The sequence below is a fragment of the Paenibacillus sp. sgz302191 genome, assembly GCF_057749925.1.
In genome coordinates this window covers 57,672-115,342 of sequence record NZ_JBYLHY010000026.1, presented here as the reverse complement: position 1 = coordinate 115,342, position 57,671 = coordinate 57,672, and the positions used below count along the sequence as shown (strand labels likewise).

Sequence of the window (57,671 nt, the reverse complement as noted above, 5' to 3'; positions counted from 1 at the left end):
TCTTTGCCCGTTTCATCCAGCAGTTTGCCGGTTTGCGCATCGATGCTCACATCGCCGCGCAAAGGAGCCCAGCCGAGAAACCAGCTTTTTTCTCTGGCGTATGGTTTATACAACGGAACATACTGCAAATTCAAATGAACGCTCGATTCGTATTTTTTAAGCGCTTCATCCTGGCTGACAGCCGGCTTCGAAGACGGATATTGTTCCGACGCTTTGGTTCGGTAATAACCCGTAACTTCCCCGTTGCCGTCTACGGTCACGGAAATATTGTCCCCGCTTGCGAGGCCGTCTATGAAAGGAGTGAACGTAAAATAATATTGAACAGGACCAAAAAGCGCATCTTCCCTTATTCTCGGCTGTTGTTCAAGCTTCAAGCTGTCGGACCCGATCGAAGGCGCTGCCTTGCGGATAAAATCTTTTGCCGATTCGAGGGCTTCCGCTTCGGTCTTTTTCGGCGGATAGTACGCCTCGCCGTCGGCGGCCTGGAAATAAAAGCTGGTTTGCAGCAATTCGCCGGTAATGGAATCAAGCTTGCTCGTCAAACCGTAACTGCTGTTAGAACCGGTGCTGAACTCCCAGTTGATCGTCCAGACATTTTGATATTGAGGAGGATATGTATTCGTATCTCCCAACTGCACCTGGGCTGCCCGGGCATCCTTAAGTCTGGGAAATAAAGCCTTGACTTTCGCTACCGCTTCTTCCTGCGTAATTTTGGCCTCCGCCTGTTTGACCGGCGGCACCTGAACGGTATCGGCAATCGGAACCGCGGCGGACATGCCCTGCACTTCGACGGTTACGCTTTCGCCTGCAAAAGCCGGCAGCGGCAGCAGACTCATGCTCAAAACGGATAATACGGCAAGCTTGCCGGTCATCCCATTTATTTTTGGACGTGCATTCAACAACATCACTCTCCCAAAATTTGAATATTTTGCAAAGCCCATCAATATGTACGTGCCCAATTCCAAATAGTTCCGTTCAAGGAAACAAAATAAAACCGTCGTCAGCTCTTCGTCAAGAAGAACCGCGACGGCTTTGCTTATTTTTTGGGAATAAATCCGCCTTCATGCTTGCCTAATATTTCTGTCAATTCTTTTAAAAACATATTGATATCTTTGAACTGGCGATAGACGGAAGCGAACCGAATGTACGCCACTTCGTCGACCGGGTACAACTGCTCCATGACAAGTTCGCCGATAGCCCGGCTGTCCACTTCCGCATGTGCGGTGTTGCGAAGCTGCATCTCTACTTCCGAGACGATAACTTCCAGCCTCTCCATGGAAACAGGTCTCTTCTCGCAGGCCCGGATCAGGCCTCTCAACATTTTTTCCCGGCTGAACTCTTCTCTGCTGCCGTCCTTCTTGATGACGATCAGCGGGGTTTCCTCTACCATTTCGAACGTCGTAAACCGTCTCATGCATTTCTCGCATTCCCGGCGGCGGCGGATCGATTTATTTTCGTTGGCGGATCTGGAGTCGAGCACTTTCGTACCGTTGTAGTCACAGAATGGGCATCTCACTGGCCTCTTAACTCTCCTTTCTTTTGAACGTCAATTACCATATGTTACTTGTCATGAACAGGAGCGAAACGCACATAATAGGATTACCAACGACAAGGAGGTGAACAACATGGGTGCAGGACAATCTCGCAGCAGCAATGTTCTAGTCGTTCCTCAAGCAAATGCCGCGCTGGATCAGTTGAAATACGAAGTTGCTCAAGAGCTGGGTATCGCCATCCCGCAAGATGGCTACTACGGCAACATGGCGACTCGTGATACTGGTGCCATCGGGGGTCACATTACTCGTCGCCTGGTACAAATCGCAGAGCAGCAATTAGCCGGTCAATTCAAGTAACCCTTGAATAAAGGCTAACGTCCCGCGAGAAGTATTGAATCATTGCTCCTTCGATGGAGCGGGTTCAATGCTTCTTTCTTTTTTCATCAAAAATCTTTGAGTGAGCCCGGATTGCCCGCCGCTAAAGCGGATAAAGCATTTTCGATCCACTGCTCGGTGTAAAGTTTTTTGTACTTCTCATAGTAATACAGCACCCGCTGCACATAATGACGCGTTTCCCCAAAAGGTATCCGGCTGATATTCGCTTCCGTGCCGTCCCAAACCTCGTTTCTTTTCCATTGGTTGACATTGCCCTGGCCTGCATTGTATGCGGCTATGGCGTACGGCAAATTGCCGTCATAATGCTTCATCAGCCAACTGATGTACCAAGCTCCGAGATTGATGTTAATGTCCGCCTGCAGCAAATCTTCTTGTGAAAAAGAGCCCATATTCGCGGACTCGACGATCCAAGCCGCCGTGTCCGGCATAAGCTGCATGAGGCCGATCGCCCCTTTGCTCGATTCCAGATGATGCTTGTAGTTCGTCTCGACCCGAATGATCGCCGCAATGAGAAAAGGATCTGTATGATGATTCGCCGCGCTTTGTCGAATTTCCTTCTCGTAATAAATCGGGTACAGCTTGCGGCCGATAAAAGAACTGTTCATAAAGAGGAGCATAACAAAACAAATCAGCAGAAGAGCGAAAGCGCGCTTTTTCCGAAAAAATGTCATGTAAGCCCCTTTCTTAACCAAAATTCGCGAATCTGCCGCTCCGTTTCCTCCAAAGATCCGCTGTTGTCAACGAGGATATCGGCGCGCTCGCGCTTGATTTCGATCGGCATTTGCGCATCAAGCCTCCTGTCGGCCTCGGCTTCCGAGAGCCCGTCGCGCCGGATCAGCCGTTCCCGCTGCACTTCGTGGGGCACATAGACGACCATAATCTCTTGATACATATGTTCATAACCGGATTCATACAGCAGCGGCACATCGACAACGACCAACTTGTCCGGATGCTCCCGCTCGGCCGTCTCTCTTTGCTCGAGCAACTGCGCGCGAATCGCGGGATGCAGCAAGCTCTCCAACAGCTTGCGCGCATCTTTGTCCGCGAAAACGATCTCGCCCAGCTTTTTGCGGTTCAAAGATCCGTCCGGCTGAATAACGGCTTGTCCGAACTGCTCCGCAACCCTGGCAAGAACCGGGCTGCCAGGCTCCACAACATCGCGGGCGATTTTGTCCGCATCAATCAATATGGCGCCGCGGCGGACGAGCATGGCGCTAACCGTACTTTTGCCGCAAGCGATTCCTCCTGTTAACCCGATATTCATCCGAAAAACTCCTTGCCATTAGAACATTTTCATGATTCCCATCAATACAAGCACGCATGCCGGAAGAATCGACAGCTTCCTCATCCAGTTGATCTCCGCATAGCGAAACCCGATGCGAAGTCCGGTCGCAATAAATATTCCGCTCGCCAAAGCGATGACAGCCGCCGTAAGTAATGGCGCAAACCCGATAAGAGCCGCCCCGATCCCTGCTCCGAATGCGTCGAGCGATAGCGCCAGCCCGAGCAGCGTCGCTTCGGACGCGGAAATATTGCCCGATTTATCTACATCCGCGATGGAAGGCGTCCGTAAAATTTGAATAACAAGTCCAAACCGTTTCAATTCGAGGTTTAAAATCTCTTTTGTCTTTTGCAGCGTATCCCCGCCCTGCGGTTCGGCCGGGAGCTGCCTCAAAGAAATCTCCGGCTCTTGCGCTTCCTGAGACTTATTTTGCAGCACCTGCGCAAACGCCCAGATGCCGATACCGATCAGGATGGCGGCGCCGATCCGCTTCGCTGCCTCCGGACTCAAAAACGAAGACAGGAGCACGCCGATTTGCATCGAGCTGAAAATAATAATGCCCGACCAAAGCGAAATAATGCCGATGGAAAGAAGCGGAATCCGAATTTTACGCAAACCGTACATCGCACCGACGCCAAAACCGTCCAAGCTGACCGCAAAAGCAAGAATAAGCAAAGAAATCACAGGAAGCATAATACCCCTCCTAAGAGTTTTCCATAGGATTAACTTCTTTCCCAGGTTACATTCTTCTTATCATATGGGAGGGGGTGGCGACTCGTGCCTATTTACCGGATTTCTTTGGGACTCTCTTCTGCTTCAGGGGCTGGCATGTCGGACAAATATGCGTCCCTCTGCCGCCGACAACCGTTTTGTAAATCTCGCTTCCGCACGCCTTGCAAGGTTCGGACTGCCGTCCGTAAATGTTCAATTGATGCTGGAACAGTCCGATTTCACCCTGGCCGTTCACATAGGATTTGATCGACGAACCGCCTGCTTCGACCGCATCCCGCAGCGTCCGCACGATGGCCTCATGCAGCAGCAGCAGCTCCTTGCGGGAAAGCGACGAAGCTTCGCGCTCGGGATGAATGCCCGACAAAAAGAGAGACTCGTCTACATATATATTCCCGATTCCGACGATACATTCCTGATTGAGCAGCAGCGGCTTAATCTTGGTGGAGCGCTTGGAAATACGTTCACTGAACGCCTCCGGCGTGAACGATTCCTCCAAAGGCTCCAGGCCCAGCTTCTGCAGCGGAGGCTGTGAAAACTCCTCCCCTCTCGGAAACAAATGCATCGTTCCGAACTGCCGCACATCCTTGTACCGCAGCTCGCTGCCGTCCGTAAAACGGAACAGCACATGAGTATGCAGCTCCAGCGGATCATCACCTGCGTACAAGCCATAGCGGCCTTCCATGCGCAAGTGCGAGACGAGCACATAATCATCCAAGACAAAGCGCAAAAACTTGCCGCGCCTTTCGATAATTTGAATCGTTTGACCCTGCAGCAGCGTCTCAAACATCTGAATGTCCTGCGGCTTCTGTATAATCCGCGGCAGCCTGACCTGAACATGCTCGATCGTTTTTCCGGCAACAAGCATATTCAGCGTTCTTTTGACTGTTTCGACTTCGGGCAGCTCAGGCACCAGGTCTCACCTCTATAAAATAATTTTTTTGTACCAATGGTAAAAAAAACAAGAATAGGCCCGTGCAGAAGCAAGAGCGGGGTGTATGGGCCGCGGGCGCGGGCCGGCGGCGCAGGCCAAAGGCAGGGCCGCGGGCGAGGGCCAGAGGCGAAAGCTAAAGGCAGGGCCGCGGGCGCGGGCCGGCGGTGCGGGCCAAAGGCAGAGCCGCGGGCGAGAGCCGGCGGCGCAGGCCAAAGGCAGGGCCGCGGGCGAGGGCCGGCGGCGAAAGCCAAAGGCAGGGCCACCGGCGCGGGCCGGCGGTACAGGCCAAAGGCAGGGCCGCGCTCGCGGGCCGGCGGCGCGGGCCAATGGCAGAGCCACCGGCGGGGGCCGGCGGTGCTGGCCAAAGGCAGAGCCGCGGGCGAGAGCCGACGGCGCAGGCCAAAGGCAGGGCCGCGGGCGCGGGCCAGAGGCGCTAGCCAATGGCAGGACCCGGCTCGCGCGGTGGTGGGACCGCGGGCCAGCAGCAGCACCTCTGCCTGTCAGCGCGAAAAAACCTGCAAAAGTGCAGCTTTTTACCCGTTGATACGCTGGCAACGAAAAATTCCTGCAAAAGTGCAGGTTTTTCATCGAAAATATAGGCCCAGACTCATTTTCATTCAAAATTCCTGCACAATTGCAGGCTTTTCACCAAAACGACCCACTTTCACGGAAAAAGCCTGCACTTTCGCAGTTTTTTCGGCCTGGCGGGCATTATGAGGCCCGTGAGCCTGACGTGCAGCATCCTTGCAGATGACTACGCGCCGGCGGCACAGAGGTCACCGGCGCCGCCTTGCCGCAGGGGTGCCCGCTCCGAACGACGCCACCGCACGGGCAACTCCGCCTTCTGGCGGGCCCCACGAGCCTGGCGCGCAGCATCCTCGCAGATGACTGCGCGGCCGGCGGCACAGAGGTCTCCGGCCGCCTTGCCGCAGGGCCGCCCGCACCGGCCGGCGCCACCATCACGGGCAGCCCGCCCAAAGCGGTCGGCTGCCGAAATTACTTCGCCTCGTACCAGGTGAGGCCGAAATCGACGTCTGCCTGAAGCGGCACGTCCAGCTTGAGCGCGGAAGCCATCACTTCCGGCACGATCCGGCGCATCGTTTCCAGCTCTTCTTCCGGAACCTCGAAGACAAGTTCGTCATGCACCTGAAGGAGCATGCGGCTGCGCAGCCGCTCGTGCTTCAGGCGTTCCGCCATCTGCACCATGGCGAGCTTGATGATGTCCGCGGCCGAGCCTTGAATCGGCGAGTTCATCGCCGTGCGCTCCGCAAACGAGCGCAGGTTGAAGTTCGATGCCGCAATTTCCGGCAAATAGCGGCGGCGCTGCAGCAAAGTCGTGACATACCCGTCTCTGCGGGCATCTGCCACGATATCGTCCATATATTTGCGAACCCCCTGGAATACGGCAAAATATTGCTCGATAAAGCTGGCCGCTTCCTTCCGGGTAATGTCCAGGTTCTGGGACAGGCCATAATCGCTGATGCCGTAGACGATGCCGAAGTTGACCGCCTTGGCCTGGCGGCGCATGTTCGCGTCGACTTCGTTCTCCTGCACGCCGAATACGTCCATCGCCGTCTTCGTATGAATGTCCATGTTCTGAAGGAACGCTTCCTTCAGCTTCTCATCCTGCGAGATGTGCGCAAGCACCCGCAGCTCGATCTGCGAGTAATCCGCAGCCAAAATGTACCATCCCGGTTCGGAGGGGACGAATACTTTGCGGATTTTGCGGCCTTCCTCCATACGAATCGGAATGTTCTGGAGGTTCGGGTACTGGCTGCTGAGCCGCCCCGTAGCGGCAATCGTCTGCCGGTAATACGTATGCACTTTGCCGGTCTCCGGCCGCACCTCTTTAAGCAGCCCTTCGACGTACGTCGACTGCAGCTTCGCCAGCGAGCGGTAGTGCAAAATATGCTCTACGATCTCATGGTAGGGCGCAAGCTTTTCCAGCACCTCGGCGTCCGTCGAGTAGCCGGTTTTGGTCTTCTTCCAAGCTGGCAGCCCCAGCTTCTCGAACAAAATCTCGCCAAGCTGCTTCGGCGAATTGATGTTGAATTCGCAGGCCGCCAGCTCGTAGATGCGGGCCATGATGCCTTCGAGCTGCCCGGCCAGTTCCTCGCCGAGCTGCTTTAGGCCGTCGGCGTCGACCTCGATGCCGCGCAGCTCCATCTCCGCGAGCACGCCCGCGAGCGGCAGCTCCAGTTCGTAGAAGAGGCTGTGCATCTCGCTCTTCTCCAGCTCTTCCCGCAGCGCGGGCACCGCGCGGCGGATCGTGTCCGCTTTGCGGCACAGGTGCGCGCCAAGCGCAGGAAGCTCCGGCAGGCGAAACTTCACGCCTTTGCCGAACACCTCTTCATCGGCCTTGATGCCAGGCAGGCCGTATTTGCCCGCAAGGCCGCTCAAGGTGAGCGTCGACTCCGTAGGGTCGAGCAAATATGCGGCCAGCAGCACGTCGAAGTCCACCCCGCGGAGGCGGACTCCCTGCCAGGCCAGCGCCAGCTCCGCACGGTGCTGGTCGAACAACTGCTTCTTCTTCGTCTCGTCGGACAGCCAGTCTCTGACCGGCCCCGCTTCCTCGCTCATCAGCAGGCTGAAAGGCATATACGCCAGCTTGCCGCTTTGTTCCATATAAACCGCCATCCCGGCCACATCCGATTGATGTGGGTTCTCGCCAATCACTTCTATATGAATGACGGCCGAATCGCCGAGCGCGGCTATGAGACCCGCAAGTCCGTCAGCCGTAACGATTTCCGTCTCCAAGCTTTCTTCGGCTTGCTCCGCCTCGCCGGCATTTGCCGAGAAATCCATTTTTTCCAGCAGCGATTTGAATTCCAGCTTGCGGAACATGCCCGCCAGAGCTTGTCCGTCGTAGCCTTCATAACGGAAGCCCGCCCATTCCGTAGCCATCGGCACTTCGCGGAAAATCGTCGCAAGCTCCTTGCTCATGATCGCATCCTGCGAATGCTCCTCGATCTTTTCCTTCATCTTGCCCTTCATATCGGCGCTATGGGCCAGCACTTCCTCAACGGAGCCGTATTCGTGAAGCAGCTTCAGCGCCGTCTTCTCGCCAACCCCCGGAATGCCGGGAATGTTGTCCGAGGCGTCGCCCATCAGCCCTTTCAGGTCGATGATCTGATTCGGCGTCAAGCCGTACTTTTCCATAATTTCTTGCGGATTGTAGCGCTCGACCTCGCTGATGCCCTTGCGCGTAATCGCGACGGTGACATGCTCGGAGGCAAGCTGCAGCATATCCTTGTCTCCCGACACGAGCAGCACCTTCTCGCCGTGCTCGTCGGCAATCCGCGTCAGCGTGCCGATAATGTCATCGGCCTCGTAGCCCTTCAGTTCAAACTGGGGGATTTGAAAAGCCCGCAGCAGCTCTTTAATGAGCGGAAACTGCTCGGAAAGTTCAGACGGGGTTTTGGCCCTGCCGCCTTTGTACTCGGTATATTCTTTATGGCGAAACGTCACCTTCCCCGCGTCAAACGCTACGAGAAAGTGGGTCGGCTTTTCTTCTTCAATCAGCTTCAGCAGCATGGTGGTGAAGCCGTACACGGCATTCGTGTGCAATCCGCTTGAGTTGCTGAGCAGCGGAAGGGCGTAAAAAGCCCTGTTGGCAATGCTGTTGCCATCGATAATGATCAACTTGTCCATAGTAGCCTCCCCGATTTCAGACATACTCTCTTCATCATAGCATAGGAAATAAAAATAAAAAAACAGTTATGCACATAAACATGTAATAGAAGCGAGTAAACGGGTCGCAAGGTCTTCAAAAGGAGGTTCTCCGCATGAGTCCTTTTTTTTCTCCAACCCGCAAAAAAGTCATTTTTTTCGATATGAACAATACGATTCTGGATCGCAGGCAGTGCTTCGACTCCGCGTTTTTGCAAGTGATGAACGAGTATACGGCAAGATGGGAACCGGAAGGCCACACATGGTCCGGCCAGGACGCGCTGCAAAGCTATAAGCTGGAATGGAGCAAGCATCGGAAGGCGCCCGTAAAAAGCCAGATTTCCGCCGAGGAGCTCCGGCTATTGTGCCTGAAAAAGGCGCTCCAGCCTTTTCCGGTTTCCGTAAACCCCGCTTTTACACGCGCTTTTTTCGATCAGGTCGAACAGCAGGAGGATACCTTTGTCGCTTTATTTCCCGGCGTCGAAGAAACGCTCGGCGTTTTGACCAAAAATTTCGAGCTGGCCATTATTAGCAACGGCAATTTGCGGCGTCTGCAAAACAATTTGCACAAACTGAAGCTTACTCAGTGGATCGGGCCGGACCGTCTGTTCAGTTCGGAGAAGGATGGGCCGCGCAAGCCTCATCCCGCGATTTTCGAAGCGGCTATGAAAACGGTGGGCACGACGCCCAATCAAAGCGTCATGGTCGGTAATTCGTGGCGCAACGACGTGGTGGGGGCAACCTCCTGCGGCATGGACGCCGTCTGGATTCATCCAGGCAGCGTGAAAAAAATATCGGAACGCCGGGTCGGCAAGCAAAAGGTTATCATTATCCGCTCTTTTAAACAGCTCCAGCATACGTTCTCGGAGCCGATCCGGTGACCGGCATACAGAGCGCTCAATTTATGCAGTGCATGCAATAAACGCTCCCTTGATGCGCCTTCGCTTTCTTCTTCAAAGCAGCCGCAGCTTGTGAAATCTGCTCGAGGGTCATCGCGGATTCACTGCTGCATACGACGAGTGAAAGCGAAAGCGTCACCCCATTGCTCGGAACCTGGGCGCCGCTGCGGTCCCACACGTATTCCCACGTCTCTCCCTCGTAGAACATCTGTACGCCCTGCTCGAACCGGCGAATCATTTCCTGGCACAGCGTCTCCGGTAGCATCGTAGAGGAAATAGCTATAAAATCGTCCCCGCCCACATGCCCGACAAAGTCGAGCGGCGTGCCGCATACCGCAATCGCCTGCTGCATGATGTCCGCCGTATATTGAATCAACTGATCCCCTCTTTGAAAGCCGAAGCGGTCGTTGAACCATTTGAAATAGTCCAAATCCGCGTAGACGACATGGAACGGCTTCTTTTCCATAATCCGCTTGTTCAGCTCCCGGTTGATCTGCAAATTTCCCGGCAGTCCGGTCAACGGATTGGCAATCCGCGCGGATTCCATGCGGACGCTCGTAATGCTTTCCAGAATGGAGCGGATGGAAGCTGTGCCCGCCATTTTTCCGCCGCTCGTAATAATGACGAGATCGTACAGGTTATGTATGGAACGCGAGGTCGCCATTTGCGAGACTTGCTCTACGGGCGTGAACTCGTCCACGATGAGCGGAGAATCGTCCATGATCTGATCGATGCTCCGGTTCCAGAACAACGAGAATCCGTACTGCCCCGCCAGCTGCTGAAACAGCCTGTCCCTCATCATCAGCCCGACCGGAACGGCTTCGCTTACGATAACGGCGCCTACGGCGTCCTGGTTTTTTTTCAAATAGTCGGCGACTTCGGAAATAAGCGCACGCTTGTCGAACACCTTCACCGGCGCGGCCAAATCGCCGATCGACCAGACCGCTGCGCCGCCTTGCAGCTTTCGGTGCTGCCAGATCAGCATCTGGTGGCTTTCCTCGACGGTAACGGGATCGGTGCCGGGCCTTCCGAGCAAATAGCCTTGACCGTAATGAATGCCCATCCGGGTTAGCTTGATCAGCTCGTCCATATGCTCGATGCCTTCGGCAATAAGCGAAATATTCATTTTCTGGGCGAAGGTGACGAACGTTTCTACGATATACTCCTTGACTTTATTTAAATGAATGTTCTCGATCAAAGAACGGTCGATTTTAATAAAATCCGGCTGCAGCTCCGCAATCGCCTGAAGGGACGAGTATCCGGCCCCGGCATCGTCGATCGCAATCCGATATCCCTGTTTGCGGTAATGCTCCAAAATCTTTTTGGCCAAAGTAAAATCCTCGATCGAGCTTCTCTCCGTAATTTCAAAAACGACATTGTTCGGCCGCAAGCCGTGGGCATGCAAAATCTCCATCGTTTTACCCGGAATAAATTGCGGGTCGTGCAGCACCTGAGACGAAATGTTAATAAATAAAAACTGCTCCGGCCGCAAAAAAGATCCCTGAATCGCCTTTTCTCTGGCCAGTTTTTCCAAAACATAGAGCTCGCCTTGTTGTTCGGCAAATTCAAACAGTTCCAGCGGCGATTGAAACGTACTTTCCCGCGGCCCCCGCGTCAACGCCTCGTACCCGGTAACTTCTCCACTCTGCAGCGAGACAATCGGCTGGTACACCGAAAAAATGGACTGCCGCTCAATGATTTCGCGAAAATGCGCGAACATGTCTGACTGAACTTGCATCAACATCATCCCTTACCGACTCAACTTTTACCCCAAGTGTAACAAACCAAACGTCCAGACATGTTAAGCTTGTGTAAAATCATTGTAAATAGGTTTAATAATCTGTATCAACATATTTTCTCACAACCAAAAAGAGGGAATCTGCCCTTTTTCCCGAAAAAAGAAAGCAGGAGATTTTGCAAAGCTGTGTTCATACCTTTTGGATTGTATAACCGAAAGAAGGAACTGAAATGGATGATCAAGTAAAAATCTTGGCGGTGGATGACCGCTACGAAAATTTGCTGGCTTTGACCGGCATACTTGCCTCTTCTGACTATGATCTGATTACGCTGCAATCCGGCGAAGGGGTTCTCAAATACTTGCTCAAGGAGCCGGCCCACAATGTGGCCGTAATCCTGCTGGACGTGCAAATGCCCGGCCTAAGCGGTTTTGAAACAGCCGAGTTGATCAAGCAGAAGAAGTCCTGCGAAGATGTGCCCATCATATTTTTGACAGCGATCAGCACTTCGATTGAACACGTATTAAGAGGTTATCATGCAGGCTCCATCGACTACGTTTTTAAACCCGTGCATCCTGATCTGCTTAAAATGAAAGTGGACGCTTTTGTCAAGCTTCACCGCTATCATCAAAAAATAAAATCCCAAAGCGAGCTGTTGAACCAGCGGGCGCTTGAACTGGAGGAGACGAACCACAAGCTCGCCAGAGCGGAAATGCTGCTCAAGCAGCAAAACGAGCTGCTGGAAAAACGCGTGGAAGAAAGAACCCGCGAACTCGTGGACGCGCATCAAAAATTGATGAAATCGCAAGAGCATTTTCAAAAAATGTTCAAAGCCTCTCCCTGCTTGATGGCGATCAGGCGCCTGTCCAATTACGAATATATCGATGTCAACGATACCTGGAAGCAGTACACGGGCTACGGGGAAGAAATCATCGGCACGTCCTTGAACTTGTTCGGGATGAGGGGCGATTCCGCCGAAAGCGAAGACGCCTGTGCGGAGCAGGTCGGCCACAATGCCAAAGTCAAGTACGAGACGAAAAACAAAGAAATCCGCAGCGCCGTGCTGTCCACGGAAATTATCGACATGGACGACGAAAAGTGTCTGCTGCAGGTAGCGATCGACATCACGGAAAACCTCCGATACGAGACCGAAATGGCCCGTCTGGCCCAGTTGAACCTCGTCGGGGAGATGGCCGCCGGGATCGCGCACGAAATCCGGAATCCGATGACGACCATCCGCGGCTTTCTGCAGCTGTTCCGGGACAGCAAAGGCACGATGGAAAAAGAATACATACATATCATGCTGGAAGAGCTCGATCGGGCTAACAAAATCATTACCGAATATTTATCGCTGGCCAAAAATAAACAAACGCACCAGCATACCGCACAGTTGAACCGCATTTTGGAAACGCTCTATCCGTTGATCCAGGCCGAAGCGGTCATGACCGGCAAGCATCTTCAGATCGAATACGGCGATTGCCCCGAGCTGCAATTGGACGATCAGGAAATCCGCCAGCTAATCCTGAACATGTGCATCAACGGGCTGGAAGCGATGGACGCGGGCGGAATGCTTTCCGTCGAAACGTACGCCGAAGCGCAAAGTGTCGTTTTGAAAATATCCGATCAAGGAAGCGGCATCAGGGAAGAAAATTTGGAAAAACTCGGCAGGCCGTTTTTCACGACCAAAGACCACGGCACCGGATTGGGGCTGGCCGTCTGCTACAGCATCGCCGCCCGGCATCAGGCGCCTATCGAAGTGCAATCGAGCAGCCTGGGCACGACGTTTTTCATCCGCTTCGCGATCCCTTCCGCCGTCTTGGCGCAGTAACCCTTTGATCGGCCGTTCAGTGGTTCCCGGCGTGGGTGCAGCACTGCAGTTCCCGGCGCGCGTTGTGCGTTGCAGTGATGCACGGCGGGGGGCATGAGGTAACTCGACTGGCTGGGCTGTGGGTATAACCTGACTGCGGGCAGAAAGCCTGCAAAAGTGCAGGTTTTTGCCTGCTAATACGCTGGAAACGAAAAATTCCTGCAAATGTGCAGGCTTTTCGCCAAGCACAAGAGCTTAGATTCATTTTCTACGAAAATTCCTGCACTTTCGCAGGCTTTTCGCCAAAATGAACCGTTAACCCGGAAAAAGCCTGCACTTTCGCAGGCTTTCTTCGCTCAGACACCAGGCAATCATACAAAAAGGGGAAGCTAGCGGCCCAAAGCCGTTAACTTCCCCTTTTTTCCACACCATCAGACGTTCAAATCTTTGCGCTTCCCGGTCACCATGTAGATGACACCTTCTCCGATGTTGGTCACATGGTCGGCAACTCGTTCCAGATAGTGCGCCACCATGATCAGATGAGCCAACTGACGGTTGCGGTTCAGGTCCGCATTCATCATGCTGATCAGCTCTTGCATAACCGTGCTGTACAGCTTGTCGACCTGGTCGTCCTTCTCCGCAAGAGCCGCCGCCCTGTGCACATTGCGCTCCGTATAGGCGATCATGCTCTCCTGCAGCATTTCGATGGCGATATCGGCCATCTGCGGAATGACTTCGAGCGGTTTGACCAGCTCTTCGCCGGCAAAGCGAATCGTAATCTTCGCGATGTCGACGGCATGATCGGCGATCCGCTCCAGATCGGTCGCGATTTTAATCGCCGTGCCGATAATTCTCAAATCGCTGGCCATCGGCTGCTGCAATGCGGTCAACCGGAGGCACAGCTCGTCGATTCTTGTCAAGAAGTCATCGATAACATCGTCCCTCTTGATGATTTGCCCCGCCAGTTGTTCATCCAATCTGGCCAGTGAATCCACCGCCGAGCGGATCAAATGTTCCACACTGCTCCCCATTTGAAGCAGTTCATGCTGAAGCAGTTCCACCGACTGATGGAAACCCGGTCTCGTATCCATTTGTACACTCCCTTTCCCTTCTGTTAACCGAATCTTCCGGTAATGTAATCTTCCGTGCGCTGGTCGTTAGGACTTGTGAAAATTTTGTCCGTTTTGTCCGTTTCGATCAAATATCCGTTCAGGAAGAACGACGTCATGTCGGAAATCCTGGCGGCTTGCTGCATGTTGTGCGTTACAATGATGATTGTGTACTTGTCTTTCAGCGTCTGGGTCAGCTCTTCGACCTTAAGCGTGGAGATCGGGTCCAGCGCTGAAGTCGGCTCATCCATCAGCAGCACATCAGGCTCGACCGCCAGCAGACGGGCGATGCAAAGACGCTGCTGCTGACCGCCGGACAAGCCGAGCGCCGATTTGTTCAACCGGTCCTTGACTTCGTCCCAAAGCGCCGCTTGTATCAAGCTGCGCTCGACGATTTCATCCAGCACCGATTTTTTCTTCGTGCCGTGAATGCGCGGGCCGTAGGCGATGTTGTCGTAGATGCTCATCGGGAACGGATTCGGGCGCTGGAACACCATGCCGACCCGCTTGCGGAGCGAAACGACATCCGAATCCGAGCCATAGATGTTCAATCCGTCTACCGCAACGTTGCCTGTAATTCTGACGCTTTCGATCAAGTCGTTCATCCGGTTCAGCGTACGCAGGAAAGTCGACTTGCCGCAGCCGGAAGGGCCGATCAAAGCGGCGATCGTACCGGCCTCAATGCTTAGCTCTATATCATGCAGCGCATGGTTGTCCCCGTAAAACAAGTTTAATTTGTCCGCTTTGATTTTGGGCTTTGTCATTGTCGTTACCATTTATTTCCCTCCGGAAAGTCTTTTTTGTAAAATCCGACTTGGAATACCTACAAGCAAGTTGAAGACCAGCACGACGATGAGAAGCAACGCCGCACTGCCTTTGGCGATATCTTTCGCGTCAGGCACCAACGCTTCCGCACCGACATACCAGAGATGAACGGATAAAGTCTCGCCCATTTTCAGCGGATTGAAATCCGGGAAAAACCGCGACACCGACAAGCCTGCGGTGTAAATCAGAATGGCCGATTCCCCAAGCGCGCGGCCGGAAATGAGCGTAATGCCCGTAATCAGATTCGGCATTGCCGCAGGAATGAGCACCTTGCGGATCGCCTGCCATTTGGTCGAACCGAGCGCAAGGCTTGCTTCCCAGTACGAATCCGGCACTGTACGGATCGCTTCTTCTGTCACACGTACCATGACCGGCAAATTCAGCAGAGCGACGGTCGCCGCGCCGCCGATAATCGAAAATTTCAGCCCGAGCAAATTGGCGAACAACAGGAAACCGAACAATCCGAAAACGATCGAAGGGACGGAAGCCAAAGCTTCGACCGAAATGCGTACAATGTCGGTGAAACTATTTTTTTGCGCATAAACAGCCAGATAAATCCCCGAGAACACTCCGATTGGAACCGAAATGATCAGGGAAAGGATCAAAATGTAGAAGGAGTTGAACAACTGCGGCCCAACGCCGCCGCCGGCTTTAATTTCCTCCGGCTTGCCGAAAATGAATTGCCACGATAAATGAGGAATGCCGTCGCCAAGTATCCGTATCAGAAACCAGGCCAGAATGAGGATAATGACAACGCCCGAAGCCCAGAAGTAGACAGTGGCCAAACGATCCGTATTTCTGCTGTTCATTTAACTTCGCTCCTTTTAGCCACGATCCGGATAATAAGAATTAACAATAAGGAAATAATAAGCAGAAGCAGCGCCATCATATAGAGCGCGTTATTCCAGGTCGTTCCGTAGTTCGTGTTCCCCATGTCCTTGACAATCGCGGTTGTCAGCACCGTCGTCGAATCAAGCAATGACTTGGGCATTTGCGGCGAGTTCCCGATCACCATGAACACCGCCATCGTTTCGCCGATTGCGCGGCCCATGCCGAGTATGATGCCTGTCAAAATACCGGGTCTTGCCGCCGGCAGCAGCACGCGCCACATCGTTTGCCAGCGTGTCGCTCCGAGAGCCAGAGACGCTTCTTCCAACCGTCCGGGCAGCGAGCGGATCGCATCCTCGGAGATGGAAAGAATCGTAGGCATAATCATAATCGCCAAAATGATAGCCGCCGGCAAAATGCCGTACCCGACTCCGCCGGTCATTTTCCCAAGCGCGGGTACGATAACTGTCATACCGATCAGACCGTATACGACAGACGGAATGCCGACGAACAAGTCCGTGGCAGGGCGCAAAATTTCGCGCATCCATTTCGGTGCGATTTTCGCCATAAACAGAGCCCCGGACAGCGCCAGCGGCACCGACAATACGACGGAAACGAGCGTCAGCAGCAGCGTGCTGTACAGAAAAGGCAGCGCTCCGAATTTATTTTGCCCGGGCGTCCAATCGGTCGAAAAGAAGTACTCCAAAGGACTGACCCCTTGAAATGTTTTGAGCCCCTGCATCCCTACGAAAATAATGATGGAAAAAATAATGGCCGCTACGAGCGCGGCGCTCCCGACGAATACCCACCGCATCACGTTGTCTTGTCTATATTGTCCCTTCGTCCATTTGCTCGTCATCGGGCGGTTCCTCTCTTCCGCCGTGTTTGCCAGCTTGTCTGCCACCGTGTTCAATGGATAATCCCCCTTCTCCTGATTCACATTACACTCATCATAGGTGATGAGTGTCAATGCATCATCAATGAATTGTAAAGACAATGTAAAAATTTTTCGTCTCTTCTCGAGCAAAAAGAGCGCTGCAATAGCTGCAGCGCCCTGGTGCTTTTAAACGTTATTATTTGTTTCCGAGCAGATCGGCAGGCAAGAATTTCAGATCGCGAACTTGCTTGCTTTGGAAGTCTTTGCTTTTGATATAGTCGATGAAAGATTTAGCAGGTTCTTTAGCTTCGCCTTTTGTGTACATACGCTCAACACCGAACAGTTTGTAAGTGCCGTTTTTGATGTTGTCTTCGGAGAAAGCAACTCCGTCGATTTTCAACGCTTTAACCGTATCGTCGATGTAAGGAGTATCAACGTAGCCGATGGAAGCGGATTGGCCGGCTACCGCTGTTTTCATAGCACCGCTGTTTTCTTGCGTAATACCGTCTTTAGTGAATTCTTTGCCGTCAAGAATGATTTGTTGAACCAGTTTGCGGGAACCGGAGCTGTCAGGACGGTGAACAAGAACGATTTTCGCGTCTTTACCGCCTACATCTTTCCAGTTTGTGATTTTGCCCATATAGATGTCGGCAGCTTGCTGTTTAGTCAAGTTATCGACAGTTACATCTTTATTAACGATGAAAGCGAAAGGAGCAACTGCAACAAAGTTCTCTTTCAAGCCTTTGTCTTTGTACTCATCTCCAGGAGCCACGTCGGAGTTACCGATATCGGAAGTGCCGTCCGCTACGTTTTTGATACCTGTACCGGAACCGCCTGCTGTTACGTTGATCGTTACTTTCGGGTTTTTCTCCATGAACTCGGTAGCCGCTTGTTTCACAAGAGGAAGCAGGGCGCTGGAGCCGGATGCCGTAATTGTGCCGGAAAGCTCAGTTTTTGCTGGAGCCGGAGAATCGCTTGGTTTGGTAGATGCGCTTGCACTTGGTGAAGGAGATGCAGCGTTTTGTGTTGTGTTTGTGTTGGCGCCGCAACCAGCCAAAGCCCCCATTACTAAAATCGTAGAGAGTGAAAATGTAATTCCTTTTTTCGACATGAGCTTAAACATAGTCAGCATGTCCTCCTTTATTTTTATAAAGCGTAATTGCAGTTAGATTCGATGTCTGTTCTCTGTCCGTCGATCTAACCTTCTTACACATCGTAACAACAGATTGTAAATTAAAAACTCGCGAAACGTAAACGTAATGTAAAACTTTTATTTAACACTTCTTTAACACAGTTCGGCTTTTCGCTTAATAGATGATTATTAAAGTAGAAGCAATACATAGAAATTAGTCGAAAATTGTCAATTAAAAATGGAGGGAACGAAAATGAGGAAGTTAACGTTCAATATGACCATGCGCAGCAAATTGATCGTCAGCTTTAGCAGTATGCTTCTGATTTTTCTTACGGTCGCATTCTTCAATCTCTATCAGGTCGGTCAAATCAAACAGCACATGAACGATCAAAACGATAAAATACAGCTCAAAGTGATGGCGCTGGAGCTTAAAGAAATGGTGCAGGAGCTCAATATTATCGCTTCCGGTCTGGAGATTTCCAAGAAACCCGAATATATTTTAAAATACAACGCAAAGCGGCAGCCTTTTACCGATATGGTCAAAATGATCGGCGACACCGCCTCCACGCCGGAACAGCTAAAATGGCGAAGCCAGCTGATCCAGGCTTCCGTCGACTATATCAACAATTTCGATTCGGCGGCCCAAATGGTTCAGGGAAACGGCACGAATCCGGTAGATCTGCAAATCAATCTGCTGTATCTCTATAATGAATCGCAAGATTTGAAAGATAAAATTTTCGGTCTGGTCGACAATTTTTACACGACATACGCGGAATCCGCCGATAATGCGGTGAGCGAATCCACTTTGCTGCTGGATCAAACGGGTAAAGTGATGCTTATCGTAGCGTCCCTCGTGTTCGTTTTGACTTTGTTCATTGCGTTCATCATCATCCGCTCTTTCATGAATCCTATCACCCGCTTGCAAAAAGCGGTGGCCTTAATCGCCGAGGGAGACTTGAGCCATACGATCAACTCCGAGTCTCGGGATGAGCTTGGCCAATTGAGCCGCAGCTTCGACCATATGATCGTCCAAGTTCGTCAAATGCTGAGCGCCGCGAGCAAAATTGCCTCCTCCTTGACAGAGCATTCGCAATCGTCCCGTCATTTTTCGGAACTGACCGCATCGGCGAATATCGATATTTTAAAATCGATCCAAGACATTTCGGCAGGCGCTAACGAGCAGGCCTACAAAACGGAGCAAAGCTCGCAAATCATTGCCGAGCTGGACGCGGAAATCCGCGCGATCACGTCGTATACGGACGATATGAAGCGTTCCAGCGAAGAGGCTTCGGCCGGCACGCTGAACGGAACGGCGTCCGTTCGGGCGTTGAAAGCCTCCTCGGACCGATCCCAGGAGGTGCTGAGCAAAGTTGACGCAGCCATGCGGACTCTCGCGGCGAGCTCCAAGCAGATCGGCGCGATCACGCTGTCGATTACGGAAATTTCGACGCAGACGAACGTGCTGTCGCTGAACGCTGCCATTGAAGCGGCCAGAGCCGGCGTTCACGGCCGTGGTTTTTCCGTTATCGCCGAAGAGGTGCGCCAGCTGTCCCAGCAAACGAACGACTCCTCCAAAACGATCAGCGGCATGATCCAGACGCTGCAGCAGCAAATCCGCGAGCTGCAAAGCAGCTTGAACGAAGCCAAGGAGCAGACGGAGGCGCAAAACAGCCGCGTGTCGGATACGCTCGACTCTTTTGTCGGCATCGAACAATCGATGAGCCATATTACGGGTCAGATCGAACAAATTCATGACAAAATCGAGCAGGTCCGCCTGAAAAACGATACGCTCATAGAGTCCGTTCAATTCGTCGCCGCCGTAGCGCAGGAAACCGCGGCAGGGGTGGAGGAAGTTCATTCGACCTCGATTCAGCAGGACGCCTCGATCCGTCAAATCGCCGACCAAGCGGATGACATTCACACTTTGGCCGCACAGCTGTTCACGGAAATCAGCAAATTTCAAATCGGAACCGAGGATGTGGAATTAGCTCAGGAAGGGCATTCCGAATCCGAACCCGGGAATGAGGCTGGACAAGCGAAGTTCCTTGAAGAAGCGGAATCGGCCGAAGAGGAGCCTGCTGCTGCAGCTCCGGCGGAACAGCAGCTTGATGAGCAGGAACAGTCCCGGACACCGAACGGGGAACTGGAACAGCAAGAGCAGCAGCAAAAACAAGAGCAACATGAAAAGCAAGAGAAGCTTGGCGAGGTGAGCGAAGCGGAGAAAAAATTGCTCGTTACCGTGTAGCTCTAGCCCGCCCGATCGCGGCGCGACGTGGCGCGACGTAGTACTACTGCTGCGCCAACGAGAGTACACCAACAAAGACGCCTCCGTTCCACTATCACAGTGGTTCGGAGGCGTCTTTGGCCTTTTCTTTTATTGCTTGACCGTATTTTCTGTCGTTTTGAGATTACGGAGAATGCTGACTTCAACGCGCCGGTTCTTCGCTTTGCCTTCCGGCGTATCATTGGATTCCACAGGATGGTATTCGCCGAATCCGACGGAACGGTACATGACAGGGTTCAAATTGCCGTTATTCAGCAGCACTTTCATAAAATTGACCGCGCGCTTGGCGCTCAAATCCCAGTTCGTTTCGAACTCCGGCTTATGTATCGGCACATTATCGGTATGTCCTGCGACTTCGACCTGGTAGTCCGTGTAGCCGCTCAGCATCTCGGACATGGAGACGGCAAGCGTTCTTGCCTCAGGCTTCACAGTAGCGGAACCGGAATCGAAAAGCGCCCGGTCGCTGATCGTAATCGTCAGCTTCTCGCTGTCCAGTTTCGTCTGCAATTGGTCGGCCAAATTGTTGTCCTTAATAAAAGCGTCCACGCTCTTCTTAAGCTTCTCCAGATCCTCTTCTTCCTTCTTGAGGCGCTCCGCCAGCTTCCCGGCCTGCTTGTCTTCGGGCTTCGTCGGCGGATTCTGGTTGTTGTTGTTATTCTGGGTAGAGTTCGCAGCGTTATCGATCGGGATCAGGTTGGACATATTCATTGGTGCTGTTCCGCCAGTAAACGCGTTGTTCAAAGCTCTCATGATCGAATCGTATTTTTTGCTGTCCACTTGGCTGGAGGCGAACAAAATAATGAACAGCGCCAAGAGCAGCGTAAGCAAATCCGCATAGGGAATGAGCCAGGTTTCGTCAATATGCTCTTCGTGTTCTTCGTGCTTTTTCTTTTTGCTCACTGTGGAGTGGCCTCCTTCGCCCCCTCTTCATACTGCGCGCGCTCCGTGTTCGTCACAAAAATCATCATTTTTTGCTTCACGGAGTTCGCAGATACGCCGGATTGAATCGACAGCAAACCTTCCACGATCATCAACTTGATCTCGACTTCTTTTTTCGATTTACTTTTCAGCTTGTTCGCGAACGGGTGACAAACGACGTATCCGAGGAAGATACCGAACAAAGTTGCGACGAAAGCCGCGGAAATCAAGTGGCCCAGCTTCTCCACCTCGCTCAGGTTGCTAAGCGCCGCGATCAAGCCTACAACGGCGCCAAGAACGCCGAGCGTAGGCGCTGCCGCACCCGCCTGTGTAAAAATGCCCGCAAATCTTTTGTGTCTCGCTTCCATCTCGGCAATATCTTCAAGCAGCACGTCGCGGACAAAATCGGGATCGTTCCCGTCGATGATCAGACGCATACCCGTTTTCATAAAAGGATCGGAAAGCTCCTCGGCTTGTTTTTCCAGGGAAAGCAAGCCTTCACGGCGCGTAATGGAAACCCAGTTGATAAACGTTTCAATAAGCTCTTTTTTCGGCATTAACGGTTGTTCGGTAAAAATAATTTTCAATAATTTCGGAAATTTTTTCATATCTTCCATTGGAAACGATATAAAAAGCGTAGCTGCCGTTCCTCCGAAAATAATTAACGCAGCGGCGGGATTCAAAAGCGCCGACAGACTGGCCCCTTTTAACACCATGCCCACTCCGACCGCAAGAAACGCAAGAACGATACCGATTAACGATGATTTCTCCATCTTTGGTGCACCTCTCCATGTTTTCTACGTTTTCTTTGTAACAACTTTCCACTATGTACTGCACGAGCCGGGCCCGATTTCCCCCTCCAGAGCAACCTCCTCCATGCATCGTCATTTGTAAAGCTTCTAAAAATTCGACAAAATATGTATATAAACTTATGATAAAAACAATCAATATAAAACACAATACTTTTTTTGTCGAATAGTGTAAGGTAACCACGAATATGGAAGAATACATTCACAAAGCCCTTATACTTCTTTTATACTTAGATCATGCAAATCCCTGCTCAATTCGATATAGACGAGAGGAGTGAGCCATTTGGAGCACAGAAATTATGGCAAATCAGACAAACAATTCCCGATTCTCAGCTTTGGCGCCCAAAGAATCGTCGACGAACACAACTGCTCGGAGGAGGATGCAATCCGAATCGTAAACCGGGCCATCGATGAGGGGATCACTTATTTTGACACGGCGCCGAGCTATTCCGACGGACAGTCCGAAGAGCGGCTCGGCAAGGCACTGCAAGGACGCAGGCATGAAGTGTGGATCACGACCAAAACCCATGACCGCACGAGAGACGGCTCGTGGAGGCTGCTGGAGGCGAGCCTGAAGCGCCTGCAGACGGACAAGGTCGAGGAATGGCGGCTGCACAACATCATGACGATGGAAGAGCTGGAGCGATGCTTTGCCAAAGGGGGCGCGCTCGAAGCGCTGATCGAAGCGAGGGAGCAGGGAATCATCCGTTCGATTAGCATCAGCGGACATACGAACCCTGCCGTGCAGGCGGAAGCGATCGAGCGGTTCCCGTTCGACAGCGCGCTGGTGCCCCTCTCCGCCGCAGATCATTTCGTGTACAGCTATGCGCACGAGTTTCTCCCGAAAGCCGCGGACAAAGGAGTCGCCGTCATCGGCATGAAGGTGATGGCGCTCGGCAAGCTGGCGCCTTGGTACGAGCAGGCGCTCCGCTACACGTTCTCGCTGCCGATCGCGACGGCGATCGTGGGCATGGAATCCATGGAGCAGCTGGAGCAAAACCTGGCGATCGCCAAAAGCTTCACGCCTATGTCCGACACGGAGAGGCTTGAATTTTTCAAAGAAATCATCCATCTGGCTTCGCCTGACGTTCTCCGCTGGAAAGCGAGCGAATGGATGTCCGGCGAGTGGTACGCCAGATAAATTTCCCGCACAAAGCAAAAGGGGCAACCGTTGAGGCAGCCCCTTTGTTCATTCCTCGAAAATCGTGCCCAGCAGCTGCCCCAATTCCTCCAGCGCCTGCGTTTCCTGCTCGCCGTCCGTTTCCAGCGTCACCTCATCGTTTTGCTCAATGCCCAGCGTCAGCATGCTGAGCGAGCTTTTTCCGTTCACTTTCCGGCCGTTTTTCGTCACATTGACTTTGCAGGGGAAAGCACTCGCTTTTTGCACGAATACTTTCGTCGGCCGCGCGTGAAATCCGGATGGGTTTAATACGATATAAGTTTGAGCAATCATTGCAAGCCACTCCTTGTTTTCTCGTTTACAAAAGCTTGTATTTGCGCCTGGCTGCCCATGCTTAAAATTTGCTCCGCATAGTCCGCCCATTCGCGGTGAGACGAAGCGCGGATCAGCGCTCTGGCCGGCAAAATCGAGCCCGCGCTCATGCTGAACTCATGCAGTCCAAGTCCGAGCAAAATCGGAATAGCCGTTTCGTCGCCGGCCATTTCTCCGCACATGCCGACCCATTTGCCTTCTTTTTCGGCCGCGCGGATCACCATGTTCACAAGGCGCAAAATGGCCGGATGGCAGGGTTGATACAAATAGGAGACCGTCTCGTTCATCCGATCCGCAGCCATCGTATATTGAATGAGATCGTTCGTTCCGATGCTGAAAAAATCCGCCTCTTTCGCCAAGACATCCGCGGCAAGCGCCGCCGCCGGCACTTCGATCATAATTCCAACCTCGATGCTGTCGGATACCTTGACACCTTCCTGAACAAGCTTCTCCCGCTCTTCGTTCAGCAGTTTTTTCGCTGCCTGCAGCTCCTCCACGACCGCGATCATCGGGAACATGATCTTCAGCTGGCCGAAAGAGCTGGCCCGCAGCAGCGCCCTGAGCTGGGTGCGGAACAAATCCGGCCGGTCGAGACACAGACGCACGGCCCGCAGCCCGAGAAAAGGATTGCTCTCTGCGGGAAGCTTCATGTATGGAAGCTCCTTGTCGCCGCCAATGTCGAGCGTGCGGATGACGACAGGCTTGTTGTTCATTTTTTCAAGAACATGCTTATATACCTGGAACTGCTCCTCTTCCGTCGGAAGAGCGCTGCGTCCCATATACAAAAATTCGGTGCGGAACAGCCCGATTCCTTCGGCTCCGTTGCCCAGCACCTTTTCCAGATCCTCGACGCTTCCGATGTTGGCGGCCAGCTCGACACGATGACCGTCACTGGAAACCGACGGCTGCTCCAGCAGTTTGCGCAGCTCCTGCCTGCGGCGGTCGTAAGCCTCTTTCCGCGCCCGATACGCATCCAGCTCCCGATCGCCCGGATCGACGATGAGCGTGCCTTCCAGCGCATCCATAATGACCGTCGTTCCGGTTTCAATATCGGCGGCGGCAGCTCCCGCCCCTACGATGGCCGGCACTTCCAGCGAGCGTGCCATGATCGCGGAATGCGACGTCCGGCTGCCGATTTCGGTAACGAAGCCAAGGACGAAGTCCAGATTCAGCTGCGCGGTATCCGACGGCGTCAAATCCTCGGCAATCACGATGCACGGCTCATGAATCCCTGACACGGCTGCGTATGCTTCTCCCCGGAGGTGGCTCATGATTCGGCCGGCAACGTCCCGCACATCGGCGGCGCGCTCTCTCAAGAGCTCGTTGTCCATAGAGCTGAGCACTTCGATAAAGCTGCCCGCGACTTCATGCAGCGCGAATTCCGCGTTGTCGCCGTAGCTCTCGATTTTGTCCAGGATCGCATCGATCAAATCAGGGTCTTCCAGCAGCAGCAGATGCGCTTCGAAAATTTCCGCTTTGGCCGCGCCCATGCGCTGCTCGGCCAGCGCCCTGATCTGCTCCAGCTCCTGCGCCGCTTCTTCAACGGCTTTCTGAAAACGCGCCTTTTCTAACGCAATATCCTCGGCTTTGCCCGGGGCGGGAACGTAATTCGAGCGATGCAGGCGGTAAGCCTTCGCTATGGCGATACCGGGGGATGCCGCGATGCCCGCGATTGATTGTGCTTTTAGGTTAGCCATGGCAAACTCCCCTTTCTCTGGAATGTACGGATTGTTTCAAGGATTCGTATTGCGCCACGATCATGCCGTGAAGCGGATGATCCTCGGGTATCGCAGTATATTTCGCGACGGTCGCGGCGATGCCTAGCTCCTTCAAGTCCGCTTGAATCGCCGCGGCTTCCGGATCGGCCGCATCGTCAAACAGCAGAGCGGCCGCCATCGCCTTGGTCAAATACACCGGCGTCAACCCGCGCTCGAACGCTTGCAATGCGGGGCGAACCAGGCGGTCGTTGGCCGACAGCTTGCGGATCGGCGATCTCCCGACCCGGGTAACCTCATCGGTCAAATAAGGATTAGTGAAACGCGCCAAAATTTGCCGGATGTACCGCTCGTGCTCGCTGCTGTCGAAGCCGTACTTTTGAACTAGCAGGGAGCCGGTCTCTTCCATCACCTGCTGCACCTGAGCGGCGATTTTGCCGTCCGCCATGGCATCCTGAATCGTCGCATATCCGTGAACGCAGCCGAGATATGCGGCGCAGCAGTGGCCGGTATTGACGGTGAACAATTTGCGCTCGATATAAGGCTCCAAATGCGCTGCGTAATGAACGCCGTCTATACGGCGGAAGCCTTCAAACAATTGGGATTCGTCGACCACCCATTCGTAGAACGGCTCGACCGTCACTTCCAGCGGATCTTCGTTATGCTGGAGAGGAACGATCCGGTCGACCGCGGCATCCGGAAACGCGATGCTTCGGCCCGCTTTTTCACGCGCCTCCCCGCTCAAATGGGCGTAGACGTGCTCCTTCAGCTGCGTGCTGCCGCCAATCGCATTCTCGCACGCGATTACCGCAAGCGGCGCCGAGCCGCGCTCCAGGCGCTTTTCAATACCTTTGGCGATGCCCTCCGCGATGTGCTTCAAAATGTTAACCCCAACCGCTGTCGTGACCAGATCGGCTTCAGCCACAGATTCGGCGACTTCTTCTATGTTTCTGCCGTTGATGGCGTCCACGTTATTGACGGTGAAGCGGTCCTGTGATTCGTTAGCCAGGCGGACCGTGTACGATTTTCTCTTGTGCAGAAAATCAACCACCGTCTCATTGACATCCGAAAAACGGACTTCATAGCCCGATTGTGACAAAAGCAGCCCGATAAAACCGCGGCCGATATTTCCGGCCCCAAAATGCAGCGCCCTCATGATTCCAACCCGCTCTCGAATATTTCGATCATTTCTTCCGGCGTCTTGGCCCGCATAATCCGTTCGACGTTCTCATCCTCGGAACAGATCATCGCGATGTTCGTCAATATTTCCAAATGCTCGTTGCCGGGAGCAGCGATGCCGATCACTAAAGTTGCCCGCTCGCCTTCGCCGAAATCAACGCCCTCCGGCAGCTGTACGATGGACAATCCCGTCGAGGCAATCAGCGATTTGGAATCCTGTGTGCCGTGAGGGATCGCCAAACCGTTGCCCATGTAGGTCGACAGCGTTTGTTCCCGCTCCAGCATTTTGTCGATATAGCCGCTGGAAGCGTGCCCCGCATCCACCAGCAGCTGTCCGGCCATCCGAATCGCTTCCCATTTATCGCTTGCTTTCGCGTTTAATTTGATTTTGTTCACGGATAAAATACTCATCGTACAGTTCTCCTTCTCCATCCGGTTATTTTTTATGTTCTAAGAAAACGGCTAATTCCTGCGATAAAAAATGTTTCAGTTCCCGCTTCGTTCCCTCTTTCAGAAGCTGAAGCATCTCCGGCATCAACAGATAAGAGCTGATCTCGCTCAGCACTTCCAAACTTTCTTTCGACAGCTCCCTCGGACCGAGCATCAGCAGCAATTGCCTGACTCCGGACGAAGTTCCCTGACCGACGACCAGTTCCTCGTGCAAGCGAAACAACGTTAATGAAGGTCTATATACGTGCTCGCTGCGGATATGAAACAGAGCGATGCCCGTATCGGGGATCACTTGGCTGCTCTGCTTCTCCCTGTCCAGCAGCAGCCGGACAATCGTATCCGTTTCGTCGATAACCCCTGCTTGCCGTGCATAGCCGCATACAACCTGCAGCGTTTCCTGCAAGCTCCCGAACGACCGGTCGATCACATGAACGTCGAATTGATCGATAATCCCGACGATTTCATTCAAATATTGCTGGATGCGGTGCAGCCGTCCCGGAGAACCGGCCTCATCGGTAAGATCCGGCGCGGCCGGCTCATGTTTTTGCAGTGTCACGTTTTGAATGAACGACCGGAGCCGATCCTCCTCTTCCTGCGTAAGCAGCGGGCTCAGCTTAATATATTGTTCCTCATCCAAAGGCAGGTCTACGGTCGATATAATTAAGTCGTACTCCGTTTCGGGGATGCGCGCCGCCTCAAACCAAGAAGCATGCCCGATAATTTCGATTTGCGGTAATTCTTTCGTCAGACGGACCGCAAGCATTTTGGAGGTGCCGATCCCGCTCGTGCAAACCAAAATCGCTCTTACATCGCGTTTGAACTGCTTCAGCCTCTCGGCCGAGGCGCCGAAATGCATGACCAGAAAGCCGATTTCCTCATCCGGGACGGCAATGCCGGTTATCGTTTCGTCCACGGCCAGGCGGATCGTCGCAAAAAGAGCCTCGTAATCCCGCTTGATTTGCGCCAGCAGCGGATTGCGGATAATTGCGCCTTCGCGCAGTCTGCGCAGCGCCGATTCCAGATGGCTCAGAAGGCCGTCCTTTAACGACTTATCCTCACTGAAGCCGATTTCGGTTCGGCGCTCCATACTGCGTATGAGCTTCCACACCGTCTCCATCAAGCTGAGCTCTTTGGCCGGCAGCAGATCGTCGGGATGGCCCGCTTCCCGTGGCTCCAGGAGCGTAGCAAGATAGCGGACCTCTGAAGCGGTAAACGTGACGGGAATAAGCTCAGAGAGCCGGTTCATGACGTACTGCTGCAGCCCGTTCGGATGAACCGGATTGGGCGCGGCCGCCGCCTCGATCAGCTTGCCCTGCCGGATGCGGGCGATGCCGATCGAGACATTCATCAGCAAATCGGTATATTCGTTTTCCGACAGAGCGCTTAGGCCCTTATCTTCCGCCTGCCAGAGAGCGGACTCGACATGGATGAAACCGTCCTTGCCGATAAGCTCCAAAAGCTTCTGTGCGACAGGCGAACGAACGCTCTCCGCAGTCCCGAACAATTCCGCGTCGTCCAAATAATTGCGGGCCAGCATGCCGATCAGCCGGCGTTTGTCGATTTCAGAGCCGCTCAGCTCGACGCCGTAGCCTCTGCGTCTGACAAGCGTGAGGTTGGACTTGGCAATCCAGCCGTCCAATTCGTCCAGGTCGTGCGTAATCGTCGGAATCGTAACGCTTAAGCCGTGAGCGAGAGCGAACAGCTTCACAGGTTCATCCTCTTGCAGCAGCATGCACAAAATCAAAATTTTCCGGTCCTGCGCCGAATATTCGACCGCCGTCCCGCCATGAAGCAAGCGCCGGAACGATTCCAACTGCCCGGCCTCGGCTTGCAGCTGAATGCCTTTGCCGGATTTTTTTTGCAGCGTCAATCCATGCTCCGCCACGATCCCCTCCAGCTCGGACAGCTCCCTGTGCACGGTTCTCGTGCTGACCCGGATTTCCGCGGCGATTTCGCCTGCCGTTATGTCCCCTTGCCGATTCAGCAGCAATTCAAGAATTTGACGATGCCTGTGCGACAGGCTCCTCATGTGAATTCTCCTTATTTACAAAATGGAGATAACGCCGGCAAATGAGCCAGCGTCAGACAAATTATTTCGATAATCTTTTTACCAGCTCATCGTATTCCGGGCTTTTCATAAAATTCTCGATGGAAATATGCTCGGCCTGCGGAGATCGGCTGATCGCCCGGTCCGTCAAGGATTTGTGGGTAACGACGATGTCCGCATCGCCCGGTATTTCGCTGATCGCCGTGTTGATGACAGTGACGTCGACGCCGGCTTCCTTCATTTTTTTGCGCAAAATGGATGCTCCCATCGCGCTCGATCCCATGCCCGCATCGCACGAAAATACGATTTTGCGCACTTCCGACGCCGGCTTAACGGCAGATGCCGATACGGGTGCTGCTGCGCCAGGCGAAGATACCGGAGCCTGCTTCATCTGCTTCATTTTCGCGGTAGCCTGATCCAGATCGTCTTCCTGCTCGGATTGCTTGCTGGTTTTGAGCAGCAGCGCCGCAACCAGGAAAGAAACGATCGTTGCCGTGATGACCCCTGTGAAAATCGGCAGCAGCCCGCCTTTCGGCGCCATGGCGATATAGGCGAAAATGCTTCCAGGCGAAGGCGGAGCCACAAGACCGGCGGAGAACAGGGAGAACGTGAACGTTCCGGTTACGCCGCCTGCAATGGCAGCCAGGATCAGCCGCGGGTTCATCAAAATATATGGGAAATAAATTTCATGAATGCCGCCGAAAAAATGAATAATCGCTGCGCCCGGTGCGGAAAGCTTCGCCGCCCCCCGGCCGACCAGCCAATAGGCGAGCAAAATGCCAAGCCCCGGTCCCGGATTGGACTCCAGCATGAACAAAATCGACTTTCCTGTTTTGGACGCCTGCTCCAACGCGATCGGGCTAAGAACGCCGTGATTGATCGCATTATTCAGGAACAGCACTTTTCCCGGCTCGATCAAAACGTTCGCCAGCGGCAGCAGCCCTGCATTGACGAGCACCTGCACGCCGGCGGCGAGCGCTTTGCTGACGACCTGAACGGCCGGCCCCACGACCGAGTACGCCAGTACGGCCAAAATGCCGCCGATGATGCCGGAGGAGAAATTGTTCACGAGCATTTCAAAGCCGGAACGGATTTTTCCTTCGATGGATTTGTCGAACTGCTTGAGCACCCAAGCCGCAAACGGACCGACAATCATCGCACCCAAAAACATCGGGATGTCCGTGCCGATTACGACCCCCATCGTCGTCACTGCGCCGATAACGCCGCCGCGCGTCCCGTGCACCATCGTTCCTCCCGTATACCCGATCAGCAGAGGCAGCAAATAAGTAATCGTTGGCGAAACGAGTTTGGCCAAATATTCGTTTGGAATCCAGCCTGTCGGTATAAATAATGCCGTGATTAAACCCCAGGCGATAAATGCGCCGATATTCGGCATCACCATGCCGCTCAGAAAACGGCCGAAACGCTGAACGCCCACCCGGATTCCGCCGGAAGATGCGTGTTGTTTGGCAACTGTAGCATCCACTGGGATATCCCTCCTTTAAATGATTCAAATTCTTTACCGTTCTTTTTCGGCAAAGTGATTGTGATCTAATCGTAATGCAATAGCGCTTACACGTTCAATCTAATCAAAATCCCTTTTCGTCAAGAACGATGTTGACATCATTTAAACTGAGCCCGCAATAGTATGCGCTTCTTCCTCTCCCTCATATTACGTATTCCTGGATCGCGCCAAAGGCTCGTATCGGCTTGGAAAGCCGAAAACCTGGACAGTCAAGGGGCCGCAGCCGCTCTTCGCCAACCTTGCGCCTCTACTGCATGGGTTGCGATTGCTGAAGTGGGCCACGTTACTCCTGCAACCGTTTGCGGTGCCGGAGTTTACTGCATCGGTTGCGGCACTGAAGTGGGCCTTGCTTCTCTTGCTCAGCTTTGGCGCTGAAGTGGGCCTAACTTCTCTTGCATGGGTTGTGGCGTTGAAGTGAACCTCGCTTCTCTTGCTCAGCTTTTGGCACTGAAGTCGGCCTTGCTTCTCCCTACAAGTTGCGGAGCCGAAGTGGGAGGGGACAAGGCGGCTTGACAGGGAAAAACCTGCGAAAGTGCAGGCTTTTTCAGTAGAAATGGTTCATTTTCGCGAAAAGCCTGCAATTGTGCAGGAATTTTTGATGAAAATGAATCCACACCCATGTTCACGGCGAAAAGCCTGCACAATTGCAGGAATTTGTCGTGGCCAGCGAATCTAGCAAACAAAAACTGTACTTTTGCAGGCTTTTTCGCGCGACCGGGGTAAATGGTGCAACCGGGTAGTTTGTACGACCAACTCTGGCGTGTGGGTTTCTGGGCAGTCTGGATAGTGGGAGACTTTTTTAGCGGTAACGGTTCGTTTGGAAGAAAAGCCTGCAAATGCGTGGAGATTGTACAGAAATTATCGGCAAAAATGTGGCTACGTTCATATATTCGCTGAAATTGCTGCACAATTGGCGGAATGCCTCACTGCAGGCATCTCAAAGAGCAATAAGAGGTACTACCCTGAAAGCTAGCGGCAGCAAAAAAACAGCCTTCTTCCCCGTCGTATGGAGGAAAAAGACTGGTTTTCCGGCTGCGCCTTGGCCTACATTTCATTTCACCAGCTCCGGCACCTGTTCACCTACATTTCATTTCACCAGCTCCGGCACCAGCTCACTTACATTTCATTTCGCCAGCTCCGGCACCAAATTGGGAGGAACTTGCCCCTGCAAAGCTGCGACCAGATTTCGGGCGGCCAGCTGCGCCATGTCGAATCTTGTTTTGGTCGTGGCCGAACCGATGTGCGGCAAGGTGATCACATTCGGCAGCTTCAACAGCGGATGATCGGCATCGACCGGCTCGCGTTCAAAAACATCCAGCCCCGCGGCACGGATGCGTCCTTGCTGAAGCGCTTCAAGCAGCGCTTCTTCGTCCACGGTTTGCCCCCGGGAAGCGTTGATGAATATCGCGGTCTCCTTCATCCAGCCGAACTGCTCCTTGCCGATCATGCGGACGGTCGAATCGGTCAGCGGAGTCAGCATGACGATAAAATCCGCTGTTCTCAGCAGCTCTTCCAGGGGCGCATAGCGTACCCCGAGGCGCTCTTCGGCTTCTTTTTTCCGGCTGCGATTGTAGTAGGAGACATCCATGTCAAAACCGAATTTGGCGCGTTTGGCTACGGCCTCGCCGATTCTGCCCATCCCGATAATTCCGAGCGAAGCGTGGTGCACGTCAATGCCGAACAAGCTTTCGTTGTCGCCGCGCTTCCAGTTCCCCCGCTTCACATACTGATCCAGCTCCGCAATTCTTCGCGCCGCCCCGAGCATGAGAGCCAGTACGAGATCCGCAACCGTATCGTCCAAAACGTGCGGCGTATGCGTTCCCATCACGTTCCGCTCCTTCATCGCAGCCAAATCGAAATGATTGTAGCCGACGCTGGAGCTGCTTACCACCCGCAGGCGCGGCGCCCGATCCAAAAGCTCGCGGTCAATACGGTTCCCCGACGTCAGCAAGCCGTCCGCTTGCGCAAGCTCTTCCAGCAGCCGCTGCCGCGGAATCGCTTCCGGCTGATCCCATATTTTATAATCGCAGTGTTCGGCGATGTACGTTTCCACTTCTTCGGGAATCGATCTTGCGATAAACACATACGGCTTCATAAACACCACTCCATTTTCGCAAAAATTGGTCAACCTCTCACTCGGCATATTCGCGCTCCTGCTGCTCCTCATCGGCAATACTCTGCAAATCCAAAGCTGTGATGCTGATGAGCGGATACGATTGATTCTCGGCGATTCGCAGCGCTTGCTGCTTCATATATTTGGGGGAACCTTCCGTATCTTCATCGTAAACAAGAAGCAGGCCGTCGGAATTCCGCAGCAAAAACTTGTCCCGCTCTTTAAACTGCCATGGTCCTTCATATTTGCTCTTGGTGACGCTGTTAACGTAGTCCGCACGACTTATAACGCGGCTGTATACGCTTTTCTTCTCATCGCTCCAATTTTCTTCCTGCTCGAGGAACGGCGTAATCACCGCCAGCTGCAAATTCGGGCAGCTCGCTTTCAATTCGATAACCGCTTCTGCAGCCCAAAGCTCTACACCCCAGCCGCCGCTGACAATTACCCATTCCAGCCCTTCGTCGACGAGCCCCAGGATCCGTTTTGCAATCGCTTTCTTAATAATTGCAATGCCCGGGTGTTTCAAGGAAAATATCCCCAATTCGGATGCCCTGTATCCGGTAATAAGCACCCTCTTCATCCGGCACACACCCCTTGTACGTTCTCTGTATCAGGTTAGCACAGATAAGGCCTGCCGCCAATACCGAACAAAACGGTGCCGCCCCAAAAGTCAATTGGTACTTTTTATGTCCCGCTCTGCCTTGAAGTTTCACCAAAAGAAAGAACCTCATTCTCCACTTGGTAGTGGAACTTGAGGTCCTTTTGCTCGGTTTTCAGGCTGTTCCCGTACTTTGCGAACACTTCCCGGACAGCTGTGCTTGCTATACGTTATTCAAATTTCACAAGCTGGTCGACAGCAACCGGCTGCCCTGTCCGCAGCGAGATGTTGCCGGCGATGCCGGTCAATATGGACATCGCTCCGTCTACGTGCGAAGCCGCACGGTTAAAGCGGTCGTCGGACGGCTTGTCGAAAATGTCGCGCAGCAAAATCGGGTCCCCGCCGCCATGGCCGCCTACGCCTTGTTCGATTTCAACTTCGTATGGCGCATCGAACATCGGGAATACCTTGATGTATTTTTCCTTAAGCGCTCCTTCATCTTCTTTGCGTCCGCCGGAGTTGACATACGATTGCTCCACGACCCGCATTTCGATTCTACCCTTGCTGCCGTTGAAATGAACGTTGAATCCCTCCCAAGGCAAGTAAGCGTTCAGCGAGTACGTCAAAATAGCTTTATTTTTGTAACGGACCATGACCCCCATCGTATCCTCGATGTTGATGCCGTCGCCGAATACGCTTTGGTCGCGCTGGTAGCCGTCTTCATGCTCCGCGTTCAGATACAAGCCCTTCAAATGCTCATTCTTGTCCAAATGAAGCGCAAATGGATCGTCCTTCGCAATTTCATTGCCTGTTGCGCGTTGATAGAATTGCGTAACGCCGCGTTTTTCCGCGTTTTCTTTGCCGTAGAACATCAACCCGCCCATGGCAAATACGGTTTGCGGGCTCGTACCCAGCCAAAAATTGACGAGGTCGAAATGATGCGTCGATTTATGCACGAGCAGCCCGCCGCTGTTGCGTTTGTCGCGGTGCCATCTGCGGAAATAGTCGGCGCCATGGCGGGTGTTGAGCAGCCACTCGAAATGAACGGAATGAACATCGCCGATGACGCCGTCCATAATCAGCTCGCGGATTTTGGTATTATGAGGCGCATAGCGGTAATTGAACGTAACGCGAAGCTGGCGGCCCGTCCTTTTGATCGCGTCCAAAATTTCCTGACACTTCTCTTCATCGACCGTCATCGGCTTCTCGGAAATAACATCGCAGCCCAGCTCCATCGCTTTAATAATGTACGTATGGTGCGTCCGGTCCACAGAAGTGACGATGACAAAATCCGGCTTCTGCTCGCGAATCATATTCTCGAATTGATCCGCTTTATATGTCGGTACGGCGTTGTACCCGTATTTTTCGGTTAACAATTTGTTGGTGAAATCCATTCTCGTTTGATTGATATCGCAAATAGCGACAAGCTCGGACGTTTCCTGAAAATCTTTAACGATAGCCCCGTAGAAAAACTCGGCGCGTCCCCCTGTTCCAACCAACACATAGCGCTTCTTCATGTCTTAAGCTTACCCCTTTCGGTTTCGTATGACTCAAGAGTAATACAATATTTGCTCTGTTTCTAATCCGATCTTATCCAAACACTGATTTTCTTTGCATATTTTGCTATACTATTTGTATCCGGGAACATGATTAGCGGCAACCCTTCGAGAGGTGACTTCCCTTGTACGGTTTTGAGATCGAACGACTGCGCAGAGACAAGCGGTTCTCCATGCCGGTGAACCATTTTCACGACAATTACGAAATCTACTACTTGCTGTCAGGCAAAAGATATTACTTCATACGCGACCGCTCTTACTTGATCGAAGAGGGCCATCTCGTCTTTATCGACAAAAATGTGCTGCACAAAACCCACGACGTCGACGCGGCCCATCATGAGCGGATTTTGCTCAACTTCGGCGATCCGTGGATCGACGCCGCCTCCGCCAATCAGGCTGCGGCCGTCGAGCTGCTGCTGGCGCCGTTTCGCGGCAAACAGCCGGTCATCCCCCTGCACGGCGCAAACCGTACTTTTGCGGAAACGGTGCTGTTCAGCCTGCTGAAGGAGCAGCAGCAAATGCTGCCGGGTTGGGAGCTTAACGGCAATGCGCTGCTGACGCAGCTGCTCGTTTTTTGCTCCAGGCTGGCGAGCGAAGCCGTGGCGGCGGCCGAACCGTCCCATGCGCCCAACGACAAAATCATCGAAATCATCGGCTACATCAACCAAAATTTCAAAACAAAGCTGTCCCTGTCGCTCATTTCGGAAACGTTTTTCATCAGCCCGAGCTACTTCTGCCGCACTTTTAAAGAAACGAGCGGCTTCTCGTTCATCGAATACTTGAACACTATCCGGGTACGCGAAGCGCAGCGGCTGCTGCGGGAAACCAAGCTCAAGGTGATCGATATCGCCGAGCAATCGGGGTTCGAGAGCATCGCGCATTTTGGCCGCGTCTTTAAGCAAGTCACCCAGCAGACGCCGCTGGAATGCCGCAAACTGATGCGCACGGCAAAATGAGAGGCGGCGCAACGGCCTGACGCCATGCGTGCGGCTTTCCCCAGCCGCACCGGGCGCCGCGGGACTATCCAAACCCGCCAACCGGCCTTTTCACGGTAGGCAAGGAAAAACCTGCGATAGTGCAGGTTTTTCAGCCGGAAGCGGCTCATTTTAGCAAAAAGCCTGCAATTGTGCAGGAATTTTCCGCGAAAATGAGCCTAAAACCATGTGCACAGCGAAAAGCCTGCACAATTGCAGGAATTTGTCGTGGCCAGTGTATCAACCGGGCAAAAACTGTACTTTTGCAGGTTTCTTCACGCAACCGGGCCGCCCCCCAAACCAAAAAAAAGACCCGGATTCGCAGCACTGCGCGCCCAGGTCTTTCGCTTTTTAAAATCCAAAATATTGCTTGGCATTGTTGTAGGAAATATCCTGCACCAGCTGTTTCAACTGCTCCTCATCGTTCGGGAACTCGCCGTCTTCCACCCATTCCCCGATCATATTGCACAAAATTCTCCGGAAATACTCGTGTCTCGTATACGATAAGAAGCTTCTGGAATCCGTCAGCATGCCAACGAAACGGCCGAGGAGCCCGTGATTCGCCAGCGTTTTCATCTGAAGCAGCATGCCGTCCTTCGTATCGTTGAACCACCAGGCCGAGCCCAGCTGGATTTTGCCGGCGATGCCGCCGCCCTGGAAGCTGCCCATGAGCGAAGCCAGAATGTCGTTATCTTTTTGATTCAGGGAGTACAAAATCGTTCTCGGCAGCGTCTCGTTCAGCGCCAGCTCGGACAGCAAGCCGGTCAGCGCGCCGGCCACAGGGCTATCGTTGATTGAATCGTAGCCGGTATCCGGACCGAGCACCTTGAACATATGCCCGTTGTTGTTTCTCGACGCATTAATGTGATACTGCATCGCCCAATCCAATTTATGATAAATACCGCCCAGGAAAACAAGGGTATACGTTTTGAATTGTTTTTCCTCATGCAGGCTGACAGGAAGCCCTTTCATCGCATTCTGGAAAATAACCGCAGCTTCCTCCCGCGTAACCGGCGCGTATGGCACGTAATCGAGTGCGTGGTCGGACACTTTGCAGCCTACCGAATCAAAGAAACGGGCTCTGTTCTCAAGCGCCGCGAGGAAATCGTCATAGCTGCCGATCGCAATGCCGGACGCCTGCTCCAATTGGCGGACCCAAGGGACGAAGGTCGGTCTGTTGATTTCGAATCCTTTGTCGGGACGGAAAGAAGGCAGCACCTGCGTTTCGAAATCTTGAATCTCTTTGATTTTAATGTGGTATTCCAAAGAATCGACGGGATCGTCAGTCGTGCAAATAACCGTCACTTTGGACTTGGTGATCAAGTCTCTCGCTCTAAGCTTGCCTTCCTGCAGCTTGGCGTTTGCTTTCTCCCAAATAGCGGGGGCATTTTGCGCGTTAAGAATTTCATGCACATCAAAATAACGCCGCAGCTCCATATGCGACCAGTGGTACAGCGGATTGCCGATCGCCATCGGCACCGTCGAAGCCCAGGCCAAGAAACGGTCGTAGTCGCTGGCTCCGCCTGTAATTTTCGCTTCCTCTACGCCGGCTGCCCGCATGAGCCGCCATTTGTAGTGATCCCCGTATAACCATGCTTCCGTAATATTGTTGAACTGCTTGTTTTCATAGATTTCTTTCGGACTGAGATGACAGTGGTAGTCGATGATCGGCAAATCCTTGGCGAAATCGTGAAACAGACGTACTGACGTTTCCGTGTTAAGCAAGAAATTGTCATCCAAAAATGTTTTCATGAATCTGGCTTCCACCTTTCTGAACCTGACTGCTACGCTATTTATTGTATCGGACTCATGCCCAAAAATCTTGTTCTTTTTTGCTCATCGCTTTTGAGAATATGCATATTTTGACTTGTGCGCCTGCCGCCGGCAACAAAAATAAGCTTCGCCGCGACGACCGTATGGCAGTCCGGCAAAGCTTATTTCGGCTGGGTTATGTATTAGAAACGCCTTTTCCCCATAATAAATTTCTTGTTTGCCTTCTTGGTCGTCACAGGCACGTGTTTGTAGCTGCGCACCATCTGCGTTTTGCATAACGGGCAAGCCGGAAGCTCTTCCGTCACGAACTCTTTGCGCACCCATGCTTTGCAGTCCGCTTGCTTGCATTTCCAAATTTCGATCTGCTCGAGGTCTTGCGTCTGTTGCTCTGTTGTTGAAGTTGCCATTTCTCTCTTAATCTCCCTGTTTCATTATCTAGACTACTTATTATTATACAGATTAAGAGGAATATCAAGTCTTGTTAAAAGATTGTTAAATTGCGGCTAGCTTCCGCACCCTCTAGAGGCCGTCAATTTCCCATTATTTTCGCGAACCGCTGCTTAAATAAACGGTTCAAATGAGGAAGCGTCACGTAATCGACACCGATTTTCCCGGCGTTGGCGCCAGCCGACAAGATAATAAAGCTAACCAGTATCATCCACGGGTTTAAGCTGACGACGCCGGCAAATATGTACATGAAGTTCATCAATAGACCGAAAAAGGCCGCTGCTGCAGTCAAACAACCGAGGATTAATCCCGCCCCGACCAGAAATTCTCCCCAAGGAACGATGATGTTGAACAGTTTGATATTTGGCAGGGCAAAATCTTTTAGGAACGACACATAATTGGGGTAAATCATCCCCTTTGTTGCGGAATCGACTATCGGCTTTGCTATAGCGCCCTGTATAAACCCGCTGGCGTCAAACGCCTGATCGGCGGTGAGCTTGCCCCAACCTGCCGCCAACCACTTCCACCCGACATACACTCGAACAAACATCAGCAATACGGCCGCATACTTGTTCTCTCTTACCCATTTCATCATCATTCATTCCACCTTTATTTTTTTTGGAGTCGAATTGATCTGCCTCCTATCATAGGTAACGACACAAAACCGACATCGGTTTGATCGGATTTCCGAATGAGGACATGGGTAATTGCAAAATGCTGCTAAAAGATCGGAATTCTCGCTTTATTGCCGTCGCTTGAATACAAAATCGCCTCGGAATTGAACAAATCGATTCTTTCCAGCGAGTTAATAAAGTTCATCATCGTAAGCTTGTTATTACGCAGCGCGTGAATGAGCGCAGGAATGAGTTTTTGGTCTGTTCCTATGAAGTACACCGAGATAGCTTTCATGTTAAACAAGATATTCATCTTTGCCAAAAAGATCATCTCCCAACTGCATAGTCACTTGTGTCAAGTGCTTCATTTTCAAAGAATAGCACGATTTTCATAGAGAGTCCGTCGATTGCCGTTGTCGTTTTCGCACTAGTTTTGAAGAATTGTTCCCTTCATATGAAAAACTGCTCCCGAGTTCATGTAGCTCGGGAGCAGTTGCTAAAGTTACTCTCGTCTCTCCTCCCGCACTGGCTTGACGTGCTGAGGAATACCACGATTAGTTATGGGGACGTACTCAACATCAAAAGATCCGCGGTATCCGAAAAGCGGTCCAAAAAATTTGTTGTTCACCTGCACATCAATTCGGAACTTCCCGGTCTCATCATCGTACCACTCGCAGACATCCGCATAACCGGAAAAGGTCATAGGAAACCGAAAGCCTAGAATACCTTCATAAAAAAATTGCTTCCCCGACCGTAACCCCATACCGCCATTCTCCGCAACAAACATATCAATCTCCACAGCCAAATGCTGGTGAGTGCCCAGATAATCTACAATTTTACGCCGTTTCTCACTGTAAATCATTGTGGCATCAAAACGTCTGATCCGATTCGGAAAATGGTACGTTCGAATCCAAGAAACAGTCTCTCGCCCAAAGGTATCCTTGTATGCATAGTTCTCGATTGAGAAGGGAATTTGCTTCCCACCCTGCGGAAAAAGGATATTTCGCCACGTACCAAGAGCCAGAAACGGCAGTGTAAACCATTTGCCATACCAAACATGTTCCATAATCCCTTTGCCGATAGACGCTATTTGATTCTCGCTTCCGAAGCCGAATCGCTTTTGGATCTGAGGGTGGAGCTTGGCGAAGTCATCACCGAGGATTTTTTCGTAGATCGATGTCATGCTTGTCTGTCCCCTTCACGTGAACTTCGAAGACACCTTCCAGCATTTGGAAGCACCGTTGCATTTAGCAAACTGATTATAGATAAAGCTATCATTGCCACATTCAGAGAAATTGGATTGAAAGGCGCTGCATAGGTCGCCGGATGCGCTGCCGCACTTAATCCCAGAAGAATCAAGACTAATATATTGGCCTTATGCAACCCCCTTCGCTTCTTTCCACTCAAAATAAGGAACAAGAGACCGAATCCGATTTCTCCTAATCCCATCAGCGTCAAGAAAAGTCTTCCATAATCAGCATTACCTATGGTGCTCCGCAAGATATCCATTTCCCCCGAATCCGGTACCAACAGTTTTGGCACAAGTCCTTGATACACCCAGATGATAAACAAGCTTACGGTCAAAATAACCTCCGTAATTGAACGCCTGATCAATACTAACGGGGGAGTCCCCTGCTCCAGCCATAGCCGCAAACAGTCAAAACTCCATGCCGTCGCCCAACCCATTACCGGTCGGAATAAGAGTCGATCGATCCATGTACCGAATGCGCCAAAACGAGTCCTGTAATCATATCTGGTTAAGAAGCGAATACCATCGGCTGTAGGCACATAACGCCAAAATCCGGCTCCTTCAATTATTAGCGAAACCGGATTCGATGAGCTGAATTTCAAGCTGGAGGTCATAATGCCGTCTTTCTCTTTGTTGCCTACCGATTCGCCTTCTCCCGCAATACTAATTCCAAAGCCGATATTGGTTTTATATAAAAAGCGCTGAGGCTCTTCTTCATAGGATTTTAGAATATATGTAATCTCTGAGAACCTTAAATCCCATTGTTGATGCAAATCTGGAGTCTGGGTATACGTCCACAATGTTTCCATCGGTACTTTCATAAGAATTTCTACGTAAATGGGTTTTCTTTTGGTCATGACTCCCTCCTGTTCTCTAATTTTTTCGATCTCCTAATATGAAGTGTTGCATAAACCATGGCTTAATGAGTGGTAAAACAGTATCCGGCTGCATGGCCTTTGTATGGTCCATATCAATTCCTTCAAGAACTTCTACATCCCAACCCAGATCGGTCAGTTCTTTCATATTCTTCTTCAACAAGCCCACGATGTCAACAGTAACATTTCCAAAATTCTCACCGTAAACGATCGTATCTTTCTCTCCTGCAAAAGCCAATTTCGGAAAATCCAGCTTGTGTTGAATGCTGCGATCATCAAAAGCGGCAAGGCACTGATACAGTGTAACAAATTGCTTCGTTACATGGGGATCTATTGTGACCGTCATGTTTTCCCAATCGGTTTCATTCGGATTCTCTGATCCTTCAGGCTGTGTAACTGCTGCACCTTGATTACTCAAAGCTTGTGTGTGTGTTTTGGCGGTCACAACCATCATTTCTTGATAAGGCCCTTCATAAGGCGGAAAACCGCCCATGACCAAGCTTTCCAGCCGATTTGACCTTATGGCCAACTGCAATCCCGCCAGTGCAAGCCAAGAATAACCGTAGTAGCTAAAATACTCAACATTCATTTCATCGGCTATTTGGAGAAAATCATTTACAATATGTTCCGGTGTGAGATTTTCCGGGTTCGGATGTTCAAATAGATATCCTTCATAATCGAAATATAAAACCTGAAACGTGTCAGCAAGTCCCTCGACAAAATGTTTCCCTAATTCAGGGTCTACTCCCCACAGTTTCAAGTTTTCCGCTTCCTGATTGTAAACAGATTTTTTAGCGATTGGCAGCATGATGGCTGGACGGCCAGGAACTCCCGTTAAGCCTACTTCTATTTCGGAATGATTGTTTAACCGTATCATTTTTTTCAATGAACTCACTCCCTCAAGGTTTATATAACTATCATATAACATTCATGCAATCTTTCGGTTTAGCGCTTCATCCGCCTTGATTTCCCCTCTAAAATTCGATTCAATATTACTGAAGCACTTGAAGGTTTTACTTTAATATTTGGAGCGATATCGATAATGAACACGATTTATACACCTAAACAAATTGCCAAGAAACTGAATGTGAGTACGACTACTTTACGGAGATATGAAGATCAAGACTTGATTCCGGATGTGCCGAGGACGGTCAGCAACCGCAGATGCTATACATCCGTCCATGTACAAGCTTTTGTTACAATTCGGGCGTTGCTGCGAGGATTTGAGATTCCGGTTGCGTATGATGTGATGAGAAGGATGAAGAACCGGGATATCGAATATGCGCTTTGGCTTATCAATCAGCAGCAGCATAATATTCAAGCGGAAAAACTTAGGGTAGAGGAAGTTTTGCGCATGCTTCGAAATGCCGATTTTTCGAAATTCAGTCATTTGAATGTAACGGATTCAATGACAATTGGAGAAGTTGCCCAAATCGCCGGTGTCAGACCATCAGCCATTCGGCATTGGGAACAAGAGGGGTTAATTATTTCGGAGAGAAATAAACATAACGGGTACAGAGTCTTTACTCTTACGGAACTAAGAAAAATTATTCTCATTAGCAGTTTAAGGAAAACCGTATATTTTATTGATAATATGAAACAGCTTTTGAACGACTTGGAAATACAGCACTATGAACAAGTGGAACGGTCCTTCCAGCTTGCCCTGCAAAAATTGAACAGTCAATTAATGAAGCAGTTTTTGGCGATAGCTGAGCTTATGAAATATGTGGCTTCTAGCAAGTGAAGATTGTATTTTGAAGCCGGACATGTTAAGCTTTAGACAAAGAATAAACTACGCGAAGGAAGCACCTCGCTAAGCCCTTACTAAAGGGTTAAGCGAGGTGCTTTTTTTCGTAAAAAGGAGAGAACACTTATGCAGAATTTATTAAACACCATCTTCCGCATCAGAGCGTACATTGCCGGTACCGAACCCGGACGTGACGGAGAAGCGGCATGCAGTCTTGTCACTGTCATGTTTTTAGGTTTTGCCGCCCTGCAGCTTATTGCCGACTGGAGCCTCAAATCAGTTATGCCGCTCGGCTGCGCATTCATTTTATCCTGGTATTTACTAGACACGTATGCCAGACATCGAATCAACAAAGTTGCTCTCCTTATGACACTGTATCATTTTACGCAATTGTTATTGGATATCGTTCATTTACGATACAACATGAATCCGTCTGCATTCTTAGGGTTTGTAAATCATGCGAGAAAAACGATTCGCTGCTACAGGAATATTCTTATTCTCGATGATTTGGAAACCAATCGTGTCATGGCTGCAAATTAAAAAGAATCAACGGCAGCAGCAATCAGGGTGCAAAAAGACGCCCCATCCACTTGTTCAGCGGTGCTGGAGGCGTCTTTTCACTTGGTCAGGAACCGGCTTTACTGGCCGATGCCCTTTTAGGACATCCCCTGCGCATTTATTTCCCAGGAAATGTCGGGCTTAGTCGAAATAAACCGCCTTACCCGTTCTCGCGGATTCGTAGATCGCCTCCAAAATTTCGGAGACGACGCAAGCTTGCTCCGGTGTGACGACAGGCTCGATATCTTTATCGATCGCTTCGATCCACAGGCGCATCTCCAGATCCTGCGCATTATCCACGGCGCCGTCGTAGAAAGCTACGCCGCCGGCGTTCAGCTCGACGTTCGTCGTGAACAGGCGGCTGTTCTTCTCGCCATTAATGCGCAGGCCGTCCTTCATGTCGGCGCCGCCCTCTGTGCCGCACAGCGTGCACTTCGCTTCGTCGACTTCAAGAGAGTTCAATGCCCAGCTGGATTCGAGCATGATTGTTGCGCCGTTTTGCATCGTAATCATGCCAAAAGCCGAATCCTCCACCGTGAACGTGGACGGGTCCCATGGCCCCCAGGCATTGGCCGCGTTTTCACGCTGGGACAGCTTATGGTAGGACGTACCAAGCACAACCTTCGGCTTGTAGTTGTTCATCATCCACAGCGTCAAATCCAACGCATGGGTCCCGATATCGATCAGCGGACCTCCGCCCTGCTTCTCCTCATCGAGGAATACGCCCCATGTCGGAACGGCGCGGCGGCGAATGGCGTGCGCCTTGGCAAAATAAATTTCGCCCAGCTCGCCGTCGGCGCACAGCCCATGAAGATGCTGACTGTCGCTGCGGAAGCGGTTGTTGTAGCCGATCGTCAGCTTGCGGCCTGTCCGCTTCGCGGCTTCGACCATGCGGCGGGCGTCGGCCGCCGTCTTCGCCATCGGCTTCTCGCACATAACATGCTTGCCGGATTCCAGCGCGGCGATCGTGATGTCCGCATGGGAATCGTTAGGCGTGCAGACGTGCACGATGTCGATCGAGCCGTCCTGCAGCAGTTCGCGGTAATCCGCATAGACGCTGGCTTCGCCTTTGCCGTATTTGTTTGCCGCGTCATGCGCTCTTTCCGTGACAATATCGCAAAAAGCGACCATTTCCACATTGCCTAATTTGCTTAAGCTCGGCAGATGCTTGCCGTTCGCTATTCCTCCGCAGCCGATAATCGCAATTCGATACGTTTTGGACATTAACTTTTTCCTCCTTGTGCCCCAACAGAACTGTACATTCTTTTCTAATGAGCATTCACCTTGTACAATGAAAGTATAACAAACAGGCAAAAAAAGAAAATTTCGGATCTGGTGCAACTTGTATGCGATTTTGTCATACGTGGAAAAAAGGAGGCGCAAAAAGGGTGCTCATTCATGAAATTTCCCGAAAGCTCGGCATTACGGCCAGGGCGATACGCTTTTATGAGCAAAAAGGGCTGCTCTCGCCGTCCAAGCTGAAGGAAAACGGTTACCGCACCTATACCGAGCAGGACGCTTGGCGGCTCCAGACGATCATTTCGCTGCGCGAGGTCGGCATGCCGCTGCAAGATATTCGCCGGACGCTGGAAACCGCGGTGCCTAGCGGCCAGGAAGAAGTGCTGCAAGCGCTGCAGCTGCAGCGGTCCTTGCTTTTCCAGCAGTGGACGGAAATGAAGCAGGTCATCGCCACGATGGACCAAATGATCGAGGCCGCCGAACACAATCAACAGCTGCCGACGGAGCAGCTGTACGAACTTGCCCGGCAAAGCAAAGCGGTGCGGGATTTGCGCAAAAGCTGGCGGGACCATTGGGACTTTGACGCCAAAGCCGTGAAATTCGACCAGCTTCTGGCCGACGGGACAGCCGCTCATCCCGGTCCCGGGCGGCGCGGCGGCGGCCGAGAGGCAGGAGCGGCGTACGAAACCGCGCTGCAGGCCATCGCAGCGTTCATCGCGCCGGCGCCGGGCGACAAAGGGCTGGACATCGGCACAGGCACGGGCAACCTGGCCGCGAAGCTGCAGCGCCTCGGCGCCCAAATGTCGGCCATCGACCAGTCAAAGCAGATGCTCAAGGTGTGCGGGCTCAAGCACCCCGAGATCGAAGTCAAGCTCGGCAACGCGCTCGCGATTCCTTATATGGACGGCCTGTTTGATTTTGCCGTCAGCAGCTTCGCCATGCACCACTTTACCGAGCAGCAAAGGCCGCTGGCCTGGGAAGAGATGCTGCGGGTCGTGCGGCCGGGCGGAAAAATATGCATTTGCGACTATATGCTCAAAGAGCCGTCCGAACAGCAGCAGTTTCTCCGCAAGCTGATCGATTCAGGGGCCGGCAAGCTGCCGATGATGCACAGCCAGGTCGAGCTGTATCCGGTGCTCTCCTCAGCCGCGAGCTGGTTTCGCGAACGCGGATGCCGCGTTGCGAGCGAGCCCGCGGGAGAAGGCGTATACGTGCTGTATGTGCAAAAATGAGCCTGGGCGGCTGCCAATCAGCATGCCCCAGGCTCATTATTTTTTTACCGTACCTGCGATCAGCTTGTAGCCGACGCCGCGAATCGAATCGATTTGCACCGATTGCTGGTTCATTTCGAGCTTTTTACGCAGCGAGCTGACGTGAACGTCAACCGTCCGCTGACCGCCGATGTAGTCGAAGCCCCAGACGATATTCATCAAATCGTCCCGCGTCACGACAACGCCTGGCCGCTGAACGAGATACAGCAGCACCTCGAACTCTTTGGGACGCAGCGGAATCGATTCCCCGTTCAAAATAACTTCGTATTTTTCCGGATAAATGAACAAATCTCCGGCTTGTATCACTTTATCGGCCGACTTTTGTTTGTCCGACAGCAGCTCGTCCGGCTGCGTTCTGCGCAGCACGGCGGATACGCGAGCGAGAAGCTCGGCTACGCCGAAAGGCTTCGTAATATAGTCGTCAGCCCCGTGCTTCAAACCTTGGACGACTTCGTCCTCCGCATTGCGGGCCGTTAAAATAACGACCGGCGTGCTGTTGCCCTTTTGTCTCAATTTGGTCAAAACTTCAAACCCGTTCAGGCCAGGAAGCATAATATCGAGAATAACGAGATCGTAATTTTGCTGCAAAGCCTCTTGTAGTCCGTCGCCACCATGATCGACAACCTTCGTATCATAACCTTCCTGCGATAAATTGTATGAGAGCAGTCTGGCTAAGGTAGGTTCATCTTCTATAACTAAAATTTTTTGAGCCATGGGATCCCCCGAATTTACAGTATTTTAACACTTTGCAATAATCTCATCGTAGCACCGTTTTGTAAAGAGAATGTAAACATTTTATTAATCCCGTGTAAATTAGTGGATGACAGGCAGTTCAATTGTAAATTTGGTGCCGATGCCGACTTCGCTCTCGACCCGGATCGTTCCTTTGTGCAGCTCCACCAAATGCTTGACGATGGACAGCCCGAGCCCGGTTCCGCCTGAACTTCTGGAGCGCGCTTTATCCACCCGGTAAAACCGCTCGAATATGCGCGGCAAATCCTTTTTCGGAATACCCATCCCGGTATCCGATACGATGACCCGCAGCCGCTCATAGTCGCCGAGGGCATTCATGTCCAGCGGTTCGACCCGCACTTTCACCTTGCCGCCATCCTGCGTGTAATTGATCCCGTTGGAGAGCAAATTAATAAATATTTGCCGCAGCCGGTCCTCATCCGCTTCCAAATAAATATCGTCCTGAACCTGCAGGCACAGCTCGATGTTCTTTTTCTCCGCTTCCGTGCGCATCACGTTGATTGTCTTTTCCATAAATTCAACGACATGCACGGGCGAAAAATGCATCGGAATGCGCTTGGATTCGATTTTGGACAATTCCAGAATGTCTCCGATCAGACGGTTCAGCCGCTCGCTCTCATCGAAAATAATTCGCAAAAACGATTCCGCCGTCTCCTTATCGTTCAGCGCTCCCGCGAGCAGCGTTTCGGCAAAACCTTTTACTGCGGCAATCGGCGTCTTCAACTCGTGGGACACGTTGGCTACGAACTCGCTGCGCATCCGCTCCAGCCGCCGCACTGCGGTGATGTCGTGAAGGACGATCAGGACGCCTGCCCATTCCTCGTCATCGTGAGAAATCGGGTTCAAGTTCAATTCAAGGATGCGTTCGGACGGATAATAAAAAATCATCTCGTCGCGGATAGGTTCCTTCGTTTCGATGCACTCTTGAATCAGCTTGGCGAACTCATACTGCTGCTTCGCCTCGCTATACCTTTTGCCCAGAAGCTCCTGCGCGGAAAAGCCGAGAATGTACTCGGCGGAAGGATTCAGCAGCACGATCCGCTCGTTCCGGTCAACCATCACGATGCCGCTCACCATGTTTTCCAAAACGCCCTGCAGCCGCCGCTCGTTCTCCTGAATGCGCTCCATCTGTTCCTGCAAGCTTTCGGACATCCGGTTGATCGCTTGCCCGAGCTGGCCGACCTCGTCTTTGCTTAAGGATGAGACGCGCGCCTGATAGTTCATATTCGTAATTTGCATCGCGACTTTGGTCATATTTTCAATCGGCCGGGTGATGTCCCGAGCGATCCGGTAGCTGATGATGCCTACTATAACAAACAGGATGCCCAATCCGGCGATTAGGAAATACCAAAGGTTGCGGATCGACGCATCGACCTGCTCCAGGCTCATCGCGATGCGCAAATATCCGGTTATCTCTTTGCCGTTTTTGACGGGGATAGCCGCGTACAGCATCTTTTCCTTGAGCGTACCGCTGTATCGGGTAATGTAGCCGACTTCGTTCGGCCCGCCGGCCTCGGCAATTTCAGGTCTGCTCAAATGGTTGTCCATCTGCTTCGGATCTTGATCGGAATCGCCCAGAACGAGCCCGTCGGCACGCACAAAGGTCAGTCTCGCATCCGTGCTCTGCTTGATTTTCAGCGCTTGGTCCGTATAGTAAGCTATCAGCTCGCTTTCGCTGCCGCTGTGCCTCCAATCGCCCGTAGCCAAAATCACCTGCAGTTCCCGCTTCATGTTGTCCTGCAGCGCTTCAATATGCGAATCTTCGAGCACTTTGGCCATAAACAGACCTGCAATCAGCATCGAAAATCCGATTAGTAAGATCAAAATCAAAGTCAGTTTGGCACGGAATTTCGTCATCCGCCGGTCCTCCATTCGACTGCCTGTTCAATGTTGGGTAAAAAGAAAAAGGGCTACTCTACATAGTATCCCTTTTCCCCGTGCCAAATCCAGTATTTTTTTTGTAAACCGGCGGTTATTTGAATACTGGCTCTTTCAAAAGCGACAGCTTCTCCAACGAGCTTTTTTCCACATCGGCATGCAAGCTGTTGCCGTGCGAATCCATCGTGACGATGGCGGCGAACCCTTGGGTTTGCAGATGCCACATCGCTTCCGGAATGCCGAACTCCATGAAGTCCACGCCTTCGACTTTCTTAAAACAACGTGCGTAGTACTGCGCGGCACCACCGATCGCATTCAAATACACGCCGCCGTGCTCTTTAAGTGCGGCCAGCGTCTTGGCTCCCATGCCGCCTTTTCCGATTACAGCGCGGATGCCGAACTTTTTAATAATATCGCCCTGGTAAGGCTCCTCGCGGATGCTCGTCGTCGGTCCGGCCGCTCTCACATGCCACTCGCCTGCCTGATCCTTGCTCATCACCGGTCCGCAGTGATAGATAGCGGCGCCGTTCAAATCGACCGGAGCGTCGTGATCCATCAAATATTTGTGCAGGGCGTCGCGTCCCGTATGCATCGTGCCGTTGATCACGACCACGTCGCCGACTTTCAGCGAGCGGATCTGCTCTTCGGAAATCGGCGTCGTCAGCACAATTTCGCGGCGCTCGGACTCGCTGTCGTCCTCTTCCTTGGCACCAGCTTCGAACGCTTCCTTGAAGGATACTTCCGTTCCACGCGGATACGACCAGCCTTTGATTTCGCCGCTGCCCGCATCAAGCACGACGCCTTGACGGCGAAATGCCCAGCAGTTGTACGCGACGGATACGAAGAAGCTCGCCGGCAGACGGTTCGCCACTCCGACCTTGCAGCCAAGCAGCGTCACTTGACCGCCAAAGCCCATCGTGCCGATGCCGAGCGTGTTGGCGTTGTCCATCACGTATTCTTCCAGCTTGCGCAGGTCCGGATGCGGGTTCACGTCATCCACATGGCGGAACAATTGATGCTTCGCCAATTCGTAGCCGCTTGTGCGGTCGCCGCCGATGCCGACGCCGATGAAGCCTGCGCTGCAGCCCTGGCCTTGCGCCTGGTAGACCGCGTGCATAATGCATTTGCGGATACCGTCGAGGTCGCGTCCCGCTTTGCCCACTCCTTCAAGCTCGGCGGGCAGGCTGTACTGAATGTTTTTGTTTTCGCAGCCGCCGCCTTTCAGGATGAGCTTCACTTCAATGTCGTCTTTTTCCCATTGCTCAAAATGAATAACCGGCGTTCCGGGCCCGAGGTTGTCCCCCGTATTCGCACCCGTAAGCGAATCCACCGAGTTCGTGCGAAGCTTGCTGTCTTTCGTCGCCTGCGCCACCGCTTCAAGAATGTGCTTTTTCATGACGAGTTGGTTTGCTCCAACCGGACAGTGTATAATAAACGTGGGCATGCCCGTATCCTGGCAAATCGGGGACACGTTGCATTCCGCCATATGAATGTTATCCGCAATCCGTGACAATGAAAGCGCGGAACGGGTTCCGCCGTCTTCGCGCTGCTGAGCCGCTTGAACAGCACGCCGCACGTCGCCTGGAAGGTTCGTGGAAGTTTCGACAATCAAATCATAGACACTCTGGTAAAAATGCTGCATAACAAGAAAGGCTCCTCTCTGAAAACAAAATTATAATCATTATCATTTATTATAGCATACCGCGATAGGACAGTTCGACGTTCAATCCGAGAAAACAGGAGAATTCACCGCATGTTCAAAAAAATCGGAATTACCTTTCTGCTAGGCATCATAGGCATCAGCCTGCTGCTTGGCCCGCTTCACGCCGACAGAGCCGGACAAATCTATTATGAAGACCAAGTCGCCGTACTCATGTATCATCATATTCACGATACGGACACAAGCTCCAGCACGATTACGTCCGCGCTGTTTCAGAAACAGCTGCAATATTTGCTGAGCAAAGGCTATCATTTTATTTCGCTAAGCGAATTCAAAGCTTACATGGGAGGCGCCAGCGTCCCCTCCAACGCCGTGCTCGTCACCTTCGACGACGGCTACCAAAGCTTTTACACGTCAGCTCTGCCTCTATTAAAAAGCTTGCGCATTCCCGCCGTGAACTTCGTCATTACGACAGATTTGGCCAATCCGCTCGGTTCCTACATTCCTTCCATGTCGAAGGATCAGATCCGCGAGATGGTCCATGATACGAATTTCATCGATGTCGGCTGTCATACGGACAACCTTCACAACAAGCTGCCAAGCGGACAAGCCGCGCTCGTCGGAAGGACGAATACGGACGGGCAGCCGGAATCCGACGAAGCCTACAAGCAGCGGATTCTCAAAGATACGACCGCCTGCAAGGGCAAGCTGGATGCGCTGAGCGATACGCCGATCGATACGATGGCGTATCCGTTCGGCATCAGCAGCGACCAGGCGGTGCAGCTCGTTCAGCAGGCGGGCATCCGCTACGCCTTCACGATTACGCCCGATATGGCGACGCGCAGCGCCGATCTGCTGCGCATCCCGCGGATCAACGCGGGCAGCCCCGGCATTACGCCGGAGCTGCTTCACCGCTCGATCCAGCGGCGCATCGTCGCGCAGCCGGGCACAGCCCCGCTGCGCGTGGACGCGGCTGCCGCCGCCGAGCAGCTCGGCGGCAGCGCGGTCCTTGACGGCGGAACGCTTCAGCTCCGCCTGCGCGATCAGGCATTCACCCTGCGGGTGAATGCCGCGGAAGCGGCGCGCGGCGAGGAGCGCGTCCCGCTGCGCCAGCCCGTGCTGCGCGAGCACGGGCGGGTCACGATAGCGCTTGACGACCTGCAAGCGCTGATCGGGCTGCCGCTCGTCTACACCCCCGCCACCGGCAAGGTGGCCGAACGGGTGACGCCGAGCGTCAAACAACAAGAATGAGGAGCATGCAAGCATGACGACAAATAACGATTTTTTTGCTTATTTATACCGCCTGCGATATATCGAGCGATGGAGTCTAATGCGCAATACGCTCAAAGAAAACGTAGCGGAGCATTCCTATCACGTTTCCATTCTTACCCATATGCTGTGCACCATCGCCAATGAAGTGTTCGGCCGGGACATTCCGGTCGGTCAGGCCGTTTCCCTCGCCTTGTTCCACGATGCGACGGAAGTGATCACAGGCGACATTCCGACTCCGGTCAAGCATCATAATTCGGATATTCTGAGCAATTTCCGCCAAATCGAAGCGCTGGCCGCCGACAAGCTGCTCCAGACGATCCCCGACGCGCTGAAAACCGCGTATAAGCCGCTTATAACGGGCAAAGGCGGGAACACCGAGCTGAGCCGCTACGTCAAAGCCGCCGATTTGCTCGACGCTTACCTCAAATGCGTCACCGAGCTGTCGGCCGGCAACCGCGAATTCGGCACCGCCAAAAAACAAATCGAGCAAGCCATTCAACGAATGGACATGCCCGAAGTCGATTACTTTTTGCAGTATATGGCCCCCAGCCTGGAAAAAACGCTGGACGAACTATCCGAATAACTACAGGATGCTGCGGTTGAGCATGAAAAATACGGCAACGATGACGGCAATGGCCGCAATCCAGCTGTATGCTCTGATTTTTGCCGCATCCGATACTACGCTGGTTCCTGCCTTAGCTGCAGCGACCAGCTTTTTCATTCTCGAACCGAGCATGCCGGTTACGGCTCCGATGATCAGCAAAAGCACGACCGAAATGATCATCCAAGGCACCGATACGCCGGCCGAATGGATCATCGCACCGCCGGTAATAAACGATACGATCAAGGCAAACTGGCCCATGCGGTTAAAAAAAGAAAGCAAGCCGACAAAGCTCTCCTGTCCTGCTCCCGACAACGACGCCGCGCGTCCCGCTACAAAAGGAAACACGACATAAACCCCCAACAGCAAAGCACTAATCACGTGTAAAAAAATCATTACGCTGAACATTTGACGCCTCCACATCGTTTTTGAAATGGTTTTCTTTAGTATAACCGAATTCAAACGATACGGACAAGGAAGCGTTCCTGCGTTTTGGCCTCTGTACACGCTCAAGTTCACGATATTTTCACAAGTGGGTGCCGCGTGAGGGCCCTTAGGTGGCGGCCGACCGCCGTCATGCAAGCGCAAGCTGTTGAAAAGCCTCCACCAGAGCCGGTCACGCAAACTGTTTAGCTTTTCGCGAAAATGCCTGCAAAAGTACAGGTTTTTGCTCCTTCATGCGCTTACTTCGCGCAATTCCTGCAATTGTGCAGGCTTTTTCCCGACATATGGGCTCAACATTCATTGTTGTCAAAAATTGCTGCACTTTTGCAGGCTTTTCGCCAAAATGAGCCATTTCCACGAAAATTCCTGCACTTTTGCAGGTTTTCCCATCGGCCGACCTGCCAAGCCAAGCTGTCGCATGACCTCCCGTCATACAGCGACGTAACCCACGCATGTGGGGGCGCATGCGAGTGCGCTAGCGGGTACGCGAACGAGAGCGCAAACGAGAGCGCTAGCGAGTGCGCAAACGAGTGCGCTAGCGAGTGCGCAAACGAGAGCGCTAGCGAGTGCGCAGCGAGTGCGCTAGCGAGTGCGCGAACGAGTGCGCTAGCGAGTGCGCTAGCGAGTGCGCAGCGGGTGCGCTAGCGAGTGCGCAGGCGGGTACGCTAGCGAGTGCGCAGGCGGGTGCGCTAGCGAGTGCGCAGGCGGGTACGCTAGCGAGTGCGCAGGCGGGTGCGCTAGCGAGTGCGCTAGCGGGTACGCGAGCGAGTGCGCAGGCGGGTGCGCTAGCGAGTGCGCTAGCGGGTACGCGAGCGAGTGCGCAGGCGGGTGCGCAGCGGGTGCGCAGCGAGTGCGCAGGCGGGTGCGCAGCGACGCCTCACCGCGGATGAGCCGGTCCTCGGCGCGACCGGGCAGGGCGGCACCTTCCGGCAAGTCAGCCGAGAACCCGGCCTTTCTCTGGCAGCCTGCAGCACCGCGCGCTGCACCCAACACGCGGCGGTTCGCTGCAAGACGCGGGCGGTTTGACCACATGCCCCGCGGGGGCAGCCTTAATTCAGCAGCTCTGCGTACTGAAGCAGGCGCCTCAGCATAACGGCCGCTTCCGCTCGCGTTGTGCCTGCTCCAGGCATGAACATGCGGTCCGCTACGCCGTCCACGATGCCTGCGCGCACTGCCGCCGCGACGGCGTTCCTGGCATAGCCGGCGATCTCCTGCGCATCCGCAAAGGCCGCGGCTCCTTGGCCTTCCGCCGCCGGCTTTTTGCCTGCGGCTTCCATGGCGCGGGCGATCATCACCGCGGCTTGCTCCCGCGTGATGCCGGCGTTCGGCAGGAAGCTGCCGTCTGCGAAGCCTTCTACAATGCCCGCTTTGGCTGCGGCGGCTACCGCGCCCGCATACCAGTCACTTGCTGTTACATCGGAGTATCGCGCTCCCGCCCGCTCCTGCGGCAAGCCGAGAGCCCGGGCCAGCAGGGCGGCAAATTCAGCGCGGCTGACCGGCGCTTGCGGCGCAAAGTCATGCTCGGACACGCCTTGAATCACGAGCTTCGAAGCCAGAAGCTCCACATCCGCTTTCGCCCAATGACCGTTCATATCATGGAAAGATTTGACCGATTCCACAAGCATGATGATGCCCGTCGTACGCATTTTGACGGTAATGTGCGCCGCGCCGCCGGATACGTCGATCACGGCCGGAACGAAGCGCAGTTCGCCGGAATCGGGATCGTACGAAACCGCCGTTAATCGGGCGGGGTCGGGATTACCCGGCACATCGAGTACGGCCGCTGCGTAAGCGCCGTTAAAGTTGCTTACGGCTGCTTGCCGGCCTCCCGCTTCCGCGCCGATCGCGATTTCCGTTGCGCCGGCCTGAAGCTTCAAGCCCGCTTGCCCGGTACGCCGGGCGATTGCGTCCGCTGCCGCGTCGGATACATCCCCGACCGTAATCTGAAGCATGACGCCGCCGGGATCAGCGTTCATTTCGCCGGACAGCTTCGCAATATCGAACGAATGCAGCGGAAAGCTGAGCGTCAAGCCGTCCCGCTTCACGCTAAACACCGCATTCGGCGCTATGCGCTGCGCTTCTTGCACTGCCGCTGCCGGCAGCAGCACCTTCGCTCCCGCCTCGCCGCCCGCCACTTCCACGGCGATCGTTCGGCTCGAACCCTGCAAAGCCGCCGCAGCTTTCGTTAAAGCCGCAGCTTCAATGGTTACGCTCGCAACCTTGCGTCCATCCGCCGTTGTGTCAAGCGCACTAGCAACATTCGTGATTCGCGCTCCAGCCGAATTGGCTTCCACGGTCTGACCTGCTGCCGCCGTGTCACCGCCGCTGCCATTGCCACTACCGCTACCGCTTCCACTGCCACTATCGTTTCCGCCGGAGGAACCCGAACCGGATGCTTGCTTCGGAGCCGCCGACGCCTCGCCGGACAGGGCGCTTTCCCCGTCGGCATTTACCGCTGTTACGACGTAATAATAAGTCGTACCGTTCGTGACTCCGGTATCCGTATACGAAGCGGTCACGACGTTCGCCGCGATCGTCGTATAAGGTCCGCCGTTCGCCGTGCTGCGTTTCACCTGATAAGAGACCGCTCCCGCCGCGCTGCTCCATTGCAGGCTGACTTGCCCGTCTCCTGCCGCGGCCGTCAACCCTTGCGGCGCCGCAGGCGGAGCAGCCATAGTCGTACGTTCAGCCCCGGCGCTTGTCGAGACAATGGCCGGCACGGAGCGCGTCGGATCGATCGTGTTGTGCAGGAGCGGCGTCCAGCTTACAGGGCTTAAACTTTTGCTCTGCGCAATATTCATATCGACGCCGTTCAGCACCGAGCCTGTATCCGTAAATGCGGTGCCTCCCGCAAATACGCCGATTAAATCGGGCGCTTGCGTGCCCGTGTCTTGCTTGAAGTAATTGTTTTGCGCGTAAATTTGCGATGCATACCCGACTCCCATCGTATACAGGAACGGATAACTGGCATCATTCAAAGTGCCTTCATAGTAGTTATTGTACATGTGCACTTGGCCATACCGCACGCGCGGCGCGCGCTGAACGATATTTTTGTAGTAATTGTGGTGGAACGTAATTCTTTCTTTGCCGATGTCCCCGGTGTAGCTGTCGCTTCCGCCGATCAGCGTCGTTTTGTCATGATCATGGAAATAGTTGTAAGACACCGTTATAAGGTCGGAGCCGTTCGTAATATCGACCAACCCGTCATGCTGCTGGTATTGGCGGCCAAAATATTGCTTGCTGTAATCGTCTTTATTGTCGCCGTCGCTGAACGTATTATGGTCGATCCAGACATGCGTCGCCCCTTTGACTGTAATGCTGTCAAAGGCGGAATTCCAGTTGCCCGAGTCGCCGTCCGTCGGGTCCCATTGCGGGAAATAGTCAAATGCATCCCGGAATTCGATATTCCGGATAATGACGTTGTCTACGTTCTGGATCAGCAGATTGCCCCCCACAATTGTGGCATTGGTGCCCGGCAAGCCGACGATGGTCGTGTTCGAACCGACATTGATTTGAATTTGCGCCCCTTGCTTTTTCTCCGAATTGGCCCGGGCCGTCTCCAATGCGCCGGAAGGCACAGACGTTTTGCCCCAGGTTGCCGGATCGTAGGCTCGCAAATATGCATGGAAATCGTAGCCCTCGTCCTTGTAATCGTCAAATCCCAACGGATTGTCCTGATCATCGACGTTCATATCGATCATCCCGCTAATATATATGATTTTCGGCGTCGCATTTGTTGCATTGCTGCTGTTGCTGCCGCCCAGCGCCTGAATCAGCTCGCTCCGTTTTGTAACTACCGTACCGGCTGCGGCCGCCGATCCGCCTGTAATGGTGCCTGCCGGGAATGCTCCCCAACCGTCATTCGCGGCCAGCACCTGTCTGCCAATGTCCGAAGCGGACGTATCCGTCACGTTTACGGTTAACGGCACGGCATAGGTGCCGAAATGAACGTAAAGCGTTGCAGTTCCTGACGGCAGCCCAGCGAGATACGTTTTGTTGATTGAAATTACATTACCTGCTGCCGTATAATCCCCTTCAGCCAATACCTTGTCGCCATTCGTAAGCTTCGTCAAAGCGTGTCCGCCCGCTTGCGCTATCACATGAATATCGGATTGATAGAGCGGATTTTTGTCAAAATTCGCAGACGCAACCGATATCGATGGCTCCAAAGTCATTTTCGGCCTGATAACGGGAATCGTCGGGTCCCAGCCGGAAAAAATTTGCGGAATCGTCACGCTGGCTTCCGTCCCCGTCATTTGCGTGGAAATCGCCCGGGACGCCGGGTTGGCGCCGATGCCGTAGCTGTTGTATTCGCTGAAGTTTCTCACTTTACAGCTGCCTGCGCAGGAAGTGGCCCAGCCTGAGGCCAGGAAGTTTTTGGAATTAATGAACGTATTGATGAAGCGTACGTTAGCGTAGTCCTTCCAGGCGCGACCAAGATCGTAAGTGCCCAGCGCCGAAGCGCCGTCGATGATTTGCGAGTTGATGAATACGTAACCCGGATCCGCCGGATTGCTTTGTCCTGCCGCCGTAATATGGCCCCCGCCCGTTCCTGCGCTCGCCGCATTGCTCACAAGCACAAGCTTCGCTCGGTCAAATACAATTGCCGGAGCCTCTCCGAAAATGTAATCGACATCGCCTTCGATGATACTGTCGCGGAAATATTGACGCCCCGATTTATAGTTGTACAAAGTGTCCTGGAAACTGGTCAATTTTACATGGTCAAACACGGATTGGTCGCTTTGAACAAGCAAAGCTACAGCCGTCCCTTTTTCCGACCGGGGTGCGGCGCTGTTCCTGATCGTCAAATGGGAAGCCGTAAAATAGTTCGCAAAAACGCCGAACGTGTAGCTTTGCGCCGTGCCTCCCGGCCTGCCCGAATTGCCGTTCGTGCCGCCGTAATCGTCGTATACGATCGTCGTCACATCGATCCCCGCGCCGATCAGGCTTACGAAAGGGCGGTCCATGTATACTTTTTCCACATATGTCCCAGGGCCGACGTAAATGACCGTTCGCGCCGTATTGGATGCGGGAATGGCATTCACGGCTCCCTGAACGGTCGTATAATCGCCGCTGCCGTCCTGCGCCACCATTATCACTTTCGAAGAGGCTGCGACGATTTCCTCCGAATCGGGACTGCTGCCTTTGGCATTCACCGCCGCAACAGTATAAAAATAATTGTTGTCATTAATCACATTCGCTGCGGTGTTGTCCGTATACGATGTGCCTGAGATCGTCCCTATGACAGTATAAGTGCCTCCACCCGCTGTTTTTCGCTTCACCTCATAAGAAGCCGCATCGGGAACGGCGTTCCAGGATAAACTAACGCTTCCGTCGCCGGCAATAGCCGTCAAACCGTTGGGCACTGCAGGAGCTCCGGTCGCGGCCGCATAAGGCGAGACTTTCACCTGGTTTGAAATCATGCTTTCCGCATTGTCGTTCGCCGCCGTTGCCACATAATAATACGTAATTCCGTTGGCGGCAGTCGTATCGCTGTAAGTCGTTTGGCTGAGATGTTCGGCAATCGTCGTATAAGGTCCGCCGTTCGCCGTACTTCTTTTCACATTATAATAAACAGCCTGTGTCACCGGCGTCCAACTGAGATCCACCCTCTGATCGCCCGGTACGGCGCCCAGCATCGCCGGCATTTGCAAAGGACGGCCGGAAACCGCGGCCGCAAGCTCGGAGCCTGCGCTCGTCCCGCCCACATTGCCCGCGGCAACCTGATAATAATAAGTGATGCCGTTTATCAAGCCTGTGTCGTGATAAGTCGTGCCGGTAGTTTTATTCGATAAAGAAAGGAACGGGCCGTTCGGTGTCGTGCTTCTTTGAAGCGTATAAAAATCGGCCCCCTCGGACGCCTTCCAATTTAAGGTAAACTCGCTGTCTCTCGCGACAGCCGTCAGCGCCGTCG

General features: G+C 53.0%; 49 protein-coding genes and 3 pseudogenes (1 of these 52 only partly in view). 11 read left to right on the top strand and 41 right to left on the bottom strand.

Features of this window, described 5'->3' with window-relative positions; all coding sequences use genetic code 11:
- Both AC3G2T_RS29025 and nrdR read right to left on the bottom strand, forming a co-directional pair.
- Positions 1-899, bottom strand: the beginning of a protein-coding gene (locus tag AC3G2T_RS29025; RefSeq protein ID WP_488437747.1) for a YcdB/YcdC domain-containing protein. Its footprint begins 1,471 nt before the window's first position; 899 of the gene's 2,370 nt are visible here — the first part of the coding sequence; it begins with the start codon at positions 897-899; its stop codon lies off the left edge, out of view.
- A 137-nt stretch (positions 900-1,036) separates the two neighbouring features.
- Positions 1,037-1,516, bottom strand: a complete 480-nt coding sequence (gene nrdR / locus AC3G2T_RS29020) for a transcriptional regulator NrdR (RefSeq protein WP_474679658.1) — start codon at positions 1,514-1,516, stop codon at positions 1,037-1,039.
- A gap of 109 nt (positions 1,517-1,625) precedes the next feature.
- Here nrdR and AC3G2T_RS29015 point away from each other — a divergent pair, with 109 nt between their 5' ends.
- Positions 1,626-1,850 carry an alpha/beta-type small acid-soluble spore protein gene (locus tag AC3G2T_RS29015; RefSeq protein ID WP_054797454.1) on the top strand — a complete coding sequence of 75 codons (225 nt, stop codon included), beginning with the start codon at positions 1,626-1,628 and terminating at the stop codon, positions 1,848-1,850.
- A gap of 86 nt (positions 1,851-1,936) precedes the next feature.
- On the opposite strand, the gene AC3G2T_RS29010 is transcribed toward AC3G2T_RS29015, so the two are convergent.
- The 5 genes from AC3G2T_RS29010 to polA form a co-directional block, all read right to left on the bottom strand.
- Positions 1,937-2,560 carry a lytic transglycosylase domain-containing protein gene (locus AC3G2T_RS29010; protein ID WP_474679659.1) on the bottom strand — a complete coding sequence of 208 codons (624 nt, stop codon included), beginning with the start codon at positions 2,558-2,560 and terminating at the stop codon, positions 1,937-1,939.
- Entirely contained in the window at positions 2,557-3,153 is a 597-nt protein-coding gene (gene coaE / locus AC3G2T_RS29005; protein ID WP_474679660.1) for a dephospho-CoA kinase, read from the bottom strand. The genes AC3G2T_RS29010 and coaE overlap by 4 nt, the downstream gene beginning before the upstream one ends.
- Before the next feature lie 18 nt (positions 3,154-3,171).
- On the bottom strand, positions 3,172-3,864 hold the full coding sequence (gene ytaF / locus AC3G2T_RS29000) for a sporulation membrane protein YtaF (RefSeq protein WP_474679661.1): 693 nt from the start codon (positions 3,862-3,864) through the stop codon (positions 3,172-3,174).
- Positions 3,865-3,952: 88 nt separating this feature from the next.
- Positions 3,953-4,813 carry a DNA-formamidopyrimidine glycosylase gene (mutM, locus tag AC3G2T_RS28995; RefSeq protein ID WP_488437746.1) on the bottom strand — a complete coding sequence of 287 codons (861 nt, stop codon included), beginning with the start codon at positions 4,811-4,813 and terminating at the stop codon, positions 3,953-3,955.
- Positions 4,814-5,830: 1,017 nt separating this feature from the next.
- Complete coding sequence (polA, locus tag AC3G2T_RS28990) at positions 5,831-8,485, bottom strand: DNA polymerase I (protein ID WP_488437745.1); 2,655 nt, start codon at positions 8,483-8,485, stop codon at positions 5,831-5,833.
- Positions 8,486-8,619: 134 nt separating this feature from the next.
- Here polA and AC3G2T_RS28985 point away from each other — a divergent pair, with 134 nt between their 5' ends.
- Positions 8,620-9,384, top strand: coding sequence for an HAD family hydrolase (locus AC3G2T_RS28985; RefSeq protein WP_488437744.1), 765 nt, complete (start codon positions 8,620-8,622; stop codon positions 9,382-9,384).
- 16 nt (positions 9,385-9,400) lie between these two features.
- On the opposite strand, the gene AC3G2T_RS28980 is transcribed toward AC3G2T_RS28985, so the two are convergent.
- Complete coding sequence (locus AC3G2T_RS28980; RefSeq protein WP_488437743.1) at positions 9,401-11,140, bottom strand: EAL domain-containing protein; 1,740 nt, start codon at positions 11,138-11,140, stop codon at positions 9,401-9,403.
- Between the two features lie 230 nt (positions 11,141-11,370).
- Between AC3G2T_RS28980 and AC3G2T_RS28975 the strand changes: the two genes are divergently transcribed.
- On the top strand, positions 11,371-12,966 hold the full coding sequence (locus AC3G2T_RS28975; RefSeq protein ID WP_488437742.1) for a response regulator: 1,596 nt from the start codon (positions 11,371-11,373) through the stop codon (positions 12,964-12,966).
- A gap of 410 nt (positions 12,967-13,376) precedes the next feature.
- Here the strand turns inward: AC3G2T_RS28975 and phoU are convergent, their stop codons facing one another.
- The 5 genes from phoU to AC3G2T_RS28950 form a co-directional block, all read right to left on the bottom strand.
- Positions 13,377-14,036 carry a phosphate signaling complex protein PhoU gene (gene phoU / locus AC3G2T_RS28970; protein ID WP_474679667.1) on the bottom strand — a complete coding sequence of 220 codons (660 nt, stop codon included), beginning with the start codon at positions 14,034-14,036 and terminating at the stop codon, positions 13,377-13,379.
- A 23-nt stretch (positions 14,037-14,059) separates the two neighbouring features.
- The gene (gene pstB / locus AC3G2T_RS28965; RefSeq protein ID WP_488437741.1) at positions 14,060-14,830 is read right to left on the bottom strand and encodes a phosphate ABC transporter ATP-binding protein PstB; all 771 of its coding nucleotides are present in this window, start codon (positions 14,828-14,830) and stop codon (positions 14,060-14,062) included.
- Positions 14,831-15,688: a phosphate ABC transporter permease PstA gene (pstA, locus tag AC3G2T_RS28960; RefSeq protein WP_488437740.1), complete on the bottom strand. Its 858-nt coding sequence runs from the start codon at positions 15,686-15,688 to the stop codon at positions 14,831-14,833.
- Entirely contained in the window at positions 15,685-16,620 is a 936-nt protein-coding gene (gene pstC / locus AC3G2T_RS28955; RefSeq protein ID WP_488437739.1) for a phosphate ABC transporter permease subunit PstC, read from the bottom strand. The genes pstA and pstC overlap by 4 nt, the downstream gene beginning before the upstream one ends.
- Positions 16,621-16,780: 160 nt before the next feature.
- Positions 16,781-17,707, bottom strand: a complete 927-nt coding sequence (locus AC3G2T_RS28950; protein WP_474679671.1) for a phosphate ABC transporter substrate-binding protein — start codon at positions 17,705-17,707, stop codon at positions 16,781-16,783.
- Positions 17,708-17,969: 262 nt separating this feature from the next.
- Between AC3G2T_RS28950 and AC3G2T_RS28945 the strand changes: the two genes are divergently transcribed.
- Entirely contained in the window at positions 17,970-19,961 is a 1,992-nt protein-coding gene (locus AC3G2T_RS28945; RefSeq protein WP_488437738.1) for a methyl-accepting chemotaxis protein, read from the top strand.
- Between the two features lie 129 nt (positions 19,962-20,090).
- On the opposite strand, the gene motB is transcribed toward AC3G2T_RS28945, so the two are convergent.
- Both motB and motA read right to left on the bottom strand, forming a co-directional pair.
- Positions 20,091-20,900: a flagellar motor protein MotB gene (gene motB / locus AC3G2T_RS28940; protein ID WP_474679673.1), complete on the bottom strand. Its 810-nt coding sequence runs from the start codon at positions 20,898-20,900 to the stop codon at positions 20,091-20,093.
- Positions 20,897-21,691: a flagellar motor stator protein MotA gene (gene motA / locus AC3G2T_RS28935; protein WP_474679674.1), complete on the bottom strand. Its 795-nt coding sequence runs from the start codon at positions 21,689-21,691 to the stop codon at positions 20,897-20,899. The genes motB and motA overlap by 4 nt, the downstream gene beginning before the upstream one ends.
- Positions 21,692-22,010: 319 nt before the next feature.
- On the opposite strand from motA, the gene AC3G2T_RS28930 reads away from it, so the two are divergent.
- Entirely contained in the window at positions 22,011-22,868 is an 858-nt protein-coding gene (locus tag AC3G2T_RS28930; protein ID WP_488437737.1) for an aldo/keto reductase, read from the top strand.
- Positions 22,869-22,916: 48 nt separating this feature from the next.
- Here AC3G2T_RS28930 and AC3G2T_RS28925 read toward each other — a convergent pair whose 3' ends face one another.
- The 9 genes from AC3G2T_RS28925 to AC3G2T_RS28885 form a co-directional block, all read right to left on the bottom strand.
- Positions 22,917-23,180 (bottom strand): HPr family phosphocarrier protein, encoded by a 264-nt coding sequence (locus tag AC3G2T_RS28925; RefSeq protein ID WP_488437736.1) that lies wholly within the window; start codon positions 23,178-23,180, stop codon positions 22,917-22,919.
- The gene (gene ptsP, locus AC3G2T_RS28920) at positions 23,177-24,916 is read right to left on the bottom strand and encodes a phosphoenolpyruvate--protein phosphotransferase (RefSeq protein WP_488437735.1); all 1,740 of its coding nucleotides are present in this window, start codon (positions 24,914-24,916) and stop codon (positions 23,177-23,179) included. The genes AC3G2T_RS28925 and ptsP overlap by 4 nt, the downstream gene beginning before the upstream one ends.
- Positions 24,909-26,090 carry a mannitol-1-phosphate 5-dehydrogenase gene (locus tag AC3G2T_RS28915; protein WP_488437734.1) on the bottom strand — a complete coding sequence of 394 codons (1,182 nt, stop codon included), beginning with the start codon at positions 26,088-26,090 and terminating at the stop codon, positions 24,909-24,911. The genes ptsP and AC3G2T_RS28915 overlap by 8 nt, the downstream gene beginning before the upstream one ends.
- Complete coding sequence (locus AC3G2T_RS28910; RefSeq protein WP_488437733.1) at positions 26,087-26,524, bottom strand: PTS mannitol transporter subunit IIA; 438 nt, start codon at positions 26,522-26,524, stop codon at positions 26,087-26,089. The genes AC3G2T_RS28915 and AC3G2T_RS28910 overlap by 4 nt, the downstream gene beginning before the upstream one ends.
- A 25-nt stretch (positions 26,525-26,549) precedes the next feature.
- Positions 26,550-28,592: a BglG family transcription antiterminator gene (locus AC3G2T_RS28905; protein WP_488437732.1), complete on the bottom strand. Its 2,043-nt coding sequence runs from the start codon at positions 28,590-28,592 to the stop codon at positions 26,550-26,552.
- A gap of 61 nt (positions 28,593-28,653) precedes the next feature.
- Entirely contained in the window at positions 28,654-30,096 is a 1,443-nt protein-coding gene (locus tag AC3G2T_RS28900; RefSeq protein ID WP_488437731.1) for a PTS mannitol transporter subunit IIBC, read from the bottom strand.
- A gap of 1,162 nt (positions 30,097-31,258) precedes the next feature.
- The gene (locus AC3G2T_RS28895; RefSeq protein WP_488437730.1) at positions 31,259-32,230 is read right to left on the bottom strand and encodes a 2-hydroxyacid dehydrogenase; all 972 of its coding nucleotides are present in this window, start codon (positions 32,228-32,230) and stop codon (positions 31,259-31,261) included.
- Positions 32,231-32,267: 37 nt separating this feature from the next.
- Entirely contained in the window at positions 32,268-32,828 is a 561-nt protein-coding gene (locus tag AC3G2T_RS28890) for an SLOG family protein (RefSeq protein ID WP_474679683.1), read from the bottom strand.
- Positions 32,829-33,076: 248 nt separating this feature from the next.
- Complete coding sequence (locus tag AC3G2T_RS28885; protein WP_474679684.1) at positions 33,077-34,363, bottom strand: Gfo/Idh/MocA family protein; 1,287 nt, start codon at positions 34,361-34,363, stop codon at positions 33,077-33,079.
- Positions 34,364-34,527: 164 nt separating this feature from the next.
- Here AC3G2T_RS28885 and AC3G2T_RS28880 point away from each other — a divergent pair, with 164 nt between their 5' ends.
- Positions 34,528-35,358: a helix-turn-helix domain-containing protein gene (locus tag AC3G2T_RS28880; protein ID WP_488437729.1), complete on the top strand. Its 831-nt coding sequence runs from the start codon at positions 34,528-34,530 to the stop codon at positions 35,356-35,358.
- A gap of 369 nt (positions 35,359-35,727) precedes the next feature.
- Here the strand turns inward: AC3G2T_RS28880 and uxaC are convergent, their stop codons facing one another.
- From uxaC to AC3G2T_RS28845, 7 genes are all read right to left on the bottom strand, one after another.
- Entirely contained in the window at positions 35,728-37,128 is a 1,401-nt protein-coding gene (uxaC, locus tag AC3G2T_RS28875) for a glucuronate isomerase (protein WP_488437728.1), read from the bottom strand.
- A gap of 203 nt (positions 37,129-37,331) precedes the next feature.
- Entirely contained in the window at positions 37,332-37,556 is a 225-nt protein-coding gene (locus tag AC3G2T_RS28870) for a cold-inducible protein YdjO-related protein (RefSeq protein ID WP_474679688.1), read from the bottom strand.
- 122 nt (positions 37,557-37,678) lie between these two features.
- Positions 37,679-38,194 (bottom strand): DoxX family membrane protein, encoded by a 516-nt coding sequence (locus AC3G2T_RS28865; protein ID WP_474679689.1) that lies wholly within the window; start codon positions 38,192-38,194, stop codon positions 37,679-37,681.
- Positions 38,195-38,316: 122 nt separating this feature from the next.
- A complete protein-coding gene (locus AC3G2T_RS28860; protein ID WP_474679690.1) occupies positions 38,317-38,532 on the bottom strand; it encodes a hypothetical protein in 216 nt (71 codons plus the stop codon).
- A 180-nt stretch (positions 38,533-38,712) separates the two neighbouring features.
- Positions 38,713-39,393, bottom strand: coding sequence for a DUF4166 domain-containing protein (locus AC3G2T_RS28855; protein WP_488437727.1), 681 nt, complete (start codon positions 39,391-39,393; stop codon positions 38,713-38,715).
- Positions 39,390-40,316 carry a DoxX-like family protein gene (locus AC3G2T_RS28850; protein ID WP_488437726.1) on the bottom strand — a complete coding sequence of 309 codons (927 nt, stop codon included), beginning with the start codon at positions 40,314-40,316 and terminating at the stop codon, positions 39,390-39,392. The genes AC3G2T_RS28855 and AC3G2T_RS28850 overlap by 4 nt, the downstream gene beginning before the upstream one ends.
- Positions 40,317-40,332: 16 nt before the next feature.
- Positions 40,333-41,220 (bottom strand): alpha/beta fold hydrolase, encoded by an 888-nt coding sequence (locus AC3G2T_RS28845; RefSeq protein ID WP_488437725.1) that lies wholly within the window; start codon positions 41,218-41,220, stop codon positions 40,333-40,335.
- 156 nt (positions 41,221-41,376) lie between these two features.
- Between AC3G2T_RS28845 and AC3G2T_RS28840 the strand changes: the two genes are divergently transcribed.
- Positions 41,377-42,078: a MerR family DNA-binding transcriptional regulator gene (locus AC3G2T_RS28840; RefSeq protein ID WP_488437724.1), complete on the top strand. Its 702-nt coding sequence runs from the start codon at positions 41,377-41,379 to the stop codon at positions 42,076-42,078.
- A gap of 129 nt (positions 42,079-42,207) precedes the next feature.
- Entirely contained in the window at positions 42,208-42,621 is a 414-nt protein-coding gene (locus tag AC3G2T_RS28835) for a hypothetical protein (RefSeq protein ID WP_488437723.1), read from the top strand.
- Positions 42,622-42,780: 159 nt separating this feature from the next.
- Here AC3G2T_RS28835 and AC3G2T_RS28830 read toward each other — a convergent pair whose 3' ends face one another.
- On the bottom strand, positions 42,781-43,863 hold the full coding sequence (locus AC3G2T_RS28830; protein WP_488437722.1) for a Gfo/Idh/MocA family protein: 1,083 nt from the start codon (positions 43,861-43,863) through the stop codon (positions 42,781-42,783).
- A 164-nt stretch (positions 43,864-44,027) separates the two neighbouring features.
- Between AC3G2T_RS28830 and AC3G2T_RS28825 the strand changes: the two genes are divergently transcribed.
- Positions 44,028-45,110: a MerR family transcriptional regulator gene (locus tag AC3G2T_RS28825; RefSeq protein WP_488437721.1), complete on the top strand. Its 1,083-nt coding sequence runs from the start codon at positions 44,028-44,030 to the stop codon at positions 45,108-45,110.
- 36 nt (positions 45,111-45,146) lie between these two features.
- Here the strand turns inward: AC3G2T_RS28825 and AC3G2T_RS28820 are convergent, their stop codons facing one another.
- From AC3G2T_RS28820 to AC3G2T_RS28810, 3 genes are all read right to left on the bottom strand, one after another.
- Positions 45,147-45,863: a response regulator transcription factor gene (locus AC3G2T_RS28820; RefSeq protein ID WP_474679698.1), complete on the bottom strand. Its 717-nt coding sequence runs from the start codon at positions 45,861-45,863 to the stop codon at positions 45,147-45,149.
- A gap of 99 nt (positions 45,864-45,962) precedes the next feature.
- On the bottom strand, positions 45,963-47,759 hold the full coding sequence (gene pnpS, locus AC3G2T_RS28815; RefSeq protein ID WP_474679699.1) for a two-component system histidine kinase PnpS: 1,797 nt from the start codon (positions 47,757-47,759) through the stop codon (positions 45,963-45,965).
- A gap of 115 nt (positions 47,760-47,874) precedes the next feature.
- Positions 47,875-49,422 carry a fumarate hydratase gene (locus tag AC3G2T_RS28810; RefSeq protein WP_474679700.1) on the bottom strand — a complete coding sequence of 516 codons (1,548 nt, stop codon included), beginning with the start codon at positions 49,420-49,422 and terminating at the stop codon, positions 47,875-47,877.
- Positions 49,423-49,533: 111 nt separating this feature from the next.
- Here AC3G2T_RS28810 and AC3G2T_RS28805 point away from each other — a divergent pair, with 111 nt between their 5' ends.
- Together AC3G2T_RS28805 and yfbR are read left to right on the top strand one after the other, a co-directional pair.
- Positions 49,534-50,691 (top strand): polysaccharide deacetylase family protein, encoded by a 1,158-nt coding sequence (locus AC3G2T_RS28805; RefSeq protein ID WP_488437720.1) that lies wholly within the window; start codon positions 49,534-49,536, stop codon positions 50,689-50,691.
- A gap of 13 nt (positions 50,692-50,704) precedes the next feature.
- Positions 50,705-51,295 carry a 5'-deoxynucleotidase gene (gene yfbR, locus AC3G2T_RS28800; protein ID WP_488437719.1) on the top strand — a complete coding sequence of 197 codons (591 nt, stop codon included), beginning with the start codon at positions 50,705-50,707 and terminating at the stop codon, positions 51,293-51,295.
- On the opposite strand, the gene AC3G2T_RS28795 is transcribed toward yfbR, so the two are convergent.
- From AC3G2T_RS28795 to AC3G2T_RS28770, 6 genes and pseudogenes are all read right to left on the bottom strand, one after another.
- Entirely contained in the window at positions 51,296-51,721 is a 426-nt protein-coding gene (locus AC3G2T_RS28795) for a hypothetical protein (protein ID WP_474679703.1), read from the bottom strand.
- Between the two features lie 208 nt (positions 51,722-51,929).
- Complete coding sequence (locus tag AC3G2T_RS28790; RefSeq protein WP_488437718.1) at positions 51,930-52,115, bottom strand: hypothetical protein; 186 nt, start codon at positions 52,113-52,115, stop codon at positions 51,930-51,932.
- Between the two features lie 691 nt (positions 52,116-52,806).
- Positions 52,807-53,349, bottom strand: coding sequence for an S-layer homology domain-containing protein (locus AC3G2T_RS28785; RefSeq protein WP_488437757.1), 543 nt, complete (start codon positions 53,347-53,349; stop codon positions 52,807-52,809).
- A gap of 837 nt (positions 53,350-54,186) precedes the next feature.
- A pseudogene (locus AC3G2T_RS28780) lies at positions 54,187-54,402 on the bottom strand (fibronectin type III domain-containing protein); the annotation flags it as partial.
- A gap of 30 nt (positions 54,403-54,432) precedes the next feature.
- Positions 54,433-55,734, bottom strand: a pseudogene (locus AC3G2T_RS28775) (pectate lyase family protein); the annotation flags it as partial.
- Positions 55,708-56,850: pseudogene (locus AC3G2T_RS28770) on the bottom strand (pectinesterase family protein); the annotation flags it as partial. The pseudogenes AC3G2T_RS28775 and AC3G2T_RS28770, both read right to left, overlap by 27 nt.
- Positions 56,851-57,671: the final 821 nt, after the last annotated feature.

Coding starts and splice junctions, on each gene's coding strand:
- AC3G2T_RS29015 (WP_054797454.1), top strand. CDS start 1,626: ATGGGTGCAGGACAATCTCGCAGCAGCAATGTTCTAGTCGTTCCTCAA.
- AC3G2T_RS29010 (WP_474679659.1), bottom strand. CDS start 2,560: ATGACATTTTTTCGGAAAAAGCGCGCTTTCGCTCTTCTGCTGATTTGT.
- coaE (WP_474679660.1), bottom strand. CDS start 3,153: ATGAATATCGGGTTAACAGGAGGAATCGCTTGCGGCAAAAGTACGGTT.
- ytaF (WP_474679661.1), bottom strand. CDS start 3,864: ATGCTTCCTGTGATTTCTTTGCTTATTCTTGCTTTTGCGGTCAGCTTG.
- polA (WP_488437745.1), bottom strand. CDS start 8,485: ATGGACAAGTTGATCATTATCGATGGCAACAGCATTGCCAACAGGGCT.
- AC3G2T_RS28985 (WP_488437744.1), top strand. CDS start 8,620: ATGAGTCCTTTTTTTTCTCCAACCCGCAAAAAAGTCATTTTTTTCGAT.
- AC3G2T_RS28980 (WP_488437743.1), bottom strand. CDS start 11,140: ATGCAAGTTCAGTCAGACATGTTCGCGCATTTTCGCGAAATCATTGAG.
- AC3G2T_RS28975 (WP_488437742.1), top strand. CDS start 11,371: ATGGATGATCAAGTAAAAATCTTGGCGGTGGATGACCGCTACGAAAAT.
- phoU (WP_474679667.1), bottom strand. CDS start 14,036: ATGGATACGAGACCGGGTTTCCATCAGTCGGTGGAACTGCTTCAGCAT.
- pstB (WP_488437741.1), bottom strand. CDS start 14,830: ATGGTAACGACAATGACAAAGCCCAAAATCAAAGCGGACAAATTAAAC.
- pstA (WP_488437740.1), bottom strand. CDS start 15,688: ATGAACAGCAGAAATACGGATCGTTTGGCCACTGTCTACTTCTGGGCT.
- AC3G2T_RS28950 (WP_474679671.1), bottom strand. CDS start 17,707: ATGTTTAAGCTCATGTCGAAAAAAGGAATTACATTTTCACTCTCTACG.
- AC3G2T_RS28945 (WP_488437738.1), top strand. CDS start 17,970: ATGAGGAAGTTAACGTTCAATATGACCATGCGCAGCAAATTGATCGTC.
- motA (WP_474679674.1), bottom strand. CDS start 21,691: ATGGAGAAATCATCGTTAATCGGTATCGTTCTTGCGTTTCTTGCGGTC.
- AC3G2T_RS28925 (WP_488437736.1), bottom strand. CDS start 23,180: ATGATTGCTCAAACTTATATCGTATTAAACCCATCCGGATTTCACGCG.
- ptsP (WP_488437735.1), bottom strand. CDS start 24,916: ATGGCTAACCTAAAAGCACAATCAATCGCGGGCATCGCGGCATCCCCC.
- AC3G2T_RS28915 (WP_488437734.1), bottom strand. CDS start 26,090: ATGAGGGCGCTGCATTTTGGGGCCGGAAATATCGGCCGCGGTTTTATC.
- AC3G2T_RS28910 (WP_488437733.1), bottom strand. CDS start 26,524: ATGAGTATTTTATCCGTGAACAAAATCAAATTAAACGCGAAAGCAAGC.
- AC3G2T_RS28905 (WP_488437732.1), bottom strand. CDS start 28,592: ATGAGGAGCCTGTCGCACAGGCATCGTCAAATTCTTGAATTGCTGCTG.
- AC3G2T_RS28895 (WP_488437730.1), bottom strand. CDS start 32,230: ATGAAGCCGTATGTGTTTATCGCAAGATCGATTCCCGAAGAAGTGGAA.
- AC3G2T_RS28890 (WP_474679683.1), bottom strand. CDS start 32,828: ATGAAGAGGGTGCTTATTACCGGATACAGGGCATCCGAATTGGGGATA.
- AC3G2T_RS28885 (WP_474679684.1), bottom strand. CDS start 34,363: ATGAAGAAGCGCTATGTGTTGGTTGGAACAGGGGGACGCGCCGAGTTT.
- uxaC (WP_488437728.1), bottom strand. CDS start 37,128: ATGAAAACATTTTTGGATGACAATTTCTTGCTTAACACGGAAACGTCA.
- AC3G2T_RS28870 (WP_474679688.1), bottom strand. CDS start 37,556: ATGGCAACTTCAACAACAGAGCAACAGACGCAAGACCTCGAGCAGATC.
- AC3G2T_RS28865 (WP_474679689.1), bottom strand. CDS start 38,194: ATGATGATGAAATGGGTAAGAGAGAACAAGTATGCGGCCGTATTGCTG.
- AC3G2T_RS28855 (WP_488437727.1), bottom strand. CDS start 39,393: ATGACATCGATCTACGAAAAAATCCTCGGTGATGACTTCGCCAAGCTC.
- AC3G2T_RS28850 (WP_488437726.1), bottom strand. CDS start 40,316: ATGACCAAAAGAAAACCCATTTACGTAGAAATTCTTATGAAAGTACCG.
- AC3G2T_RS28840 (WP_488437724.1), top strand. CDS start 41,377: ATGAACACGATTTATACACCTAAACAAATTGCCAAGAAACTGAATGTG.
- AC3G2T_RS28835 (WP_488437723.1), top strand. CDS start 42,208: ATGCAGAATTTATTAAACACCATCTTCCGCATCAGAGCGTACATTGCC.
- AC3G2T_RS28830 (WP_488437722.1), bottom strand. CDS start 43,863: ATGTCCAAAACGTATCGAATTGCGATTATCGGCTGCGGAGGAATAGCG.
- AC3G2T_RS28820 (WP_474679698.1), bottom strand. CDS start 45,863: ATGGCTCAAAAAATTTTAGTTATAGAAGATGAACCTACCTTAGCCAGA.
- pnpS (WP_474679699.1), bottom strand. CDS start 47,759: ATGACGAAATTCCGTGCCAAACTGACTTTGATTTTGATCTTACTAATC.
- AC3G2T_RS28810 (WP_474679700.1), bottom strand. CDS start 49,422: ATGCAGCATTTTTACCAGAGTGTCTATGATTTGATTGTCGAAACTTCC.
- AC3G2T_RS28805 (WP_488437720.1), top strand. CDS start 49,534: ATGTTCAAAAAAATCGGAATTACCTTTCTGCTAGGCATCATAGGCATC.
- yfbR (WP_488437719.1), top strand. CDS start 50,705: ATGACGACAAATAACGATTTTTTTGCTTATTTATACCGCCTGCGATAT.
- AC3G2T_RS28795 (WP_474679703.1), bottom strand. CDS start 51,721: ATGTTCAGCGTAATGATTTTTTTACACGTGATTAGTGCTTTGCTGTTG.
- AC3G2T_RS28785 (WP_488437757.1), bottom strand. CDS start 53,349: ATGAACGGTCATTGGGCGAAAGCGGATGTGGAGCTTCTGGCTTCGAAG.